General features: G+C 75.2%; 46 protein-coding genes and 7 pseudogenes (2 of these 53 running past the window's edge). 28 read left to right on the plus strand and 25 right to left on the minus strand.

Going from position 1 to position 56,786, the window contains the following annotated elements; all coding sequences use genetic code 11:
* A protein-coding gene (locus VSR01_RS00950; protein ID WP_326447386.1) for a DUF4232 domain-containing protein crosses the window boundary here: on the plus strand, window positions 1-186 show its 3' portion. The gene continues 744 nt to the left of window position 1, outside the view; 186 of the gene's 930 nt are visible here — the last part of the coding sequence; the start codon falls outside the window, past its left edge; the stop codon is at window positions 184-186.
* A 68-nt stretch (window positions 187-254) separates the two neighbouring features.
* On the opposite strand, the gene VSR01_RS00955 is transcribed toward VSR01_RS00950, so the two are convergent.
* A complete protein-coding gene (locus VSR01_RS00955; protein WP_326447387.1) occupies window positions 255-1,793 on the minus strand; it encodes a class I adenylate-forming enzyme family protein in 1,539 nt (512 codons plus the stop codon).
* Window positions 1,794-2,049: 256 nt separating this feature from the next.
* On the opposite strand from VSR01_RS00955, the gene VSR01_RS00960 reads away from it, so the two are divergent.
* The 6 genes from VSR01_RS00960 to VSR01_RS00985 all read left to right on the plus strand — a co-directional run bounded on the left by VSR01_RS00960 (window position 2,050) and on the right by VSR01_RS00985 (window position 8,996).
* Window positions 2,050-3,693, plus strand: coding sequence for an NAD(P)-binding domain-containing protein (locus VSR01_RS00960; protein ID WP_326447388.1), 1,644 nt, complete (start codon window positions 2,050-2,052; stop codon window positions 3,691-3,693).
* Complete coding sequence (locus tag VSR01_RS00965; RefSeq protein WP_326447389.1) at window positions 3,690-4,805, plus strand: alpha-hydroxy acid oxidase; 1,116 nt, start codon at window positions 3,690-3,692, stop codon at window positions 4,803-4,805. Before VSR01_RS00960 ends, VSR01_RS00965 begins: the two co-directional genes overlap by 4 nt.
* A complete protein-coding gene (locus VSR01_RS00970; RefSeq protein ID WP_326447390.1) occupies window positions 4,805-6,277 on the plus strand; it encodes a cytochrome P450 in 1,473 nt (490 codons plus the stop codon). Before VSR01_RS00965 ends, VSR01_RS00970 begins: the two co-directional genes overlap by 1 nt.
* Window positions 6,278-6,383: 106 nt before the next feature.
* Window positions 6,384-7,700 carry a cation:proton antiporter gene (locus VSR01_RS00975; RefSeq protein WP_326447391.1) on the plus strand — a complete coding sequence of 439 codons (1,317 nt, stop codon included), beginning with the start codon at window positions 6,384-6,386 and terminating at the stop codon, window positions 7,698-7,700.
* Between the two features lie 310 nt (window positions 7,701-8,010).
* Window positions 8,011-8,661 carry a helix-turn-helix domain-containing protein gene (locus VSR01_RS00980; protein ID WP_326453439.1) on the plus strand — a complete coding sequence of 217 codons (651 nt, stop codon included), beginning with the start codon at window positions 8,011-8,013 and terminating at the stop codon, window positions 8,659-8,661.
* Entirely contained in the window at window positions 8,658-8,996 is a 339-nt protein-coding gene (locus VSR01_RS00985; protein ID WP_326447392.1) for a DUF6126 family protein, read from the plus strand. Before VSR01_RS00980 ends, VSR01_RS00985 begins: the two co-directional genes overlap by 4 nt.
* Before the next feature lie 80 nt (window positions 8,997-9,076).
* Here the strand turns inward: VSR01_RS00985 and VSR01_RS00990 are convergent, their stop codons facing one another.
* Complete coding sequence (locus VSR01_RS00990) at window positions 9,077-9,481, minus strand: rodlin (protein WP_326447393.1); 405 nt, start codon at window positions 9,479-9,481, stop codon at window positions 9,077-9,079.
* 315 nt (window positions 9,482-9,796) lie between these two features.
* Between VSR01_RS00990 and VSR01_RS00995 the strand changes: the two are divergent.
* Window positions 9,797-10,830: pseudogene (locus VSR01_RS00995) on the plus strand (PP2C family protein-serine/threonine phosphatase).
* Between the two features lie 16 nt (window positions 10,831-10,846).
* Here VSR01_RS00995 and VSR01_RS01000 read toward each other — a convergent pair.
* Together VSR01_RS01000 and VSR01_RS01005 are read right to left on the minus strand one after the other, a co-directional pair.
* Window positions 10,847-11,563: a ribonuclease H family protein gene (locus tag VSR01_RS01000; RefSeq protein WP_326447394.1), complete on the minus strand. Its 717-nt coding sequence runs from the start codon at window positions 11,561-11,563 to the stop codon at window positions 10,847-10,849.
* A gap of 94 nt (window positions 11,564-11,657) precedes the next feature.
* Entirely contained in the window at window positions 11,658-13,028 is a 1,371-nt protein-coding gene (locus VSR01_RS01005; protein WP_326447395.1) for an NAD(P)/FAD-dependent oxidoreductase, read from the minus strand.
* Between the two features lie 283 nt (window positions 13,029-13,311).
* On the opposite strand from VSR01_RS01005, the pseudogene paaK reads away from it, so the two are divergent.
* Window positions 13,312-14,645, plus strand: a pseudogene (paaK, locus tag VSR01_RS01010) (phenylacetate--CoA ligase PaaK).
* Window positions 14,646-14,742: 97 nt separating this feature from the next.
* Here the strand turns inward: paaK and VSR01_RS01015 are convergent.
* Complete coding sequence (locus VSR01_RS01015) at window positions 14,743-15,966, minus strand: SPFH domain-containing protein (RefSeq protein ID WP_326447396.1); 1,224 nt, start codon at window positions 15,964-15,966, stop codon at window positions 14,743-14,745.
* A 34-nt stretch (window positions 15,967-16,000) separates the two neighbouring features.
* Window positions 16,001-16,258, minus strand: coding sequence for a hypothetical protein (locus VSR01_RS01020; RefSeq protein WP_326447397.1), 258 nt, complete (start codon window positions 16,256-16,258; stop codon window positions 16,001-16,003).
* A 312-nt stretch (window positions 16,259-16,570) separates the two neighbouring features.
* On the opposite strand from VSR01_RS01020, the gene nhaA reads away from it, so the two are divergent.
* Complete coding sequence (nhaA, locus tag VSR01_RS01025) at window positions 16,571-18,463, plus strand: Na+/H+ antiporter NhaA (protein WP_326447398.1); 1,893 nt, start codon at window positions 16,571-16,573, stop codon at window positions 18,461-18,463.
* A gap of 88 nt (window positions 18,464-18,551) precedes the next feature.
* On the opposite strand, the gene VSR01_RS01030 is transcribed toward nhaA, so the two are convergent.
* Entirely contained in the window at window positions 18,552-18,785 is a 234-nt protein-coding gene (locus VSR01_RS01030; RefSeq protein ID WP_326447399.1) for a DUF6296 family protein, read from the minus strand.
* Window positions 18,786-19,448: 663 nt separating this feature from the next.
* On the opposite strand from VSR01_RS01030, the gene VSR01_RS01035 reads away from it, so the two are divergent.
* Window positions 19,449-20,807 carry a bifunctional o-acetylhomoserine/o-acetylserine sulfhydrylase gene (locus VSR01_RS01035; protein ID WP_326447400.1) on the plus strand — a complete coding sequence of 453 codons (1,359 nt, stop codon included), beginning with the start codon at window positions 19,449-19,451 and terminating at the stop codon, window positions 20,805-20,807.
* Window positions 20,808-20,809: 2 nt separating this feature from the next.
* A pseudogene (gene metX / locus VSR01_RS01040) lies at window positions 20,810-21,975 on the plus strand (homoserine O-acetyltransferase MetX).
* 67 nt (window positions 21,976-22,042) lie between these two features.
* On the opposite strand, the pseudogene VSR01_RS01045 reads toward metX, so the two are convergent.
* Both VSR01_RS01045 and cobF read right to left on the minus strand, forming a co-directional pair.
* Window positions 22,043-22,878, minus strand: a pseudogene (locus tag VSR01_RS01045) (cobalt-precorrin-6A reductase).
* Window positions 22,875-23,645, minus strand: a complete 771-nt coding sequence (gene cobF / locus VSR01_RS01050; protein ID WP_326453440.1) for a precorrin-6A synthase (deacetylating) — start codon at window positions 23,643-23,645, stop codon at window positions 22,875-22,877. Before cobF ends, VSR01_RS01045 begins: the two are co-directional and overlap by 4 nt.
* Window positions 23,646-23,904: 259 nt before the next feature.
* Here cobF and VSR01_RS01055 point away from each other — a divergent pair, with 259 nt between their 5' ends.
* The 4 genes from VSR01_RS01055 to VSR01_RS01070 all read left to right on the plus strand — a co-directional run bounded on the left by VSR01_RS01055 (window position 23,905) and on the right by VSR01_RS01070 (window position 27,475).
* Entirely contained in the window at window positions 23,905-24,120 is a 216-nt protein-coding gene (locus tag VSR01_RS01055) for a CbtB domain-containing protein (RefSeq protein WP_442785385.1), read from the plus strand.
* A gap of 42 nt (window positions 24,121-24,162) precedes the next feature.
* On the plus strand, window positions 24,163-25,023 hold the full coding sequence (locus VSR01_RS01060; RefSeq protein WP_326447401.1) for a CbtA family protein: 861 nt from the start codon (window positions 24,163-24,165) through the stop codon (window positions 25,021-25,023).
* Window positions 25,020-26,174, plus strand: a complete 1,155-nt coding sequence (locus VSR01_RS01065; protein ID WP_326447402.1) for a (2Fe-2S)-binding protein — start codon at window positions 25,020-25,022, stop codon at window positions 26,172-26,174. The genes VSR01_RS01060 and VSR01_RS01065 overlap by 4 nt, the downstream gene beginning before the upstream one ends.
* A 227-nt stretch (window positions 26,175-26,401) precedes the next feature.
* On the plus strand, window positions 26,402-27,475 hold the full coding sequence (locus tag VSR01_RS01070; protein ID WP_442785628.1) for a HoxN/HupN/NixA family nickel/cobalt transporter: 1,074 nt from the start codon (window positions 26,402-26,404) through the stop codon (window positions 27,473-27,475).
* 6 nt (window positions 27,476-27,481) lie between these two features.
* On the opposite strand, the gene VSR01_RS01075 is transcribed toward VSR01_RS01070, so the two are convergent.
* The 7 genes from VSR01_RS01075 to VSR01_RS01105 form a co-directional block, all read right to left on the minus strand.
* Entirely contained in the window at window positions 27,482-28,366 is an 885-nt protein-coding gene (locus VSR01_RS01075) for a putative protein N(5)-glutamine methyltransferase (protein WP_326447404.1), read from the minus strand.
* Window positions 28,367-28,540: 174 nt separating this feature from the next.
* Entirely contained in the window at window positions 28,541-30,973 is a 2,433-nt protein-coding gene (locus VSR01_RS01080) for a glycoside hydrolase family 2 protein (protein ID WP_326447405.1), read from the minus strand.
* A gap of 263 nt (window positions 30,974-31,236) precedes the next feature.
* A complete protein-coding gene (locus tag VSR01_RS01085) occupies window positions 31,237-31,809 on the minus strand; it encodes a hypothetical protein (RefSeq protein WP_326447406.1) in 573 nt (190 codons plus the stop codon).
* Complete coding sequence (locus tag VSR01_RS01090; protein ID WP_326447407.1) at window positions 31,806-33,113, minus strand: DUF58 domain-containing protein; 1,308 nt, start codon at window positions 33,111-33,113, stop codon at window positions 31,806-31,808. The genes VSR01_RS01085 and VSR01_RS01090 overlap by 4 nt, the downstream gene beginning before the upstream one ends.
* Window positions 33,114-33,280: 167 nt before the next feature.
* A complete protein-coding gene (locus VSR01_RS01095; RefSeq protein WP_326447408.1) occupies window positions 33,281-34,303 on the minus strand; it encodes an AAA family ATPase in 1,023 nt (340 codons plus the stop codon).
* 10 nt (window positions 34,304-34,313) lie between these two features.
* The gene (locus VSR01_RS01100; RefSeq protein WP_326447409.1) at window positions 34,314-34,946 is read right to left on the minus strand and encodes a hypothetical protein; all 633 of its coding nucleotides are present in this window, start codon (window positions 34,944-34,946) and stop codon (window positions 34,314-34,316) included.
* Window positions 34,947-35,157: 211 nt separating this feature from the next.
* Window positions 35,158-36,069: a DUF4129 domain-containing protein gene (locus tag VSR01_RS01105; RefSeq protein ID WP_326447410.1), complete on the minus strand. Its 912-nt coding sequence runs from the start codon at window positions 36,067-36,069 to the stop codon at window positions 35,158-35,160.
* A 400-nt stretch (window positions 36,070-36,469) separates the two neighbouring features.
* On the opposite strand from VSR01_RS01105, the gene VSR01_RS01110 reads away from it, so the two are divergent.
* Window positions 36,470-37,579, plus strand: coding sequence for a baeRF3 domain-containing protein (locus VSR01_RS01110; protein ID WP_326447411.1), 1,110 nt, complete (start codon window positions 36,470-36,472; stop codon window positions 37,577-37,579).
* A gap of 217 nt (window positions 37,580-37,796) precedes the next feature.
* Window positions 37,797-38,743, plus strand: a pseudogene (sigJ, locus tag VSR01_RS01115) (RNA polymerase sigma factor SigJ).
* Here the strand turns inward: sigJ and VSR01_RS01120 are convergent.
* From VSR01_RS01120 to VSR01_RS01130, 3 genes are all read right to left on the minus strand, one after another.
* The gene (locus VSR01_RS01120; protein ID WP_442785629.1) at window positions 38,737-39,474 is read right to left on the minus strand and encodes a L,D-transpeptidase family protein; all 738 of its coding nucleotides are present in this window, start codon (window positions 39,472-39,474) and stop codon (window positions 38,737-38,739) included. The pseudogene sigJ and the gene VSR01_RS01120 overlap by 7 nt on opposite strands.
* 92 nt (window positions 39,475-39,566) lie before the next feature.
* Window positions 39,567-40,094 (minus strand): GNAT family N-acetyltransferase, encoded by a 528-nt coding sequence (locus tag VSR01_RS01125; RefSeq protein WP_326447412.1) that lies wholly within the window; start codon window positions 40,092-40,094, stop codon window positions 39,567-39,569.
* 142 nt (window positions 40,095-40,236) lie between these two features.
* A complete protein-coding gene (locus VSR01_RS01130; RefSeq protein ID WP_326447413.1) occupies window positions 40,237-40,836 on the minus strand; it encodes an SRPBCC family protein in 600 nt (199 codons plus the stop codon).
* 281 nt (window positions 40,837-41,117) lie between these two features.
* Between VSR01_RS01130 and VSR01_RS01135 the strand changes: the two genes are divergently transcribed.
* Window positions 41,118-41,582 carry a universal stress protein gene (locus VSR01_RS01135; RefSeq protein ID WP_326447414.1) on the plus strand — a complete coding sequence of 155 codons (465 nt, stop codon included), beginning with the start codon at window positions 41,118-41,120 and terminating at the stop codon, window positions 41,580-41,582.
* Between the two features lie 48 nt (window positions 41,583-41,630).
* Here the strand turns inward: VSR01_RS01135 and VSR01_RS01140 are convergent, their stop codons facing one another.
* Window positions 41,631-42,245, minus strand: coding sequence for a winged helix-turn-helix domain-containing protein (locus tag VSR01_RS01140; RefSeq protein WP_326447415.1), 615 nt, complete (start codon window positions 42,243-42,245; stop codon window positions 41,631-41,633).
* A 100-nt stretch (window positions 42,246-42,345) separates the two neighbouring features.
* Window positions 42,346-42,474 (minus strand): hypothetical protein, encoded by a 129-nt coding sequence (locus VSR01_RS01145; protein WP_326447416.1) that lies wholly within the window; start codon window positions 42,472-42,474, stop codon window positions 42,346-42,348.
* Window positions 42,475-42,704: 230 nt separating this feature from the next.
* Between VSR01_RS01145 and VSR01_RS01150 the strand changes: the two are divergent.
* Both VSR01_RS01150 and VSR01_RS01155 read left to right on the plus strand, forming a co-directional pair.
* Window positions 42,705-44,824 (plus strand): annotated as a pseudogene (locus VSR01_RS01150) (FUSC family protein).
* 174 nt (window positions 44,825-44,998) lie between these two features.
* Complete coding sequence (locus tag VSR01_RS01155) at window positions 44,999-45,142, plus strand: hypothetical protein (RefSeq protein WP_326447417.1); 144 nt, start codon at window positions 44,999-45,001, stop codon at window positions 45,140-45,142.
* 76 nt (window positions 45,143-45,218) lie between these two features.
* Here VSR01_RS01155 and VSR01_RS01160 read toward each other — a convergent pair whose 3' ends face one another.
* The gene (locus VSR01_RS01160; RefSeq protein WP_326447418.1) at window positions 45,219-46,457 is read right to left on the minus strand and encodes an acyl-CoA dehydrogenase family protein; all 1,239 of its coding nucleotides are present in this window, start codon (window positions 46,455-46,457) and stop codon (window positions 45,219-45,221) included.
* A 323-nt stretch (window positions 46,458-46,780) separates the two neighbouring features.
* On the opposite strand from VSR01_RS01160, the gene VSR01_RS01165 reads away from it, so the two are divergent.
* Window positions 46,781-47,428 (plus strand): TetR family transcriptional regulator, encoded by a 648-nt coding sequence (locus VSR01_RS01165; RefSeq protein ID WP_326447419.1) that lies wholly within the window; start codon window positions 46,781-46,783, stop codon window positions 47,426-47,428.
* Window positions 47,429-47,474: 46 nt separating this feature from the next.
* Here VSR01_RS01165 and def read toward each other — a convergent pair whose 3' ends face one another.
* The gene (gene def / locus VSR01_RS01170; protein WP_326447420.1) at window positions 47,475-48,020 is read right to left on the minus strand and encodes a peptide deformylase; all 546 of its coding nucleotides are present in this window, start codon (window positions 48,018-48,020) and stop codon (window positions 47,475-47,477) included.
* Between the two features lie 265 nt (window positions 48,021-48,285).
* Between def and VSR01_RS01175 the strand changes: the two genes are divergently transcribed.
* The 6 genes and pseudogenes from VSR01_RS01175 to VSR01_RS01200 all read left to right on the plus strand — a co-directional run bounded on the left by VSR01_RS01175 (window position 48,286) and on the right by VSR01_RS01200 (window position 54,782).
* Complete coding sequence (locus VSR01_RS01175) at window positions 48,286-49,524, plus strand: Mur ligase family protein (protein ID WP_326447421.1); 1,239 nt, start codon at window positions 48,286-48,288, stop codon at window positions 49,522-49,524.
* 91 nt (window positions 49,525-49,615) lie between these two features.
* Window positions 49,616-50,344 carry a type 1 glutamine amidotransferase gene (locus VSR01_RS01180; protein WP_326447422.1) on the plus strand — a complete coding sequence of 243 codons (729 nt, stop codon included), beginning with the start codon at window positions 49,616-49,618 and terminating at the stop codon, window positions 50,342-50,344.
* A gap of 226 nt (window positions 50,345-50,570) precedes the next feature.
* Complete coding sequence (locus VSR01_RS01185) at window positions 50,571-51,596, plus strand: 6-phosphofructokinase (RefSeq protein WP_326447423.1); 1,026 nt, start codon at window positions 50,571-50,573, stop codon at window positions 51,594-51,596.
* Between the two features lie 172 nt (window positions 51,597-51,768).
* On the plus strand, window positions 51,769-52,737 hold the full coding sequence (locus VSR01_RS01190; RefSeq protein ID WP_326447424.1) for a cytochrome c oxidase assembly protein: 969 nt from the start codon (window positions 51,769-51,771) through the stop codon (window positions 52,735-52,737).
* 117 nt (window positions 52,738-52,854) lie between these two features.
* Window positions 52,855-53,565, plus strand: a complete 711-nt coding sequence (locus VSR01_RS01195) for a lysophospholipid acyltransferase family protein (RefSeq protein WP_326453443.1) — start codon at window positions 52,855-52,857, stop codon at window positions 53,563-53,565.
* A gap of 171 nt (window positions 53,566-53,736) precedes the next feature.
* Window positions 53,737-54,782, plus strand: a pseudogene (locus VSR01_RS01200) (NAD-dependent epimerase/dehydratase family protein).
* A 45-nt stretch (window positions 54,783-54,827) separates the two neighbouring features.
* On the opposite strand, the gene VSR01_RS01205 reads toward VSR01_RS01200, so the two are convergent.
* Window positions 54,828-56,495, minus strand: coding sequence for an alpha/beta hydrolase (locus VSR01_RS01205; protein WP_442785386.1), 1,668 nt, complete (start codon window positions 56,493-56,495; stop codon window positions 54,828-54,830).
* A 205-nt stretch (window positions 56,496-56,700) separates the two neighbouring features.
* On the minus strand, window positions 56,701-56,786 hold the 3' portion of the coding sequence (locus VSR01_RS01210; protein ID WP_326447425.1) for a type II toxin-antitoxin system Phd/YefM family antitoxin. The gene runs 220 nt beyond the window's last position; only the last 86 of its 306 coding nucleotides appear in the window; the start codon falls outside the window, past its right edge; the stop codon is at window positions 56,701-56,703.

The raw sequence follows: 56,786 nt of genomic DNA on the forward strand, positions 1-56,786 counted from the left end.
TCCGCGAGCGACACCGTGCACACGGCCAACCAGCAGGGCGGCTGCCAGACGCCGTCGGTGCGACTGCGGATCTACCCGCCGGGCAACACCGCGTCGCTGACCATCCCGGGCGAGATCACCGTCTGCGACAGGCTGTTCACGGTCACGCCGTTCACCGCGGGCACGACGGGCAACCCGCCGTCGTGACGTCCCGCCCCCGGTGACGCGGGGAGGCGCCGCGCGACGCGGCGCGCGCCTCCCCGCCGCGGGGGCGCTCAGCCCCCCGTGACCCGGGAGAGCAGCGCCTTCTTGTCGGGTTTGCCGCTGGGCGCCACCGGGACCGCGTCCAGGACGGTGACCGTCGCGGGGACGGCGCCCTCGCCCAACCGCGCGCGCACGGCGTCGCGCAGGACGTCGGCGGACGGTCCGGTCCGCCCGGGCATCGGCACGATGAAGGCGTGCGCGGCCTCGCCGGTCTCCTCGTCGGGCGCGGCGACGACGAATGCCTGGTCGACGTCGGGGTGGGCGGCCAGTGCCGCCTCGATGGCGCCCGCGTAGTGCAGGATCGCGTTGACGAACACGACCTCGCGGGAGCGGCCGATCAGGCGCAGGAAGCCGTCCTCGCCGAGCGTGCCGAGGTCGCGGGTCCTGATCCAGCCGTCCCGCACCACCTCGGCGGTCTCCGCGGGGTCGCGCCAGTCGCCGGCCATGGCTCCGGCGGTCCGCACCCAGATTTCGCCCGCCGCGCCGGAGGCGGCCGGGCCGCCGTGCGGGTCGCGCAGCTCCACGTCGACGCCGGGCAGCGGCCGGCCGACGGAGTCCAGCACCGACGCGCCGTGCTCGGCCAGGTCCCCGGGCGTGAGCAGCGCCAGCATGCCGGTCTCGGTCTGGCCGTAGCCCTGGTGGACGGCGTGGCCGAGGCGTTCGACGGCCTCGGCCAGGCGGTGCGGCGGCAGCGGCGAGCCGGCCACGAGCAGGGCGCGCAGGCTGGAGGTGTCGACGTCCTCGGTGCGCAGCGCGTCGAGGATCTGGTACAGCCGGGGGACGGTGCACAGGCACGCGGTGATCCGGTGCTTCTCGAACACCTGCGGGAAGACGAGGGGCGCGTCGGGGATGATCGCCGTGCCCCCGCCGAGCAGGGCCAGGCCGACGTGTTCGAGCATCACCGCGCTGGTGAGCGTGCCGAAGACGAGGAACCTGCGGTAGCGCTCGGCGAGTTCGCGCACCACCGGGCTCCAGCCGGCGGGCTGCCAGGACCAGTGGCCCGCGAAGGCGCGGTAGGGCATGGCGCAGCCCTTGGGGTTGCCGGTGCTGCCGCTGGTGAGGGTGACGAGCGCGGCGTCGTCGGGACGCCCGCGCGGAACGAGCGCGTCCGGCGAGCGGTCGGGCTCGGTGGCGAGGAGGTCCTGGTCGAGGTCGAGGACGGGCACCGGTCCGGCGGCGGCGAGCAGCTCGGCGCCGCGGGTGGAGGCGTCGGCGACGACGGCGTCCACCCCCTGGGACAGCACGTGCGCGAGCTGGCCGGGGGTCAGGCCGGGGCGCAGTCCCGTGACGCGGCATCCCAGCAGGTGGGCGGCGATCTGGGCGGCGAAGGCGCCCGGGGTCACGGCGGTCGTCAGGGCGACCGAGCCTCCGGGGCCCAGGCCGCGTCCGCGCAGGTGCGCGACGCACCGGCGGATCTGCTCCAGCACCTCGCCGCGGGACACCTGCCGTGACCGGAACTCGAAGGCGGGAGCCGCCGGATCGCGGCTGAAGGCGTCGATGACGGACTGGGGGAACACCGATTCGCCCGGATTGCTCACCGGATTGTTCATATGCCCTCCGATACGTTCCGGCAGCGCCGGGTTGTCTTTCGGCCGCACAGGAAGCTCAAAAGCAGCGTTCAACCGCCGTTCGACCCGAAATATCACCCGGCGACGGCAGGCGGACCGCGCGGCCGAATTTATCCGGATCGACCCCCGGCCAATCCTCCGAGCCAGTGTGATATGGATCACACCTGCTGCTTCTGGATGTCTCCTTTAACTCTCAACTATGGTGTGGCGCATCCTAATCAGGAGCAGGAGGCCACATATGTCAGGGGAACAGCGGGTCGACTACCTTGTGATCGGAGCGGGGCCGGCGGGACTGCAGGCCGCCTATTTCCTCGAACGCGCCGGACGTGATTATCAGGTGGTCGAGGCGGGCGAGGCGCCGGGCACGTTCTTCACCCGTTTCCCCAGGCACCGAACCCTCATTTCCAGCAACAAGGTGCACACCGGCTGGGACGACCCGGAGCTGCGCATGCGGGTGGACTGGAACTCCCTGCTGTCCGAGGAGTACGCGCCCCTGTTCACCTCCTACAGCCCCCGGTATTTCCCGCCGGCCGACGACATGGTCCGGTACCTGGGCGACTTCGCCGCGGCGCACGGACTGCGGGTCCGCTACAACACCCGCGTCACCCGCATCAGCCGTGAGGCCCCGGACGGCACGGGGCGGGGCGACTTCCTCGCCGAGGACGAGCGGGGCGACGTGCTGCGGGCCCGGCGGATCATCATGGCCACCGGCGTCACCCGCCCCTACATCCCCCCGATCGAGGGCGCGGAACTCGCGGAGCCGTACAGCGAGGTGTCCGTGGACCCCGAGGAGTTCACCGACAAGCGGGTGCTGATCATCGGCCGCGGGAATTCCGCTTTCGAGACCGCGGACAATCTCATCGAAACCGCCGCGGTCATTCACGTGGCCGGCCCCGGAAGCTTGCGACTGGCCTGGCAGACGCATTTCGTGGGCCATCTCAGGGCCGTCAACAACAACTTTCTCGACACCTACCAGCTCAAATCCCAGAACGCCCTGCTGGACGGGGAGATCCTGCGGATCACCAGGTCGGAGGGCGCCGACGGGGAAGCCGGGGAATACCGCGTGGCGGTCAAGTTCTCCCGGGTCGCCGAAGTGGTCAAGGAAATACCCTACGACCGGGTCGTCCTGGCCACCGGATTCCGTTTCGACGCGTCGGTGTTCGACGAGGACTGCCGGCCGGAGCTGACGATCAAGGACCGCTTCCCCGCGCAGACCGACGCCTGGGAGTCGGTGAACGTGCCCGATCTGTACTTCGCCGGCACGATCACGCAGGTCAGGGACTTCAAGAAGTCCACCAGCGGGTTCATCCACGGTTTCCGGTACGGCGTGCGCGCACTGCACCGCATCCTGGAGCAGCGCTACGAGCACGCGCCCTGGCCCGGGCGCGACCTGGCGGCGACCCCCGAGGCGGTGGCCGACGAGGTGCTCGCCCGGGTCAACCGCACCTCGGCGCTGTGGCAGCTCTTCGGCTTCCTGTCGGACGCGGTCGTGCTCCCCGGCGACGGGACGGCGCGCTACCACGAGGAGGTGCCGGTCGACCATCTCCACCCCGCGGTGGAGAACGGGGCGTTCGGCCCGGTCGAGCGGTACCTGGCCGTCACACTCGAGTACGGCGCCGACCACGACAAGGTCAACCCCTTCGACATCTCGGTCTCCCGCGTCCACCAGGCCGACACCAGCGGGCTGGACGGGCGCTACCTGCACCCGGTGGTCCGGCTGTTCCAGGACGGCAAGCCCCTCGCCGAGCACCACATCACCGAGAACCTCGAGAACGAGTGGGACAGCGAGGAGGTGCACCGTACGCCGCTGGTCCGGTTCCTGGCCGGGCACCTCGCCGCGCCGCAGCCCCCGGCGGAGCCCACCGCCACGGGCAGGCCGTGACCGGCGTGCTGCGGGAGCTGCGGGACAAGGCGGGCGTCCGCCTCGACCCGGTGCACCGCGACTTCTTCGAGGGCGGAGCGGGCGAGGAGACCGCGCTCGCCGACAACGAGCGGGCGTTCCGGCGGCTGGCCCTGCTGCCCCGGGTGCTGACCGGCTCGGGACCCGCCGACACCCGGGTCCGGCTGCTCGGCGCCGACCTGTCGACGCCGGTGCTGCTCTCCCCCACCGCCTTCCACCGGCTCGCCCATCCGGACGGCGAGTCGGCCACCGCCCGAGCCGCCGCGGCGGCCGGGACCGTGCTCATCACCTCGATGGCGGCGACCACGCCGGTCGCCGAGGTGACCGCCGCGGCCCGCTCGGTGCGCGAGGACGCCGCGGTGTGGTTCCAGCTGTATCTGCAGCCCGACGCCGAGGTCACCGGCGCGCTCGCCGAGCGGGCGCGCCGGGCCGGCTGCTCGGCCCTGGTGGTCACCGCCGACTCGCCGGTCTTCGGCCGCAGGACCCGCGACGACCGCAACGGGTTCCACGACCTGCCGCCCTGGCTCGCCGCGGAGAACATGCGCGGCCTGCCGGGCGGGCCGCCGGACGCGGTCCGTGACATCGCGATGTCGCCCGCGCTGTCCTGGGACGATCTGCGCCGGCTGCGCGACGCCACGCCGCTGCCGCTGGTGCTCAAGGGGGTACTGCACCCCGCGGACGCGCGGCGTGCGGCCGACGAGGGGCTGGCCGCGGTGATGGTGTCCAACCACGGCGGCCGGCAGCTCGACGCCGCGCCGGCGACCGTGGACGCCCTGCCCGCGGTCGCCGACGCCGTCGCCGGCCGCGTCCCGGTCCTGCTCGACGGCGGGGTGCGCGGCGGCGCCGACGTGGTGGCCGCGCTGGCGCTGGGCGCCCGCGCGGTCGGGATCGGCCGGCCCGCGCTGTGGGGACTGGCCGCCGAGGGCGAGAGCGGGGTGCGGCGCGTGCTGGAGGAGCTGCGCGAGGAGACCGCCCATGTGCTCACCCTGTGCGGCGCCGCCGACTGCTCGGCGGTGACGCGCGACCAGGTGGTGCGGCGCGGCCCGGGCCCGGCGGTCCGGTCCGGTGGGCCCTGGCGGGAGGAGGAGTCGTGATGCGGCGGACCCCGGGTGCGCTCGGTCCGGTGGCGGGGGTCGCGCTGGCGCTGTCCGCGCCCTACTGGCTGCCCAGCGCCGTCGTAGCCCTGCGGGTGAAGGTCTTCGCCCGGGTGAACGGCCCCGAGGGCGTCATCGTGCCCAACGAGCAGGTCGGCCCCGACCGGTTCGAGGAGCTGTACGGGCATCCGGCGGCGAACGGCCGCAGCCGCGGCGCGGGCCTGTCCGACCTGTTCTGGTACTGGCTGTCCCCCGGCCCCGAGGTGCACCAGGAGCACCTGGAGCCGGGACCGCGCTACGACGCGGTCGCCCGGACCACCACCGCGATCCTCGCCGGGAGCAGCGCGCGGCTGAGCGCGGCGGCGACCCGATGCGCCGCCGCCGTGCTGGACGAGCTCGTGCCGGGCGACGTCACGCTGGTGCGGCTGCGGGACCTGATGATGCCGGTGTGGGCGGAGTTCTTCCACGAACTCGTCTTCCACGAGCCCTGCCCGCCCGGGGTGCGGGAGCTGATCACCGGCAACGCGGCCGACGTCGTCGACTCGCTGAAGAACACCCGGCTGCGCCACATGGCCAGGAGGCGGCGGCTGACCCGCTACCTGCTGCGCCGGCTGGCGGCGGGGGACCTGCCGCACGCGCTGCCGGCGGAGCTGGCGAGCCCGCTGGAGCGGGCGCACTACCTCCAGGGGGCGTTCTTCAACACCGCCGTGGTGCAGATGTCCGAGGCGATGGCGCACCTGCTGCTGGTGCTGGCGACCGAGCAGGACGTGCAGCGCAGACTGGCCGCGCGCCCCGAGGACGACCACGACCTGGGCAACGTGATGAACGAGACGCTGCGGATGTACCCGCTGTTCGGCATCGCGCACCGCATCACCACCGCCGACATCGACCTCGGCGACGGCGTCGCCTACCCCGCCGGCACCGTGCTGTGCTTCGACTACCCGGCCTACCACGCCTCCGGCCACGAGAACCCGGAGGTCTTCGACCCCGGGCGCTGGGACCGCGTGTCGATGCGCGACGCGCACCACATCCCGTTCGGCATCGCGGCGAACCGCCCCTGCCCGGCCTGGCGGCTCGCGCCGCTGGTCATGCGGGCGGTCACCCGTGAGATGCTGCGGCGCTTCACTTTGCACTCCTCGGTCTCGCACACCCGCTCCATCCCGCACCGGGCGCCCTGCCTGCTGGTGGCCCGCGACCGGCCGCTGCCGCGGCACCGGCTCATCGCCGTGCTGGGCTTCATGCGGCTGCGCGACCGCTGGGAGGACCTGGGACGCAGCGTGCTGCAACTCGTCCTGGGCACCTGGATGGTGCGCGACGCCCGGCGCCTGCGGCTGACGCAGAGGTACTTCGCGCAGCAGGACGCGGCGGCCGCTCGGGCCGCGGGGCGCCCGCGGCCCGCGGCGGCCCCGGGCGCGGCGGCCGACGGCCGGCCGCCCGGCGCCTCCGGCGGTTGCCCGTACCCCCACGGTTGACCGGCGACGATCGGCCCCGCCCGCCTCCTCACTCTCCCCACCCCCACAGCGCCGGGGCGCCGTGCACACGGCGCCCCGGCGCCTCCCGCCGAAAGGCCGTAGCGCCATGACCGCCACACAGCTCGGTACGACGTTCCTCTTCGCCGTTGTCGTGATCCTGCTGGTCTGCCGGGCAGCCGCACTGACGCTGCGCAGACTCGGACAGCCGCCCGTCGTGGCGGAGATGATCGCCGGGGTGCTGCTCGGCCCCTCGGTGCTCGGCCTGCTGCTGCCCTCGGTGGAGCACCACCTCTTCCCGACCGAGCTGCGGCCCGTGCTGTACGTCACGGGCCAGCTGGGGCTGACGCTCTTCATGTTCCAGGCCGGGTACGACTTCCGGCTGGACCGGATCAAGGCGGTGGCCAAGCCGGCGGCGATGATCTCGGCGGCGGGCAGCGCCACACCGCTGGTCTTCGGCGTCGCCATCGCCTGGGCCATGAACGGGTCGGTCCACGCCTCGCCGCCCGGCGTCCCGCTGCACGTCACGGTGTTGTTCGTCGGGGTCAGCCTGGCGATCACGGCCTTCCCGATGCTGGCGAGGATCATCACCGAGAACGGACTGACCGGGACGTCCTTCGGCACCATCTCGCTGGCGGCGGGCGCCCTGGACGACGTGGTCGCGTGGATCATGCTCGCCGGCGTCGTCAGCCTGTCACGGGGGACGGCGGACACCTTCGTACTGGCCGCGGCGGGCGCGGCGGGCCTGGTGGCGGTGCTCGTGGCGCTGGTCAAGCTGCGCGACCCCCTGCTGCGGGCCGCCCACCGCCTCTCCCAGGAGCAGCTCGTCCTGGCCGTCCTGCTCGTCCTGTGCCTGGCCGCCTGGTACACCGACAGGATCGGGCTGTACGCCGTCTTCGGCGCCTTCAGTCTGGGCGCCGCCTTCCCGCGGTCCGCGCGGGTGGACCGTGCCATCGAGGCGACCGCGCCGCTGAGCCGGGCGCTGCTGCTGCCGCTGTTCTTCACCTACTCGGGCCTGAACACCGACATCTCGCTGCTGTCGGACCCGGCGCTGCTGCTGTTCGCGCTGGCCTGCACCGCCGGGGCGATCGGGGGCAAGCTGGGGGCCTGCTGGGCCGCGGCGCGCGCCACCGGCCAGTCGGGTCCGGTGGCCCTGCGCATCGGCACCCTGATGAACGCGCGGGGGCTGATGCAGCTCATCGCCATCAACGTCGGCCTGGCCGAGGGCATCATCTCGTCGTCCATGTTCACCGTGCTCGTGATCGTCGCGGTCGTCACCACCACGATGGCCACGCCGCTGCTCAAGCTCTGGGACCGGCTGGACGGCGGGGTCCCGGTCGAGGACGGCGGTACGGCCGGCCCCGCGGAACAGGAGGAGGAAGAGGTCCGCGGCGTGCGGCCGGTCGCGGGCGAGGCGCCGGCGTGACGCCCGCGGCGCGGCCCAGGGCCCTCCCCGGGGCGGTCCGGTCCACCAGGGACACGCCTCCCGGACTTTGCCTCTGAGGCAAGTTTTTTGCCCGTGAGGCACGGGCGCTGCTTCCATGGGGCCCATGGACGTCAGAGACGCGATGCCCGCCGCACCCGAGGATACCGGGGACGCCGCCACGGACGCCGCCACGGACGGCGCCGCTGTGGCGAAGGGCCGTACGGACCCGGGCCCGGCCGCGGGCGCGGACGCGGGCCCGGCCGCGGGCGCGGACGCGGGCCCGGCCGCGGGCGCGGACGCGGGCGGGGATCTGGTGCTGGCTCCCCGGCTGCGCGAGCGGCGGCGGAGCAGCGGGCTGACGCTGGAGGGCGCGGCGCGCCGGCTGGAGCTGTCCCCGGCCCACCTGTCCCGGCTGGAGTCCGGGCTGCGGCAGCCCTCGCTGCCGGTGCTGCTGGGGCTCGCCCGGCTCTACGGGACCACGGTCTCCGACCTGCTCGGGGAGACCGCCTCCGAGCCCGAGCCGGTGGTGCGCGGCGACCGGATGGCCGCGGTGCCGGCGGGCGGCTGGACGTACTGGCGGGCCGGCGGCACCGGGCGGGCGATGCAGGCGCTGCGGGTGCACGTGCCGGCCGGCATCCAGCGGGCGCTGGTGCGCGTGCACCCGGGCGAGGAGTGGCTGTACGTCACCGGGGGCGAGCTGGAGCTGTCCCTCGGCGACCGCACCCACCGGCTGGCCCCGGGGGACTCGGCGCACTTCGACTCCCTGGTGCCGCACCGGCTGGCCGCGGCCGGGCCCGGCGGCGTCGACCTGCTGTTCGTCCACACGCTGATGCAGAGCGAGACGTCGGCGCTGTGCGTCGGCGCCCCGCCGGGCGCACCCGGTCAGGGCCCGGGCGGACACCCGCACGGCCCGGGCAGGCGGGACACGGGCACGCGAGAGGAACGAGGAGGGCGGCGATGACGACGAACGGGACGGCGACCGCGACCGCGGACACCGGTGACGCGCGGGAGGCGGCGGGGCCCGCCGGGGCCGCGGGGCCGGTCGCGGACGCGGGGCCGGTCGCGGACGCGGGGCCGGTCGCGGACGCGGGGCCGGTCGCGGACGCGGGGCCGGTCGCGGACGCGGCCGCGGCGGAGCCGGCGGCGCGCGCGGTGCCGCGGGTGCGGCCCACCACCAACGGCACCGAGCGGCGCAAGGAGCGCGGGGTGACGCTGCGGGTGCTGACCTATGTGGCCGTGGCCCACCTGCTCGCCTTCTACCTGTGGCTGCTGTTCGCGGTGGTCGGCAAGGGCTGAGGCCCGGGCCCGCACGACGCAGGCGCCCGCTCCCGCGGAACTGCGCGGGGGCGGGCGCCTGCGTGCCCGGCGGGCCGTGCTCAGTGGTTGGCCGCGCCGTTGCCCGACAGGATCGGGATGTCGTCGGCGATGTGCGAGAGCGGCTCGTCGCCCTTGGCCTGGGTGGAGTTCTCCGCGCACTGCTGGTTCTGCGGCGAGGCCAGCACGTTGATGTCCTGGACGGTGATCGGGACGACGCCGACCAGCGAGCCGACGTTCGCCTTGGCCGGCACGCCGAGGCACAGCTTGTTCAGCGAACCCTGCACCAGGCCGACCTGCGGGCTCAGGTTGCCGCCGGTCACGGTGTTGCCGTACGCCGACGAGGCACCGTTGCCGTTGACCGTGGTGGCGTCCTGGGCGTCGCCGATCGCCGAGGCGGTGCCGGCGCCGCCGGCGATCACGGCGGCGGCCAGGCCGCACGCGGCGAAAGCACTACGGGTACGCATATGTCTCCTTGTCGATGACGAGTCCGCGAAATCCGCGAAATCTGTGAAACCGGCAGCAACCTATCGATTCCATGTCCGCGCCCCGCCGGATTCACCCGATCGTCGGCATGTCCCGTACCGGTGGCCGCGGCACGGTGACGGTACGTAAGGTGTTACGGAGTAAGCGGTTGCCGCGGTCCTGCCTGGGCGGGGGAAGGAGAGGTCACCGTGCTGCGACGAAGCAGGGGCGGCAGCCGTCCCTTCCCGGTCGCCGCACCGGGGGTGGTGCGGGACCGCACGGTTCCGCTGCCGCTGACGGTGCTGCCCTACGCGGTGATGGCGGTCGTCGCGATCGTCGACGGGGTGCTCGGGGCGAGCGTCGGCCTGCTGCCCCTGGTGTCGCTGGGCCCTGCCTTCGCGGGCCTGGTCGGCACCTGGGTGCGAACGGCGGTGATCGGCGCCCTCGCCGTCGCGGTGGTGTGCGCGCTCGGCGTGGTGGACGGGATGTTCGAGCACCGGCGCGGCTTCGCCGCGGTGGGCGCGGTGGTGGGCGTGACCGTGGCCGGCATGATCGCGGCCGTGACCCGGCAGCGCCGTGAGGCGGAGCTGGCGAACGTCCGGTCGATCGCCGAGGTGGCGCAGCGGGTGCTGCTGCGCCCGGTCCCGCTGGAGGCCGGCCACCTGCGGACCGCCGTCTCGTACACCTCGGCGGTCGCCGAGGCGCGGATCGGCGGGGACCTGTACGAGGTGGTGGCGTCCCCGCCGGCGTGCGGGTGATCATCGGGGACGTGCAGGGGAAGGGCCTGGAGGCGGTGGAGACCGCCGCGGTGGTGCTCGGCGCGTTCCGCGAGGCGGCGCACGACGAGAAGACGCTGGAGGGCGTCGGCGAACGGGTGCAGCGCGCGGCGGACCGCACGGTGAGCGGGGAGAAGTTCGTGACCGCGGTGCTCGCGGAGATCAGTCCCCTGGGCCGCACGCTGCTGCTGAACTTCGGGCATCCGCCGCCGATGCTGGTGCGCCCGGACGGGGAGGTCGTCTTCCCCGAGCCGCCGGACTACGCGCTGCCGCTGGGCCTGGGGGTCCCGCAGGGCGGTCCGGCCGAGCCCTTCGCGGTGGACTTCCGGCCGGGCGACCAGCTCCTGCTGTACACCGACGGCGTCACCGAGGCCAGGGACGCCGGCGGCACCTTCTACCCGCTGGGCGGCCGGGCCGGGCTGCTGTCCGACGCGGACCCGCAGAGCGCCCTGGAGGCGCTGCGCGAGGACCTGATCCGGCACACCCGGGGGCCGCTGCACGACGACGCGGCGATGCTGCTGCTGCGCTACGCCGGCGATCCCGCCCCGGACGCCGGGGCGGCGGACGGGGGCTGAGCCGGGGCCGCCGGGGTCAGCGGCAGTCGGGGTGGCCCCAGCCGTCGGCGTTCTTGGCGATTGGCTCGCCCGCGGCGTACGAGCGTCCGCAACGGCAGCGGCCGGGGAACTTCGCCTTGAGCGTGCGCGCGGGCCCGCCGGCCGTGTCTCCGCCGGAGCCCGCCGCGGTCCGGGCGGAGCCGCCGCCGGAGCGCGCGGCGCGGCCCGGGGACGACGTGCGCACGGCGTCGGGGGACGCGGGGGGCGGCGGCGATCCGTGGCCGCTGCCGGCCGGCTGCTGGGTGAGCGCGGCCTGGCTGGCCGCGCGGTCGGCGAAGTCGTTGAGCCGGTCGCCGTCGACCTGGTGCGCGGGCACGTAGCGGAACTCCACCGTGCGGCCGGCCAGCAGTTCGTCGATGCGCACCACCAGGCCCTGGTTGGCCACCGGCTTGCCGGCCGCGGTCTTCCAGCCCTTGCGCTTCCAGCCGGGCAGCCAGGTGGTGACGGCCTTCATCGCGTACTGCGAGTCCATCCGGATCTCCAGCACGGCCGCCGGGTCGACGGTGCTCAGCAGCCGTTCCAGGGCGGTGAGTTCGGCGACGTTGTTGGTGGCGGTGCCCAGCGGGCCCGCTTCCCACCTGGCGGGCTCGCCCCGCTCGTCGGCGATGACCCAGCCCCAGCCGGCCGGTCCCGGATTGCCCTTGGATGCCCCGTCGCACGCGGCGATGATGTGCTCGACCACGGCACCGATCATGCCAGGGCGCGCGCCGCCGTGTGCCGCCGCCCCTCCGCCGGCGGCGCGCGGCAGCACACGGGGGGGCGCGGCGCCGGGACCGCGACCGCCGGGATCAGTCGGCGCGCGCCGCGGACAGCGAGGCGGTGTGCTCGCGGACCTGCTCGGGGCTGAGATAGGCGTCGGTGTACTCGAAGTCGCGCAGCGAGGAGGGCGTGCGGGCCAGGAAGCCGGTGCGCACGAAGTCGTCGCCGGCGACCGCGTTGAGCAGCCAGTTGGTGAGCACCCGGGTCTTGGCGACATTGGTGCGCAGCGCCGACCAGTGGTAGCCGCGGGCGACCGCCTGGGCGGGCAGGCCGCGCAGTTCGACGCCGAGCGGTTTGGAGACCGCGTCCTTGCCGCCGAGGTCGACGACCAGGCCGAGGTCCTTGTGCTTGTAGGGCGTCAGCGGCTGCCCGCGCAGGGAGGCGAGGACGTTGTCGGCCACCGTGCGGCCCTGGCGCATGGCGTGCTGGGCGGTCGGCGGGCAGAAGGCGCCGTCCTCACCCTTGGCGAGGTCGGGCACGGCCGCCGCGTCGCCGAGGGCGAAGACGCCGTCCGCGCCGGGGACGGCCATGTCGGCGCCGACGGCCAGGCGGCCCTTGACGGTCTCCGCCTCCAGCGTGGCGACCAGGGGGCTGGCCACCACGCCCGCGGTCCAGATCAGCGTGCGGGTGGGGACCACCCGGCCGTCGGTGAAGGTGACCTCCTGCGGCCCGGCCTTGGCGATCGAGACGCCGAGCGAGATCTCCACACCGCGGTCGGCGAGGATCTTCTGGGCGCTGCGTCCCAGCTTCTCGCCCAGTTCCGGCATCAGCTTGGGCGCGATGTCGATCAGGTGCCACTTGATGAGCCCGGGGTCCAGCCGCGGGTAGCGCTTGATCGCGTTCGTAGTCAGGCGCTGCAGGCAGGCGGCGGTCTCGGTGCCGGCGTAGCCGCCGCCGACCACCACGAACTGCAGCCGGGAGACGCGCTCGGCCTCGTCCTGGCTGGCGTCGGCGAGGTCGAGCTGCGAGATGACGTGGTCGCGGATGAACGCGGCCTCGGCGAGGGTCTTCATGCCGCGCGCGTGCTCCGCGAGGCCGGGGATGTCGAAGGTGCGGGTGATGCTGCCGGGCGCGAGCACGATGCGGTCGTAGCGCTCGTAGACGATGTCGCCGGTGATCTTGCGGATCACGCACACCTTGGCCTTGGCGTCCACGCCGATCGCGCCGCCGGGGATGATCCGGGTGCGGAACCGCTGGCTGCGCCGCAGCGACACCGCCACGGACTGCGGGGTGAGGATGCCGGAGGCCACCTGCGGCAGCAGCGGCAGGTAGAGCTGGTAGGAGAAGGGGGTGACCAGGCACAGGTCGGCCTCGTCGGGAGCGAGTGTGCGCTCCAGCCGCCTGACGCAGCCCACCCCCGCGAATCCGGCGCCCACCACGAGGATCTTCGGTCGTGCCACGATGTCCGTCCCTTCTCCGGGGGCCAGGGGGTCCGTCCCCTGCTCCCCTGCCCACGGCGCGCGGTCTCGCACTTCCTGTCCTACCCCGGCTTCCCGGGGGCTGCCAGCCGGGTGCGGCAGGCGAGGACGGGAGGAGGGCGGGAGCCGGGACGGCAGGGCCGCGGCGGCGCTGCGGCCGGGCGCCGCCGTCCTTGACAGCGGCGGCACGGGCTGATGTGGTGACCTGGGATCGGACCGAACGCTCGGTCGGGCTCGGGGGCCAGGCGGCGCGAAGGAGAGCGGCATGGGCGGCGGATCGACGCGGGTCCCGGCGGGCGGACCCGTCCCGTACGAGCTGCTGGACGATGCGGAGCGGCTGGGCGGCGAGGAGCTGCGGGCCCTGCAACTGCGGCGGCTGCGCGCCACGTTGCGGCACGCGTACGACCATGTGGAGGTCTACCGGCGGAAGTTCGACGCCGCCGGGGTGCGGCCCGAGGACTGCCGGAGCCTGGCGGATCTGGCCCGCTTCCCGTTCACCACGAAGGCGGACCTGCGCGACGCGTACCCGTACGGGATGTTCGCGGTGCCGATGGCGCAGGTGCGGCGGCTGCACGCCTCCAGCGGCACCACCGGCCGGCCGACGGTGGTCGGCTACACCGAGCGGGACCTGTCCATGTGGGCGGACGTGGTGGCGCGTTCGATCAGGGCGGCCAGCAGCCGGCCCGGCGACAAGGTTCATGTCGCCTACGGCTACGGCCTGTTCACCGGCGGGCTCGGCGCGCACTACGGCGCGGAGCGGGCCGGCTGGACGGTGATCCCGGCGTCCGGCGGCATGACCGCGCGGCAGGTGCGGATCATCCAGGACTTCGAGCCCGACATCATCATGGTGACGCCGTCCTACATGCTGACGCTGCTGGACGAGTTCGAGCGCCAGGGGGCCGATCCGCGGGCGACCTCGCTGCGGGTCGGGATCTTCGGCGCCGAGCCGTGGACCGAGGGGATGCGGGCCGAGATCGAGGAGCGCTTCGGCATCGACGCGGTGGACATCTACGGGCTGTCCGAGGTGATCGGCCCGGGCGTCGCGCAGGAGTGCGTGGAGACCAAGGACGGCCTGCACGTCTGGGAGGACCACTTCCTGCCCGAGGTGGTGGACCCGGTCACCGACGAGGTGATGGCGCAGGGCGAGGGCGGCGAGCTGGTGCTGACCTCGCTGACGAAGGAGGCGCTGCCGGTGATCCGCTACCGCACCCGGGACCTGACCCGGCTGCTGCCGGGGACCGCGCGGCCGGCCTTCCGGCGGATGGAGAAGGTCACCGGCCGCTGCGACGACATGATCGTCCTGCGCGGGGTCAACGTCTTCCCGAGCCAGATCGAGGAGATCGTGCTGCGCACCCCGGGGTGGCGCCGCACTTCCGGATCGAGCTGACCCGGCGCGAGCGGCTGGACCACATGGCGGTGTCGGCGGAAGCGAGGGCCGGCGCGGGGGCCGCGGAGCGGGAGGCCGCGGCGGCGGCGATCGCGCGGGGGATCAAGGACGACATCGGCGTGCGCGCGCAGGTCACGGTGGTCGACCCGGAGACCCTTGAGCGGTCGGTGGGCAAGATCCAGCGGGTGAAAGACCTGCGGCCCAGGGACTGACCCGGGCCGCTCGGTCACCGCGTCCGGGCCGGTCCGACCCGAATCCGGAGGCTTCGAAACCGAAGGCTCCGAATCCGGCTCCGACCCCGACTCCGGCTCAGTCGATGTCGACCGGACCGTCCGCGGGCCCGCCCTTGCCCGCGCCTCCCTCGCCGTTCCGTGCGCCGCCGCGCCGCTCACCGGTGACGATGCCGCGCAGCGCGACCGCGGCCGAGGAGCCCGTGGCGTCGCCCCGGCCGTCCTCGCCGTTGAGGTTCTTGCGCACCGAGTCCAGGATCGTCAGGCCCTGGCTGACCAGGCCGGCGGCGATCTCGCTGAGGCCGTCCGCGCCGTTGAGCACGTTCACGTTGGCCCCGGCCAGGCCCGCGGACGCCTCCTTCACGATCTGCGGCAGCTGGTCGATGAGCATCCGCTCCAGCGCGACCCGGTCGTGCGAGGCCGCCGCGGCGGCCTGGATGCGCATCCGCTCGGCCTCGGCGACCGCCAGCACCCGGATGCGCTCGGCCTCGGCCTCGGCCGGCTTGACGATCTCCGCGACGAGCTGCTGCTGGCGCAGCTCGGCGGCGCGCAGAGCCAGCTCCGTCTGCGCGGCGAGCACCTCGCGCTGGGCGTTCGCCTGGGCGAGCGGGCCGGCCTGGGCGGCCTGCGCCTGCGCCCGGTCCACCTCCGCGTTGTACTCGGCCTGCACGATGGCGGTCTGCCGGGCGTACTCGGCCTGGTTGCGGGCCGCGGCCTGCTGCGCCTCCACCGAGGCCTGGGTGGCCTGCGCCTGGGCGATCTGCGCCTGCCGCTGGATGGCGGCCTTGTGCGGCGCGGACATCGCGTCGATGTAGCCGGTGTCGCCGTCGTCGATGGACTGGATCTGCAGCGAGTCCACCGTCAGGCCGATCTTCGCCATCTCGGACTTGGAGGTCTCCAGCACCTCGGTGGCGAGCTTCTGCCGCTCGGTGACGATCTCCTCGACCGTCATCGAGCCGATGATGGACCGCAGGTGGCCGGCGAAGATCCGGCCGGTCAGGATGGCCATCTGGTCCTGGTCGGACAGGAACCGCTGCCCGGCGTTGACGATGCTCTCGTGGTCGTTGCCGACCTTGAACGCGATGACCGCCTTGACCGTGAGCGCGATGCCCTGCCGGGTCACGCACTTCTCGGACACCTCCGCCTCGCACATGGCGAGGGTGAGGAAGCGGGTCTTGCGGAACACCGGCAGCACGAACTTGCCGTGCCCGGTGACGACGCGGAACGGCGCGCCCCCCAGCCCTCGTCGACCGCCCGAGATCAGCATCGCCTCATCGGGTGCGGGAACGCGGTAACCGAACATCCTTCGTCTCCTTCTGTGCGCGGGTAGCGCGGGCTCAGCCGGCCGGGGAGTCGAGCGGGGGATCCAGCGGGGACTCCAGGGGGTCGTCCCAGGCGATCACGTCGACCTGGCGGGAGCCGCGGGAGTCCACCACCAGCACGGTGGCGCCTCGCGCGAGCGGCTCGTCGGACCACGCGAGGAAGGCCTCGCTGCCGCCCCTGACGCGGACCAGCACCTCGCCGGGCCCCTCCGGGCCGCGGGTGCCGATCAGCAGTTCTCCGGTGCAGCCGACCACGGCCTCGTCCCGCGCCATCAGCGGCCGCCCCCCTTGTCCCGTTCGTTCCCGTCGCGCCGCTCGTCCAGCGGTGGTCTTCCGTGCTTCGGTGCTGGTCGTCTCCGGCCGTGACCATCCTCCCACCCGGAACCTCTCCCCGGTGGTCGGCCGTCGCTGACGAATACGCGTGCCGTGCCGCCGCGGTTCCACCGGCTCGGGCGGACTGCGGCCGACGCCCGCGCGGGAGGGTGTGCGCAGGTCCGGCGTGCCGAGCGGGGTGCGGTCGTGCCAGGGTGTGGTCAGGCGGAGACGCCTGCCACCGGGCAGGCGGCGGCAGCGGTGGGAGGCGGGATGTTCCGGGGCCTGACGGCGCCCTTGGCGGAGCGCGGCGAGCGGGAGCGCACGACCGCGGCGGCGGCGTGGGCGTACATCCGCACCGAGACCGGCAGCGCCGCGGTGCTGCTGGCCGCCACGGTGGCCGCTCTGGTGTGGGTGAACGCGGCGCCGGGCGGCTACCGCTCGGTGTGGCGCACCCACCTGTCGGTGGTGCTCGGCGGGCACGGTGTGGACCTGACCTTGAACGAGTGGGTGAACAGCGGGCTGATGACGCTGTTCTTCCTGGTGGTGGGGCTGGAGGCGCGGCGCGAGTTCGACCTGGGCGAGCTGCGCGACCGCCGTCGCATCCCGCTGCCGCTGCTCGCGGGTGTCAGCGGGATGGTGGTCCCGGTGGCGCTGTACCTGGCGGTGAACGCCGGCCGGCCCTCCGCGCACGGCTGGGGCACCGCGATGTCCACGGACACCGCCTTCGCGCTGGGCATGCTGGCGCTGCTCGGCTCGCGGTTCCCGCCGCGGCTGCACACCTTCATCCTGACGGTCGCGGTCGTCGACGACTTCGTGGCGCTCGCGGTGATCGCGGTGGCCTACAGCGAGCACATCTCGTGGACGCCGCTGCTGGTCGGCATCGGGTTCCTGGCGGTGGCGGGCGTGGTGCGCACCCTCGGGGTGCGCCGGGGTCTGGTGTACGCGGCGCTGGGGATCGCCGCGTGGGTGGCGTTCGTGCACTCGGGGGTGGACCCGCTGGTGGTGGGCCTGGTGCTGGGGCTGATGTCGTACGCGTACCCGGCCTCGCGGGACGCGCTGGAGCGGGCGACCGGGCTGTTCCGGTCCTTCCGCGAGCAGCCGACCGCGGACCTGGAGCGGGAGGCGCGGATGGGTATCGCCTCCGCGCTGTCCCCCAACGACCGGCTGCAGCGGCTGTGGCACCCCTGGAGCAGCTATGTGATCGTGCCGCTGTTCGCGCTGGCCAACGCGGGCATCCACATCGACGGCGCCCTGCTGGCCGACGCCTTCACCTCGCCGATCACGCTCGGCATCCTGCTCGGCTACGGCGTCGGCAAGCCGCTGGGCATCGTGGGGGCCTCGGCGCTGGCCACCCGGTTCAGCGGCGGCCGGCTGCGACCGCCGGTGGGCTGGGCGGCGGTGCTGGGCGGCGGCACCATCGCCGGGATCGGCTTCACGGTGTCGCTGCTGATCGCGACGCTGGCCTTCGACGGCAGGGAGCTGGACCAGGCGAAGATCGGCGTGCTCAGCGCGGTGGTGCTGGCGATGCTGGTGACCACGGTGGTGGCCCTGGTCGCCGAACGGCTGCCGGAACCGCGCAGGGCCCGCGCCCTGCTGGGCACCGCGCAGTCGGTGGTGGACCTGGCCGAGCCGGTCGACCCCGGCCGCGACCACGTGCGCGGGCCGCTGGACGCGCCGGTGACGGTGGTGGAGTACGGCGACTTCGAGTGCCCGTTCTGCGGGCAGGCGGAGAGCGTGGTGCGCGAACTGCTGGCCGACTTCGGGGACGTGCGGTACGTGTGGCGGCACCTGCCGCTGACCGATGTGCACCCGCACGCGCAGTTCGCCGCAGAGGCGGCGGAGGCCGCGGCGGCGCAGGGGCGGTTCTGGGAGATGCACGACCTGCTGATGGACCGCCAGGACGAGCTGAAGGTCAAGGACCTGCTGCGGTACGCCGCCGAACTCGGCTTGGACGTGGAGGACTTCAAGGAGGCCCTGAAGTCGCGCAGGGGCAAGGCCCGGGTCGCGCGGGACGTGGACTCCGCGGACCTCAGCGGGGTCTCGGGCACGCCGACGTTCTTCGTCAACGGCCGCCGCCACCACGGCGCGTACGACATCGAGGGGCTGTCGGCGGCGGTCATGGCGGCGCGGGACCGGGCGCTTCTGGTGGACGGGCCGCGCTGACCGCGGGCGGCGCGGACACGCCGGACGGGCCGGGCGCTGCTGCGTCCGGCCCGCCGTTCGGCGCCGCCGCCTCGTCGCGGCGGTCGCCTCACGAGTGCAGCGACCGCACCGACCGCGGCTCCGCGGGGGCCTGGTGCCCGCCGCTGGCCATCATGCGGACCTCGCCGTCCGCGCTGATCTCGGCCCTGACGATGCCGGTCTCGTCCTCGTACACGGGGTTGCCGCCTGCTCCGGAGGTTCCGGTGCGGTGGACGACGACGCTGTCGTCCGCGTCCGAGGCGGGCTCCTGAAAGACGAGTTCGTACCGTTCCGGATAATCCATGATCGCCTCCCGACCAGGCGGCGGGGCCACGGGCCGCGGCGCCTGTCTCGCTGGGCTCCTACGATTCTCCCCCGACCGGGCGACGGGCGCCTCCCCGTGGGCCGGAGGCCGCTGCGCACAAGGGCGGCAGCGGGGTGGGAGCACACAGAGTAACCGGGCGCAGCGGAAGGTGGCAGACCCGGGACGGCGCGAAAGGTCCGCCGGCCGGTGGGGCGCCGTGGGCGAAGAGCGGGGACGGGGCTGCGGGCGCGGGCCGCGGACGCGCCGGGCGGCGGGCACCCGGCTGATTGTCAACGGCGTGTGACATCTTCCGCGGCGGCCCGCGCGACAGCGGACACGCCGCCGCGCCCGTGCTTCGATGGCCTCATGACCCCGCTCGTCAGGCGCCGCCACGTGGACTTCGGGCGCGTCACGGGCACGGGCTGTCCCTCGGCGCGCTGACGTCCCGCGCGCCCGCGCGCCGGAGCGGCGCGCCCCTCGGTTCCCGCACGGCTGCGCTCACGCCGCCTCCCGGCGTCCCGCGTCGAGCCCGGCCGTGTGCACGGGGGCCGTGCGCGCCGGCCGTTCGCCCGCCCCCAGGTACACCCGCGTACACCCGCATGCCGGAACCCGCACACCGGTACGCCCACCACCCGTACACCGCACGCCAGTTCAGGGAGAGCCATGACCCAGCCCATCGACGCCGTCACCGGGGGCCACACGCCCGAGGAGCCGCCCGCGGACGACCTGCCCGCGTGGTCGTTCGAGACCCGGCAGGTGCACGCCGGGGCGGAGCCCGATCCGACGACCGGGGCGCGCGCGGTGCCCATCTACCAGACCACGTCGTTCGTCTTCCGGGACACCCGGCACGCCGCGGACCTCTTCTCGCTGGCCGAGCCCGGCAACATCTACACGCGCATCCACAACCCCACGCAGGACGTCTTCGAGCAGCGGATCGCCGCGCTGGAGGGCGGCGTCGCGGCGGTGGCGCTGGCCTCGGGGCAGGCCGCCGAGACGCTGGCGATCCTCACCCTGGCCAAGGCCGGCGACCACATCGTGTCCAGCGCGTCGCTGTACGGCGGCACGTACAACCTGTTCCGCCACACCCTGCCGAAGTTCGGCATCGACGTGACGTTCGTCGAGGACCCGGACGACGTGGCGGCGTGGCGGGCGGCGGTGCGGCCGCGGACCAAGGCGTTCTTCGCCGAGACGCTGGGCAACCCGCGCGGCAACGTGCTCGACGTGCGGGCGGTCGCCGACGCGGCGCACGCGGCCGGGGTGCCGCTGATCGTGGACAACACCGTCCCCACGCCGTTCCTGCTGCGTCCGGTCGAGCACGGCGCGGACATCGTGGTGCACTCGGCGACGAAGTTCCTCGGCGGGCACGGCACGGCCATCGCGGGCGTCGTGGTCGACGCGGGCACCTTCGACTTCGGGGCGAACGCCGAGCGGTTCCCGGACTTCACCGAGCCGGACCCGAGCTACCACGGGCTGCAGTACTGGCCGGCGCTGGGCCCGGGCGCGTTCGCCGTCAAGCTGCGCGTGCAGCTGCTGCGCGACCTCGGACCCGCCCTGTCGCCGCACTCGGCCTTTCTGCTGCTCCAGGGCGTCGAGACGCTGTCGCTGCGGCTGGAGCGGCACTCGGCGAACGCGCAGGCGCTGGCCGAGTGGCTCCAGGCGCGCGACGAGGTGGCGGCCGTGCACTACCCCGGGCTGCCGTCGAGCCCGTGGTACGAGGCGGCGCGGACCTATCTGCCGCGGGGCGCGGGCGCGGTGCTGTCCTTCGAGCTGCGCGACGGCGCGGACGCGGGCCGGCGGTTCGTGGACGGCGTGCGGCTGTTCAGTCACCTGGCGAACATCGGCGACGTCCGCAGCCTGATCATCCACCCGGCCTCGACCACGCACAGCCAGTTGGACGAGGCGCAGTTGGCGGCCACCGGCGCCTCGCCGGGCCTGGTGCGGCTGTCGGTCGGCATCGAGAACCTCGCCGACCTCACCGCCGATCTGGAGGCCGGGTTCCGGGCCGCGAAGGGCGCCGCCTGACCATGGGCAGGCCGACGGCGCGACCACGGCCGCGGGCCGGCTCGGACCTTCCTCCTCCCGCCTCGGGCGCCTGGCGGGAGGGGACCCGCCCGGGCGGCGGCGCTGGCACGCGCTGGGCGGTCCGCTCGCACTGGAGGCGGGGGCACGGCTCCCGGGGGTCCTGCTGGCGTACGAGACGTGGGGGCGGCCCGCGCCGGACGGCTCGAACGCGGTGCTGGTGCTGCACGCGCTGACCGGGGACAGCCACGTCGCCGGCCCGGCCGGGCCGGGTCACCCCACCGCGGGCTGGTGGGACGCCCTGGTCGGTCCGGGGCGGGCGCTGGACACCGACCGCTGGTTCGTGGTGGCGCCGAACGTGCTGGGCGGCTGCCAGGGCAGCACCGGGCCCTCGTCGCCGCGCCCGGACGGCGGCCGGTGGGGCGGGGCGTTCCCGTTCCTGACCCAGCGCGACCAGGTGGCCGCCGAGGCGCGGTTGGCGGACGCGCTGGGCGTGGACCGCTGGGCGCTGGTGGTCGGCGGATCGATGGGCGGCATGCGGGCGCTGGAGTGGGCGGTGGGCCGGCCCGAGCGGGTCGGCGCCCTGCTGCTGCTCGCCACGGCCGCGCAGGCGAGCGCGGAGCAGATCGCCTGGTCGTCGGCGCAGGTGCGGGCGATCACGTCCGATCCCGGCTGGCGCGGCGGCGACTACCACGACGCGCCGCCGGGCGGCGGTCCGCACGCCGGGCTCGGCCTGGCGCGCCGGCTGGCGCACGTGACGTACCGCAGCGAGGGCGAGCTGCGCGAGCGTTTCGGCCGCTCCCCGCAGGGCGCGGAGCACCCCTGGCACGGCGGCCGGTACGCGGTGGAGTCGTATCTCGACCACCACGCCGCGAAGCTGGTGCGCCGGTTCGACGCGGGCAGCTACGTGGTGCTGTCGCAGGCCATGAACGCGCACGACGTGGGGCGCGGCAGGGGCGGGGTGCGGGCGGCGCTGCGCCGGGTCACGGCGCCCGCGCTGGTGGCCGGCGTCGACTCGGACCGGCTGTACCCGCTGGACCAGCAGCGGGAGCTGGCCGCGGGGATCTCCGGCGCGGACGCGGTGCGGGTCGTCGAATCGCCCTACGGGCACGACGGGTTCCTCATCGAGACCGACCAAGTGGGCTCTCTCGTACGGGAGCTGACGGGGTGACGTGAGCACGGGTCCGCGTCCGCTGCGCGCTCCGGGCCGTTCCCGGCCGGGCGTTCGGGCCCCGCGTTCACAGCCGGGGCGCGTCCAGGTCCACGCCCAGGCGGGCCGCGAGCCAGGCCGTCGCCTCCTCGGGAGTGGCGGCGAGGGGCACGTCGGGCGGCGGCGCGGGACGGCGTACGACGAGGACCGGCAGCCCCGCCTCTCGTGCCGCGGTGAGTTTCGCGGCGGTCGACGTGCCGCCGCTGTCCTTGGTGACCAGCACGTCGATGCGGTGCTCGCGCAGCAGCGCGCGTTCGCCGTCGAGGGTGAACGGCCCGCGGTCCAGGACCACATGGCGCCGCGCCGGCAGCTCGGGGCCGGGCGGTTCCACGCAGCGGATCAGGCAGAACTGGCCGAGTGCGGCGAAGGCGGCGAGGTCCTGGCGGCCGGTGCTGAGGAAGACCCGGTCGTCCGAGTGGCGCTCGTCGGCGAGCAGCCGCGCGGCGTCGGCCGTGTCCCTCGCCCAGTGCCAGCGGTCCCCGGGGCCCTGCGTCCAGCCGGGCCTGCGCAGCACCAGCAGGGGGACGCCGGCGCTCCGCGCGGCCTGTGCGGCGTGGGCGGTGATCTCGGCGGCGAAGGGGTGGGTGGCGTCGACGAGCGCCGCCGCGCCGTGCGCCCGCAGCCAGGCCGCGAGCCCTTCCGCTCCTCCGAACCCGCCGCTGCGCAGCGCGCCTGGGGCCGGCGCGGCTGTGTGGTCCGGCCGGCGAGCGAGGTGACGACCGTCAGGCGGGCGCGGGCGGCGGGCGTGCGGTCCAGCAGCGCGGCCAGGCGCCGCGCCTCGGCGGTGCCGCCGAGCACCAGCACGGTCCGGGCGCCGGGCGCGCCCTGCGGGGACCGTGCGGGCGGCCGGTCCGGCGCGGTCATCCGCCGCCCCTGCGCAGCAGGTAGGTGTCCATGATCCAGCCCTTGCGGGCCCGTGCCCGCGCCCGCACCTCGACGATGCGCCGGGCCAACTCGTCGTCCAGCGGCCCCTGGAGGAGGATCTCGTCGTCGGTGCCGAGGTACGCGCCCCAGTAGATGTGCAGGCCGCGGCCGGCCAGCTCGGTGAACGCCTGGTGGGCGTCCAGCATGACCACCACGTCGTCCACGCCCTCGGGCAGCCCGCCGGCCGCGAGCCGGCGCCCGGTGGTGAACTGGACGGCGCCGCCGACCTGGTTGAGGCCGGTGCGGTGCCGGGCTGCGAGCGTGGAGACGCTGCTCACGCCGGGCACGACGCTCCACTCGAACGCCACGGCGCCGCGCCGCGCCACCTCCCGCAGCACACCGCCCGCGCTGTCGTAGAGCGCGGGGTCGCCCCACACCAGGAACGCGCCGCTCTCGCCGTCGGCCAACTCCTCGGCGATCAGGCGCTCGTAGAGGTCGGCGCGGCGGCGGCGCCAGTCGTCGACAGCGGGCGCGTAGCCGGGGGTCCGCGCCGTGCGGTCGCGCTCGGGGTCGCGGGCGACCACGACGCGGTGTCCCGCGGCGGCGTGGGCGGCGAGCATCTGCTCGCGCACGTCGATCAGCTGGGACTTCTCACCGCCCTTGTCGATGAGGAAGAAGACGTCGGTCGCGCCGATCTCGCGCACCGCCTGGAGGGTGAGCTGCTCGGGGTCGCCCGCCCCGATTCCGATGACGCGGACGGTGCGGATCTTTTTCTCCCGCTGCTTCTCCGGCTGATTTCTCTGCTGCACGGTCCGGAAGTGTGGCACACCGCACGCGCGACGCATTGACGTGCCTGTTCAACCGCCCCTAGGCTGGCACGACGTGACAGCGTGAGGAAGCCGGTGGGAATCCGGCACGGTCGCGCCACTGTGAATCGGCCGCCGCGAGGCGGTCGGGAGTCAGACACTCCGCGGTCACGAAGCCCCGTCGATCGAGGGACGCTGCATCCCTGAAGGAGGCACCACCGTGAGTTCCGTGTCCGCTCCCGGCACTTCCGCCACGCCGCTCGTACTGCCCGTCTCCAAGGCGGTGTCGTGGCTGGTCGGCACCGCGATCCTGGCGTTCGCCGTCTACTACTTCATCGGCGTCGACCAGGGCGCCGTCTCGGTGTTCGGCAAGGACATGCACATCCACGAGTTCGTCCACGACGCGCGTCACTTCCTCGGGTTCCCCTGCCACTGACCCGGCGCCGACCCGGCGGGAAGGACCGACGGACAACTCGACATGGAAAAGCGACTCATTCTGCGCGGCGTACTCGCCGGCGCATTCGCGGGGCTGCTCGCATTCGTCTTCGCGCGGATCTTCGCCGAACCCCAGATTTCGCAGGCGATCGATTACGAGAACGGCAGGGACGCGGCACAGGCGGCGCTCGACAAGGCAGCGGGACTTCCCGCCGAGGCGGCCGACCCCGACCTGTTCAGCCGCACCGTGCAGGCCGATGTGGGCATGGGCCTGGGCCTGGTGCTCTTCGGGGCGGCGATGGGGGCGATCCTGGCCGTGGTCTACACGGTGTGCCTCGGCCGGGTCGGCGGGCTGCGTGCCCGGAATCTGGCGCTGCTGGTGGCCGGCGGCGGATTCCTCGGCCTGTACCTGGTGCCGTTCCTGAAGTACCCGGCGAACCCCCCGGCGATCGGCCACGAGGACACCATCAGGGCCCGCACCGGGCTGTACCTGATCATGGTGGTGTGCTCGCTGCTGTTCCTCGGGCTCGCCGTGTGGCTCGGCCGGCGGCTCCGGCCGCGCCTCGGCAACTGGAACGCGACGCTGCTCGCCGCGGCGGGCTTCGCCGTCGCCGTCGGCGTCGTGATGGCGCTGCTGCCGCCGCTCGGCCACCTGGCGGCGAACGAGCGGGACTACGGCCGCCACGCGACGGAGACCCCGCTGCCGCTGAGGGACCCGAGCGGTCGCATCGTCTACCCGGGCTTCCCCGCGGACGTGCTGTTCTCCTTCCGGCTGTACTCGGTGGCCGCCCAGGCGGTGCTGTGGGGGGCGATCGGTCTGGTCTTCGGCCCGCTCGCCGAGCGGGTGCTGCGCCCGGCGGGCGGTCGCGCCCCCGCGCCGGCCCCCGATCCAGTCGGGGTGTGAGCGCGGCGGCGGCCCTGCTCGCCGGGCTGGGTCCCTTCTTCGCGGTCGAGATCCACGAGGAGGGGGCCGGTACCGGCGCGGGTCCCGATCCCGGTGCCAGTGCCGGTGCCAATGCCGGTTTGGGTCCCGACCCTGGCGCCGACGCCGATCCCGGTGCCGGTACCGACGCCGATCCCGGTGCCCAAGCCGAGCGCCGTGTCGCTCCCGGGCCCGGCGCGGCGGCCTGGCGGTCGATGGGCGAGCTGGCCGACGGCTCCCCGGTGCTCGGCGACCGGATCGCCGCGGTGCGCGGCACGCTCGCCGCGGGCGGCGGGCAGCCGCCGGAGGAAGTGGAGGTCCGGGTCGCGGCCTCCGTCACCCATCTCGGGCTCGCCGCCCGCGTGCTCTCGCCGTATCTGGCGCTCGCGGTGCTCGACGGCTGGGCGCCGGACCCGGCCGCGCCGCCCGCCCTGGCGGCGCACCGCTGGCAGCCCGTCCTCGGCGGGCCGTACCCCCTGTCCCTGCCCCGGCCGTCCTCGCCTCGGCTGCCGGACGACCGGCAGCCGCCGCGCGGCGCCCCCGCGCCCGGGCCCGAGGCCCGGCCCGCGCCGCCGTCCGTTCCGGAGACCGCGCGGGACGCCGCGGGTCCGCCGGGACGTCCTTCCTGGGCAGCACCCGCGGGCGCGTCCGCGCGGGACGCCGCAGGACTGGCGGCGGCCTTCGCCGCGAGCGTGCTCGACGGACCCGTGCGGGAGCTGTCCGCGCCGTTCGCGGCGTTCGGCCTGTCCGGGCACATCCTGCGGGGGAACATCGCCTCCGCGCTGCACGGCGCGGCCGGCATGATCGCGGCCGCGCGTCCGGACGCCGCGGCCCGGGCCGGCGCGCTCACCGCGCTGCTGCTGGACCGGCCGCCGCTGACCGGCGCGTCCGGCCGCACGGCCGCCGGCGCCTTCCGCCGCCGCAGCTGCTGCCTGATCTACCGGGCCGCGCCGGGCCGGGCCGGCGCCCTGTGCGGGGACTGCGTCCTGCGCGGCGGCCGAGGCGACGGGCGCGACGGCCGAGGCGCTCGCGCCGCCGCCGACGACGAGGGCCGCCGCTCCGGCCCCGTCGGCCCCGCGGGTCGCACCCGCCGCTCCGCTCACCCCGGCCCCTCGGGTCGCACCGGCCGCTGAGCCGCGCCGGCCCGCTCCCCGGCGCGTCCGAGATCACGCCCTCCTGGCGCATGACAGCAGGTCGTCAGGGGTAGGGAGCGTGACAGCCCGGCTTATTGCGAGTAACTTGCAACAGGTAATTCAGCGCGTCTACGGTTCCGCTCCCGTCCATGGAGGACCTTCCCATGACCACCACCGCCGAGGCCCCGCTCCCCACGGGGTCCCGCTGGCGACGGATATCCGGCTCGATGAGCAGGGCCGAGTGGACGCGGATGGGCGGCATGGCCGCCTTCATCGTGGCCCTGCACGTCATCGGGTGGTTCACGCTCGTCGCGATCGTCGCGCCGAACCACTACAGCCTCGGCACCAAGTCCTTCGGGATCGGCATCGGCGTCACCGCGTACACCCTGGGCATGCGGCACGCCTTCGACGCCGACCACATCGCCGCGATCGACAACACCACCCGCAAGCTCATGCACGAGGGCAAACGCCCCCTGTCGGTGGGCTTCTGGTTCTCCCTCGGCCACTCCTCCATCGTCTTCGCCCTGGCCTTCCTGCTCTCGCTGGGCGTCAGGTCCCTCGCCAACCCCGTCGAGGACGACGACTCCCAGCTCCACGACGTCACCGGCTGGATCGGCACCACCGTCTCCGGCACCTTCCTCTACGCCATCGCGATCATCAACCTGGTGATCCTCGCGGGCATCTGGAAGGTCTTCCGGCGGATGCGCGAGGGCCACTTCGACGAGGCGGCGCTGGAGGAGCAGCTGAACAACCGCGGCTTCATGAACCGCCTGCTCGGCCGGGTGATGAAGTCGATCACCAAGCCGTGGCAGATGTACCCGCTCGGCCTGCTCTTCGGCCTCGGCTTCGACACCGCGACCGAGATCGCGCTGCTGGTCCTCGCGGGTTCCGGCGCCGCCTCCGGGCTGCCCTGGTACGCGATCCTGTGCCTGCCCGTGCTGTTCGCGGCCGGCATGTGCCTGCTCGACACCATCGACGGCTCGTTCATGAACTTCGCCTACGAGTGGGCGTTCTCCAAGCCGGTCCGCAAGGTCTACTACAACCTCACCATCACCGGTCTGTCGGTGGCCGTCGCCCTCATCATCGGCACCGTCGAACTCCTCGGCCTCATCGGCGAGAAGGCCAAGCTGCACGGCGCCTTCTGGGACTGGGTCGGCGGCCTCGACCTCAACATCGTCGGCTACGTCATCGTGGGCCTGTTCTTCGTCACCTGGGCCGTCGCCTTCGCGATCTGGAAGCTCGGCAACATCGAGGAGAAGTGGTCGGCGGGCCTGCGCACCGCCGACCAGGGCTCGGACTGAGTCCGGTCAGCGCCCGCGCGGGCGGACCCCGGTGACGACCGTGGCGTACGCCTCCTCGTCCGTGGCCACCCGCGGCTCCAGTCCGGCGGCGCGGACGGCCGCGACCGCCGGCGCCGTCTGCCGGTCACTGATCTCGAACAGCAGCGCCCCGCCCGGCGCCAGCCATCGCGGCGCCTGCGCGAGGACCCTGCGCAGCACGTCCAGCCCGTCGGGGCCGCCGTCGAGCGCGAGCAGCGCCTCGTGGTCGCGGGCCTCCGCGGGCAGCAGCGGGACGTCGGCGGTCGGCACGTACGGCATGTTGGCGGCGAGCAGGTCGACCCGGCCGCGCAGATGGTCCGGCAGCGGATCGAACAGGTCGCCTTCGTAGGCCGTGCCCCCGTAGGGCGCGATGTTGCGGCGGGCGCAGCGCACGGCCGCGGGGTCGAGGTCGGCCGCGTGCAGTTCGGCACCGGCCGACTCGGCGGCGAGCACCGTGCCGATCGCGCCCGATCCGCAGCACAGGTCGAGCACCACCGCGCCGGGCCGCGCCCGCCGCAGGGCCTGTCGGACGAGCAGTTCGGTGCGGCGGCGGGGGACGAACACCCCGGGGTCCACCGCGATCCGGTGGCCGGCGAACTCCGCCCAGCCGACGACGTGTTCGAGCGGGACGCCGGAGGCGCGGCGGGCGACCCTGGCGGCGAGGTCGGCGGGTCCGGACGCGGCGTCGAGCAGCATCCCGGCCTCCTCCTCCGCGAACACGCAGCCCGCGGCCCGCAGTTGGGCGGCGACGGCGGCGACGGTCGTGGACCGCCCCCGCGTCTCGGGCGAGGACGAGGAGGGCGAGGAGGACCGGGAGGGCTCGGGGGCGGGCGTCGGGGACGACGGCGTGGACGCAGGCGTGGAGTGCGACATGGAAGCCTTTCGGGAAGCCTTGCGGACGCTCCCCGGGCCGCCGCGGCCGAATCGCTGGATCAGCGCGCGCGGCCGAGGCGCGGGAGCACCGGGTCTGCCATTGCGGTGATCGGTCCCACCTCCTCGGCTCGTGGTCGCGGGCGCCGCGTGCGCGGCGCCCGGCTCCCTCAGAACCTACCGCACGGCCGCGTTGACGGTGAACAGCGCGGCTTCGACCGCGGCGGCGGCCTCGGCCTCCGATCGCGGGCGGTCCCAGCCGCTGACCGTGATGGTCACGCTCTCGCCGGGCAGCAGGGTGGTGAGACCCCGGTCGGCGCGGGCGTCGGGGTGCAGCCGGTCGGCCTGGAGCAGCAGGTCGCGCAGCAGGGTGCGGGCGGTGACGGTGACCGCGGTGGCGTCCCCGGCGGGGGCGGTGCCGATGTCCCAGCGCGGCTCGGGGTAGCCGAAGTCCTCGTCGGGGACCGGGACGTGCACGGCGCGCAGCTCCCCCGCGTCCAGGACCAGGAGCTCCTCGCCGCTGCCGGCGGGGAGCAGCCGCTGCGGGACGACCACCTCGGTGACGCCGCGGGCGGGGGCGGTGAAGGGCTCGCGCGCCTCGGCGAGGACGGCGCCGTCGGCGGCGACGCGCCGCAGCACCGCCGTGCCGGTCCACTCCCCCGCCGCCTGGTTGACCAGCGCCGCGACCAGGCGGCCGTCGCGTTCCTGCAGGGTGGGCAGCCGGTCGGCGTAGAGCCGTCGCAGCTCGTGGTAGAGCGGCTTCTCCCGGCCGTCGCCGTCGATGGCGGCCCAACTGGTCACCGGCCAGCAGTCGTTGAGCTGCCAGACGATCGTTCCGGCGCAGCGCGGCCAGTGCGACCGCCAGTGCTCGACGCCGGTGGCCACCGCGCGTGCCTGGTTGACCTGGGTGAGGTAGTGCCAGGCGTCGAAGCCGTCGGGCTCGCCGAAGTGCGCGGCCAGTCCCCGGGCGAGCTTGCCGTTGCCGTCGCCGGCCTTCTGGTGGTGCAGCATGCCGGGCGAGTCGGCGGCGAGGGGCTCGTCGGACAGGGCGCGGCGCAAGGTGGCGTACGCGGGCGGCGCCTGCCAGCCGAACTCGGCGACGAACCGCGGCACGTCCTCGCGGTAGACGGTGTAGTCCAGGCGGTTCCACACCTCCCAGGAGTGGGTGGTGCCGTGCCGCGGGTCGTTGGGGTGGTGCTCCCAGGAGCCGGACCAGGGGCTGCCCGCCCAGTACGGCCGCGTCGGGTCGGTCTCGGCGACGACACGCGGCAGCAGGTCCAGGTAGTAGCCCTCGCCCCACGGCGTGCCGGCCAACTCCCCCTCCCAGCCCCAGTCCTTGAAGCCCCAGAGGTTCTCGTTGTTGCCGTTCCACAGCACCAGCGAGGGGTGCGGCATCAGGCGCGCCACGTTCTCCCGCGCCTCCGCCTCGACCTCCGAGCGCAGCGGCTCGCCCTCGGGGTAGGCGGCGCACGCGAAGAGGAAGTCCTGCCACACCAGCAGGCCCAGTTCGTCGCAGGCGTCGTAGAAGTCCTCGCTCTCGTAGATCCCGCCGCCCCACACCCGCACCAGGTCCACCCCCACCGCCGCGGCCTGCTCCAGGCGTCGCCGGTACCGGTCCGGGGTGACCCGCGGCAGCAGCACGTCGTCGGGGATCCAGTTCACGCCCCGGGTGAACAGCCGCTCGCCGTTGACGACCAGGGCGAAGGCGCTGCCGTCGGCGTCCTCGGCGGTGTCCAGCGCCACCGTGCGGAAGCCGATCCTGCGCTCCCAGCGGTCGAGCGCGGTCGCGCCGTCGAGCAGGACCACCGCGCAGTCGTACAGCCTCTGGCCGCCGTGGCCGCGCGGCCACCACAGCTCGACGCCCGGCAGGTCCAGCCGCACGCTCGCGCCGGCGGCGCCGGCGGGGACGGCGGCCTCGGCGGCGGTCCCGCCGACCTCCAGGCGCACGGTCAGCGGCCGGCCGGCGCCGGCGGCGGTGCGCTCGACGTCCAGCCGGACCTCGACGCGGCCGGTGCCGTCCGCGTCGACGGTCACCTCGGGGCGCACCGCGGCGAGCCGCGCGGTCGACCAGTGCTCCAGCCGCGCCGGGCGCCAGACGCCGGCCGTCACCAGCGTCGGACCCCAGTCCCAGCCGAACGAACAGGCCATCTTGCGCACGAAGTTGAACGGCTCCGGGTAGGCGTTGGGGCGCGGGCCGAGCGCGTCGCGCACGGCTTCCGCCTCGGTGTAGGCCGAGGTGAAGGCGACCGTGAGCGGCACCTCGCGCTCGCCCAGCCGCCCGGTGACGTCGAAGCGGTAGCCGCGGTGCATGTTGCGGACGGCGCCCAGGACCGTGTCGCCGAGCCGGATCTCCGCGACCGTGTCGAGGCCCTCGAAGACCAGGTCGGTGCGCTCGTGGCCGCCCGGGTCCGCGGTGAGGGCCGTCTGGTACGTCCAGTCGGTGCGGCCCACCCAGGCGACGTCCGTCTCGTTGCGGTCCAGGAAGGGGTCCGGGAGGAGCCCGGCGGCCAGCAGGTCGGTGTGCACACAGCCGGGGACGGTCGCCGGCACGCTGCCGCCGTCGGGAAGCAGGAGCCTCCAGCCGTCGTGGACCGGCGTGACGTGCTTCATCCCCACTCCTTCGTCCGTTCCCGCCCGGCGTCGCGGTGGCGCACGGCGGCCCCTCACCCGACGGCGACCGGAGCCGTGCCCGCCGATGGGCGTACGGTCCCGCGATCGGTTAAACGGTAAAGCACCGGGTGCGCCGTTCACCAGGGGCGGGGCTTCCCGCTGACGGTTTGTCCGGGTACGGCGGACGGGTGGGACCGGTCCCTGTGCTGAACCGGTGCAGCGCCGTCCTGGCGGGCGTCGCCGGACGGCGCTCCCGCCCGGGCTCATCGGCCGGCGCCGCGCCGGCCGGCGAGCGCGAGGCCCAGGCAGGCGAGGGCCGCGGCGACCGCGACGGCGGCCGGCAGCCGCGCCCACCCGGTACCGGAGACCGGGGCCTGCGCGACGAGGAAGACCACGGCCGTCCCGGCCGCCGACGCCACCGCGGGCATCGCCCGGTGGGCCCGCGGTCCGCGGCGGCGCGGCGCCGTGACCCCGCGTGTCCAGGCGTCGGTGACCAGCAGGTACGCCACCAGCAGCGCGCAGAAGCACCCGGCCGTCCAGGCGCCGGGGTCGGTGAGGGCGGCGATCACGAGCGCGGCCACGGGCACCACGGTGGTGCGCCGCCGCGCGGCGATCCGGTACCAGTGGACGGAGGTCTGCACCGGACGGGCGTCGACCATCGGTCCCGCCCACAGGGCGAGCGCCGCGAGCACGGCGATCAGCGCCCATGCCGCGCTCCCGTGGCCGGCCGCCCGCGCCGGGTCGCAGGCCGCGACCGTCAGGGCGGCGGCGAGCAGCCGCGCGGCGAGGCGGTCCGCGGCCTGCCCGGGCCGCGTCGCCGTGGTCGTCGGGCTCATCGGCTTCCTCCGCGGATCCGGGTCCGCAGCAGCGGCGCGAGCGAGAGGTCGAGGGTCTCGCCCGGCCGGTGGCCCACCACGGCGATGCCGCGCTCGGCGAGCGCGAAGCGCATCGCCTGCCGGTCGGCCCGCCACAGCCGCAGCGCCAGCTCGGCCTCGGTGTCGCCTGGTTCGACGGCCGGGTCGCCGGTGGCGATCTCCACCACGACCATCGGGTTGGCCCGGCCGCGCACCTGGTGGAGCACGTCGAGGATGCGCTGGTCGGTGAGCGTGGTGAAGACGTACACGAGCGCGCCGGCGGGCAGTGCGGGCGGCGGCAGCAGGCCGAGTCCGGCCGAGCGGTACGCGAGGTCCTTGCGGACCTCCAGGACGCTCTCGACGATCCGGTAGAAGTGGGCGTCGCCGCTGCCCGGCTGCAGCCAGCGGGTGGCGCCGCCGACCGAGACGACGCCGACGCGGTCGTGGGTGCGCAGGTAGGCGCGGACCAGTCCGGCGGCGGCGCGGAAGGTGTCGTCCAGCGAGGAGGCGCCGGTGCGCGGGTCCACGACGTCGCCGAGCACGTCGAGCAGCACCACCGTGTCCGCGGTGCGCTCGGCGGCGAACTGGTGCAGTTGGAGCGAACCGCGCCGGGTGGTGGCCGCCCAGTTGATGCGCCGCTGCCGCTCGCCGCGCACGTACGGGTGGACGCCGGTGACCTCGACGCCCTCGCCGCGCTGGAGGGCGGTGTGCTCGCCCAGGCGCTGCGGGAGGCGTACCGGCACCGGGGTGAGCCCGGCGTGCGAGGGCACCGGGAAGACGGCGATCTCGCCGAGGTCGACCCGCACCGTGCGGCGGGCCAGGCCGCCGCTGTCGTACACGTCGACGTCGACGGTGCCCAGCGTCCAGCGCCCCCAGCGTTCGGCGGTGAACCGCAGGTGGAGGTGGCGGCGGCCGACGGTGAGGGCGTCGAGCCGGACGCCGGGCCCGAGGGCGACTCCGGGGTCGAGCCGGCCTGCCTCGCCGTCGTGCCGGACGTCGATCCGGGCCGTCACCTCCTCGCCCTCGAAGCAGCGGCGCGGCCCGGCGTGCGCGGTCGCCGTGATCCGGGTGGGCCGGCCGTGCCGCGGCATGGCGAGGGCGAGCAGCACGAGCGGCGCCGCGGCGGCGGCGAGCAGCCAGGGGCGGCCGGTGACCAAGGCGGCGGCGAGCGCGGCCGCGGCCACCGTGCCGTAGCGCAGGGCGCGGTCGCCGGTGCGCCAGCGGTCGGGCGGCGGGGGCGGCGGCTCCGAGGGGCCGGCGCTGGCGCCGCCGAGGGCGCGTTCCACGGCGGCGGGCGGCCGCCTGGGTGCGGGACGGGCCGGGAGCCCGTCCGGGGCGGCGGTCCGGGGCCCGGGTCCGGCGCTCGGGCGTGCGGGGGCTTCGTCCGGCGGGGGCGCGGGCGCGTCGCCCGCGAAGGGCTCGGGGGCTTCGCCCGGCCGGGCGGACCGGGTGTTCACGAGGCGGCGACGGCGCGCGGCACGGTCTGCGGCGCGGGCACCGACCGGACGATCTCCCGGAGCACGTCGTCGGCGCTGATCTGCCGCACCCACAGTTCGGGTTTGAGCGTCACGCGGTGGGCCAGCGCCGGCACCGCGACCGACTTGACGTCTTCCGGGACGACGTAGTCCCGCAGCTCCAGCACGGCGCGGGCGCGGGCGAGCTGGACCAGCGCGAGCCCGCCGCGCGGCGAGGCGCCGACCAGGACGTGCGGGTGGTCGCGGGTGGCGCCGACCAGGGCGACGGCGTACTCCAGCAGGTCGTCCTCGACCTCGACGCGTTCGACGGCGGCCCGCATGGCGAGGACCTCGGCGGGACCGCTGAGGGTGCGCAGCACCGCCTCGGGCGCGGCGCGGGCGACGCGGGCCCGCAGCATCTCGGTCTCCTGACCGGGGGTCAGGTAGCCCATCCGGACCCGCAGCAGGAACCGGTCGAGCTGGGCCTCTGGCAGCGTGTAGGTGCCCTCGTACTCGATCGGGTTGGCGGTGGCGACGACCACGAACGGGTCGGGCAGCGCGCGGGTGCTGCCGTCGATGGAGACCTGCGACTCGGCCATGGCCTCCAGCAGCGCGGCCTGCGTCTTGGGCGGGGTGCGGTTGATCTCGTCGGCGAGCAGCAGGTGGGTGAAGACCGGTCCCGGCCGGAAGACCATGTCGCCGCCGCGCTGGTCGTAGAAGGGCGCGCCGGTGACGTCGGAGGGCAGCAGGTCGGGGGTGAACTGGATGCGCCGGAAGTCCAGGCCCAGGGTGGTCGCGAAGGAGCGGGCCAGCAGCGTCTTGCCCAGGCCCGGCAGGTCCTCGATGAGCACGTGGCCGCCGGCCAGGATGCCCAGCATGACCAGTGCCAGCGGCTCCGGTGTGCCGACGACCGCGGTGCGGATCTCGGCGAGCACCTGCGCGGCGCGTTCGCCGGCCTGGGCGGGGGTGAGCGCGCCGCCCGCGGCGGCGTCGGACGCGGTGCTGGGCTGGGTGCTGGTCACGGGGCGGTCCTCACTGTGCCGGGTCGGGGTGCGGCGGGTCGGGGCGCCGGCGGGCGGTGCGCGGCGGGTCGGAGTACGCCGGGGCGTGCTGCGCCGGCCGCCGCGCGGTGGCCAGCGCCTCCAGGCGGTCGAGCAGGGCGCGCAGCGTGGGCTCGTCCAGCACCGGCCGCGGCGGCGCGGCGGCCGGGTCGAGCCACGGCCACAGGTCAGGGCCGACCAGGGCGGCGGCGCGGACCGGGTCGCGGAACAGCTCGACGCCGTGCACCTCGGCGAGCCGGGCGGCGAACAGCCGCTGCAGCTGCGGGCGCATGGCGGTGCCGAAGTGGATCTCGGCGTCCTCGCCGAGCGTCCTGCGGACGATGAGCTGCCACTCGCCGACCACGAGTCTGCGGCTGCCCAGCAGCCGGACCGACTTGCGGTAGCCGCTGTCCTGGGAGCCGGCGGCCATCGCGTGGCGGGTCAGGGCCAGGCCGCCGACCGCCGCGAGGACGGCGGTGGTGCCCGCTGCGGCCGGACCGTCGAGGAGGCCGACGAACAGCACGGCGGCGACGGCGCAGGACGCCAGCCAGGCGGCGGAGTGCCGGACCGAGCCGGGTTCCGGGCTCCTGGAGCGGGTCCTCGCCCGCCCGGCTCCGGAGGTCATGGGCGGCCTCCGGCGCGGGTGCGGACGCCGGTGGCGGAGCAGGCTCCGGCCCGCGTCCCGGCGCCGGTCGCGGAGCGGGCTGCGGTGCGCGTCCGGGAACGGGTCATGGAGCGGGCTGCGGTGCGGGTCCCGGCGCCGGTCGCGGAGCAGGCTCCGGCACGCGTCCCGGCGCCGGTCGCCGAGCGGGCTGCGGTGCGCGTCCGGGAACGGGTCATGGGGCGGCCTCCGGTACGGGTCCGGCCGCGGCGAGGGATGCGGCGATCTCGGTGAGCGCGGCGGCGGCCCGGTCGCGGTGGCCCGTGTCCATCGGGTGCCGGGAGTAGCGGGCCTCGCGGAACAGCGCGGTCAGCTCCGCGGCGGCGCCGGCCTCGGGCAGCAGTCCGCCGGCCGCGGCCCGCTCCAGCAGGTCCTGGGGGCTGTCGGAGGCGCGTCTGACGACGCCGGAGACGGCGAGGGTCTCCTCCATGGCGGCGTAGCAGGCGATGACCGCGGTGCGCGGATCGTCGCCGCCGAGCAGTGCGCGCCGTCCGGAGTCGACGGCGCGGGCCAGCAGGTCGCGGTCGTCCGCCGCGTCGTACGGCTCCTGCGGCTGCCGCGGTCCGGTCCGGCGCAGGTGCCGCCACAGCAGGAGGGCGGCGTAGCCGACGGCTGCCGCGAGCAGCGCGGCGCCGATGCCGATCAGGACCGGCAGGACCGGGAGGTCGTGGCCGCCGCCGTGGTCCGCCGGGGGCCTGGCGGCCGAGGACGGCAGCAGCCGCGGGCTCCGCGTGATCACCGGGTGCGGCTCGGTGGCGTTGCCGTCGCCGCCCGCCCCGGCGCTGAAGCGGTGCAGCAGCAGGACCAGCAGGGGGACGGCGAAGGGAGCGAGCATCACCGTGTAGCCGGTGGCGTCGGCCAGGCGCTGCTCGACGGGCGTCAGCTCGCGCGTGTGCGGCAGGGAGCGCTGGAACCGGCCGTGCGTCAGGAGGCCGGCCACCACCGCCAGCGCGGCGAGGGCGACGACCACGCCGGAGTTGCCGCCGAGCGGGCCCCGCCCCCGGGCGACCAGGTGTGCGCCGGGGCGCATCAGGAGCGCGGCGAGCGCGATCCCCGCGACCACGACGACGGCGAGCGCGATCGTCACGGACCGCGTGGCCGCCGCATCCCGCGCGGCCGGTGCCGCGCCGTCCCGCCGGCCGGTGTCCGTCGGTGGTTCCCGCCCCAACGCCTCACCCTTCCCTCGCCGTCCGCAGCTTGGCACACCCGTCCGCGCCTGTCAGCAGCGGCGCGTCCGGCGCGGCGCGGAAGGCGGCGTTCCGGTCGGGCGGGGCGAGGGCGCCACGCGACGGACGCGCGAGGACGGCGACGGACGGGCGAGGACGGGCGACGGACGGACAGGGGCGTCGGGGGGCGTCGGGGGGCGTCGGGGCGAGCTGCGCGAAGGGCGGCGGTCCAGGTGGGGACGGGTTGCGGCTGCGGATGTCGCCGAATTGATATATCCAGGTAGGGACAAGACGACTGAGATCGTCCGGAGAGGTCCGCCCATGCCGACCACCCACCAGCCGCTGACCCCCGCCGTCCTCGCCGACCTGCGCCGCCCGCGCAAGTACCCGGCCGTGTCGGTCCTGCTGCCCACCCACCGGCGCGAGCCCGAGAACGCGCAGGACGCCGTACGCCTGCGCAACCTGCTGGAGGAGGCGAAGGAGGCCGTCCACTCCGACCCGGAGGTCAACCGGGACGACCGGATCGACGTGATCAAGCAGTTGGACCTCGCAATGGGCGAGGTCGACCTGGTGCACGCCGAGGACGGCCTCGCGATCTTCGCCGCGCCCGGCGAGCACCAGGTGTGGTCGCTCGGCCGCTCGGTGCCGGCGCGGGTGCTGCTCGCGCAGACCTTCCTGACCCGCAACCTGGTCGCCGCGCACGCCGCCGAGCAGCCGTACTGGGTGCTCGCGGTGGACTCCGAGTGCGCCACCCTGTGGAGCGGCAGCCGCACGCACGCGCCGGAGCAGGCGGACGACGGGCTCTTCCCGCTGCGCCGGCCCGCGCTGGACTTCGATCCTGAGCGGCAGGAGCGGATCGGGGACACCCCGAGCACGTTCAACGACGAGGAGACCCGGCGCTTCCTGCGGGAGGTGGCCGAGGCGACCGGCACGGTGCTGGCCGCGGACCCGCGCCCGCTGTACGTCGTCGGCGAGTCGGCCGCGCTCGCCGCGCTCGACGAGGCCGACGGCGTCGTGGCGACCGCGGTCTCGCGGGTCACGCAGGGCGGCCTCGCGCAGGGTCCGGGGCAGGCGCTGGCGCGGGTGGTGCGGGAGGCCGACCGGGAGCGGGACGAGCGGACCGTGGCCGAGGTGCTGGCGGACCTGGACCGGGCGCGCGGCCGCAGAGCCTTCGCCGGCGGCGTGGACGAGGTGTGGGCTTGCGTGTCCGAGGGCCGGGCGGCGCTGGTGGCCATCGAGGACGGCTACCGCACGACGGTGCGCGAGGACGGCGAGCACCTGGTCCCGGCCGCGCCGGGCGAGCGCGGGGCGCGCGACGACATCCTCGACGAGATCGCCGAGCAGGGGCTCGACACCGGCGCGCGCGTGCACTTCGTGCCGGACGGCGTCCTCGCGGACGCGGGGCGCATCGCGGCGGTGCTGCGGTTCTGACACCGCACGACTCCGGGTGACACGCGGCCCCGCGCGTTTTTCGGGAGGATGTCACGCCTGCGGGGGTCCTGCGGCTCCTGGGTGGGTGAGGCGGAGCGGGAGGGGCGACATGGGTGAGGTCGGCACGGGCGAGGTCGGCACGGGCGAGGTGGGCACGGGCGAGGTGGGCACGGGCGGGGCGCGCGACACGGACGCGGCCGGCGCGGGCGCCACGGCGGTGGGCGACGACGGTCTGCAGCGGGCGACCGAGGTGTTCACCGGCTACCGGGAGCTGTTGTTCTCGGTGGTCTACAACATGCTGGGCACGGTCTCGGACACCGAGGACGTGCTGCAGGAGACCTGGCTGGCGTGGTCCGCGCGCAGCGGGCGCGCCGACGCGGCGCAGATCGCCCACCCGCGGGCGTACCTGGTGCGGATCGCGGTGAACCAGGCGCTGTCCCGGCGGGCGGCGATCAGCCGACGGCGCGAGACGTACGTGGGCCCGTGGCTGCCGGAGCCGCTGGTCACCCACGACGACCCGGCGACGGCCGCGGCGGCCGCAGACCCGGTCGGCCCGGCGCTGCGCGGGAGTCGGTGTCGATGGCGCTGCTGGTGGTGCTGGAGACGCTCACCCCGCTGGAGCGCGCGGTCTTCGTGCTGCACGAGGTCTTCGGCTACGCCCACACCGAGATCGCCGACGTCCTCGGCCGCAGCCCCGCCGCGGTGCGGCAGCTGGCGCACCGCGCGCGGGAGCACGTGCAGGCCAGGCGGCCGCGGTTCCGGGCCGACGCCCGGGTGAGACGGCAGGTGACCGAGCGGTTCCTCGCCGCGGCGCTCGGCGGGGACCTGGCCGGGCTGATGAGCCTGCTGGCGCCGGACGTCACGATGCGGACGGACGGCGGCGGCAACGCGCGCGCGGCGGTGCACCCGGTGCGGGGCCGGGAGAAGGTCGCGCGGATGCTCACCGGCTACGCCGCCAACCGGGCGCCGGGCTCGCTGGACATCCGTTTCCGGTACGTCAACGGCGACCCCTCGGCGGTGGTCTTCGCCGAGGGTGCGCCGTACGCGGTGATGGTGGTGGACGTGGACGCGGACAGCGACCAGGTGACGGACGTCTACATGATCGTCAACCCGGACAAGCTTTCGGGGGTGCGGCCGGCCGACGACGCCCCGGCGGATCAGTAGCGGGTGACGGCGGTGGGACCGCCGCTGGTGCCGATGGCGATGTGCGGCGCCGCGGCGGGCCGCAGCCACGCCATGACGCGGTTCAGCGCGTCGGCCGGCACCGAGACGCAGCCAGCGGTCGCGCCGCTGCCGTTGACGTGCAGGAAGATGCCGGCGCCGCGGCCCTTGACCGGGTGGGCGTAGTTGAAGTCGATGACGACGGCGTGGGCGTACTGCACCGGGTAGTGGGCGAGCTGCTCGGACTCCGAGGCGCGGCAGTCGGCGGGCAGCGGGCTGGTCCACCGGTTGTAGGAGGTCGAGCGGGTGTCCTCGCACCACCAGGAGCCGGCGGTGACCTTGCGGTACGGCAGCGTGGTGCCGCTCGGCGCGGCGGCGTTGCCGAAGGCGAAGGGCAGTCCGTACAGACCGGTGGGCGTGGTCTGCGTGCCCTGGACGCGGGTCGCGCCGTCGGCCAGGCCGTGCGCGCCGAAGCGGGCGGGCGCGCTGCCGACGGCGCGCCAGCCGGCGGCGGTGCGCTCCCACCACATCAGGGTGCCGGTCGTCGCCGTGGTGGACGGTGCGACGGCGGTGATCAGCTGGGTGCCGCCGCCGGTGTCGGCGAGCAGGCCGGGCAGCGGGAGCGCGGCGGGCAGCCGCACCACCGGGGCCGCGACGCGGTTCTGCGCGCCGGCCGGGGCGGCGCCGGCCAGGGCGAGGGCCGCGCCGAGCGACAGCGCGGTGGCGGCGGCCAGTGCGCGGCCGCGCCGGGTACGGGACCGGCCGCCGCCGCGGGTGCGGGCGTCGCGGTCACGAGTGCGGCGCGGGTGCGCGGGCGGGGCGGCGGTCACAGGGCCTCCAGGTCGGTGCGCCAGTCGTTCGACCTGATCATCGTGCCCTTGGGGTACTCGAAGGCGCACTCCCCCACGAGCGTGAAACCGGCTTTGCGGCAGACGGCGTTGGAGGCGGCGTGGCCGACCTCGGGGAAGGCGTGCAGCCAGCGCCTGCCGTGCTGCTGCCGCGCCGCGGCGACGACGGCGCGGGCGGCCGCGGCCGCGATGCCCCGCCCCTGGAACTGCGGCAGCACGCCCCAGCCGGTCTCGTACACCTCCTGGTCGTGCCAGGTGCGGCTCCAGAAGCCGATGGAACCGGCCGCCTCGCCGGTGGCGGCGAGCACGACGGCGTACATCCGCCCGCCGTCGCCGTCCAGGCGCAGATAGCGCTCGTGCCGCTCGGCGAGCTTCTCCTCGCTCTCGGGGCCGCCGAGGAACGCGGTCATCTCGGGGGCGTTGGTGCGGCGCAGCAGCGCCAGGTCGCCGTCCGACCAGGGTCTGAGCACGATCGGCGGGGCCGCGCCCGGGGATGTCTCGTTCATGGCGCCACCGTACGGCGGGGCACTGACAGCGGACACGCAGAAGCCCCGGCCGGGACGGGGGGACCTGGCCGGGGCGGCGAGCGGGAAGGGCGGCGAGCGGGAAGGGCGGCTTCACCACGCCTTCACATCTTTAGTTTAACACTCAATGAGCGTAGTCGTAGCCGTGCGGCGCGGACGCGGTCCGCATGGCGGTGGCCGCGGACACCACGGGTGCGGAAGGTGGGGAAGGTGCCGCGGCGGCGCCCGAGGGGGCCGCGGCGGGCTGCGCGGACAGGGGCTGCGACGCGGGCGCGAGGGCGGGGCGGGCGCCGCCGAGCACCTCGCGGAGCTTGCCGCCGTCGGTCGGCAGGTCGCGCCGCCAGGCCATGGCGACGACGGGGGCGAGCAGCAGCAGCGCGGCACTCAGCGAGCTGGTGACCGACAGCCGGACCAGGGTGCCGCCGGCGTGCGGCAGCAGGTCGAAGGTGTAGAGCGGCACCTGGGTGCCCAGCGGGCTCCACATCCGCTGTCCGCGGAAGGCTATCCGCCGGCAGGGCTCGTAGTCGGAGCACACCAGCCGGTGCGGCCGGCGGCGACCCGGATAGCGGTAGCGGTACTCCGCGCCCGCGCCGGGCGCCACGAAACCCGGATCGACGGAGGTGACGCCGGAACTCCACAGGGCGAGATTGCGGGCGTCGGCGAGAAAGTCGAAGACCTCGGCGGCCGGCCTCTGCACGAACACGTTCACGGCGATGCTCGGCATCACGAAACCTCCCCGGTAGCGGCGTGGGCGGCTGCTCGGGTGCGCGGGCGCGCGCCGATGGCGATCCGGGTGCCGGATTCGGCGGTGCGTGCGCCGCGCGGGAGAGCCGCCTGCTTCACTCCTCTCCCAAAGCGTGCCCCGCAAAAGTGCACATGTCGTGGCAATGAGGCCGTTCGGGTGAGAACGCACCGTGTCCGGCTCGTCCGCCGGGACGGCATCGGACACGCCGCGATCCCGGTCCGGGGATGGGCGGCGGGCACCCCGGCCGATAGCCTTGCCGCGTGGAGGAACAGCAGGTGCCCGCACGTTTCGAGCGCGGTACGGACGGACCCAAGGTGATCGTGGCGGGGCTGGACGGCTCCGAGTCGTCCTGGCGCGCGGCGGCGTACGCGGCGGGGCTGGCGCGCCGCCAGCACGCCCTGCTCGCCCTCGTGTACGTGCAGCCCTATCTGGCCGGCGGAGCCGCGCTCGGGGTGCCGGTCTCCGAGGCCGACACCGGGATCGCCGAACAGCTGCTCGCCGAGATACGGCAGCAGGTGGAGCGGCTGCGCGGCGCCTTCCAGGTGCGCTGGGAGTTCCACACCTTCCGCGGCGACCCGTACAACGGCATGGCGATGGCGGCCGACCAGCTCAAAGCGGACGCGGTGGTGGTCGGCGCCTCGGAGCGGGCCGGCCACCGGTTCGTCGGCTCGGTCGCGGTGCGGCTGGTGAAGGCGGGCCGCTGGCCGGTCACGGTGGTGCCGTGACCGGCCGCGGCCGGCTGCGCCGGGCCGGCCGTCCCGGCCGGGGCGCGGTCAGCCCGCCGTCGCCGCGGGGGCGTACTTGTAGCCGACCCGGCGCACGGTGACGATGCTGCCGCGGTGCTCCGCGCCCAGCTTGCGGCGCAGCCGTGCGATGTGGACGTCCACGGTGCGGCCGTCGCCGACGTGGCCGTAGCCCCACACCGTGGTCACCAGCTGGTCGCGCGAGTGCACCCGGTGCGGGTGCGCGACCAGGTGCGCGAGCAGCTCGAACTCCAGGTAGGTGAGGTCGAGTTGCCGGCCGTCGACGAGCGCGGTGCGGCGCTCGGCGTCGATCCGGACCGGGGACTGGGCGCTGTCGGCGGGCTCCGGTGCGGTGTACGGCGCGGCGGGGGTCGCGGGAGCGGCGCCGGCCGGGTCGGCCTCCGCGGGCACGAGCACCAGGTAGCCGACCATCGGGGTGCCGCCGGCGGTCGCGGGCAGCACGTGTCCGGGCGCGGGCAGCCAGGTGGCGCCGGGCGGCAGGAAGTCCGGGGCGGGCGGGACCTCGTCGGGCCGCACCGCGCGCAGCCGCTGCCGGTGCGCCGCGGCGGCGGCGCCCTGCCCGGCGGCTGCCGGTGCGGGGCGGGCGGGATACGGGGAGGGGTGGAACGAGGAGACGTTCGGCATGGGTTCGGCTCTTTCGCGCGAAGGGGTCGGGGAGGACGCCGTATTGCGCGGGACCGGGGGTGCTGACGGCAGCGGCCGAAAAAGCCGGATGCGGCAGGGGTCAGCGGCCGACGCGGGTCCGCGCGGGGATCGCGCGGCAACACCAGCGGTCGAAGTGGTGCTCCTGCCGGGACGGCCAGAAGGGTTCGAGGTCGTTACGACCCGTCCCGGAGCTGCTCATGCTGGCCATGCCCCTATTGAAGCAGACCCAGGGCCGCCGGTGTGAGGGGGACGGCGATGTCCGCGGCGGCCGATCGGCCGCGCGGCGGTGGGCGGCTGACGGCGCGGGAGGCGCGGGAGGCGCGGGCGCCCGCGTGCCGACCTCCGGCGGGCCGGTCACGGCGCGCCCCGGGCCGCACAGGACAATGGCGTACGCGGGGCAGGCGGACGGCGACGGACGGCGGAGAGGTCATGCGGCGGATGGCGCCGGCGGTGGGGAGCGCGAGGTGGTGGCGCGCGCTGCGCTCGACCGGCCGCTCCGGGCTGCGGGTGGAACGGGCCCGGCTGGAGCCGCTGATCGCGCTGCGCACCGCGGCCGGTGTGGCGGCGGTGATCGCGCTGTCGCTGTGGCTGTGGTCGCCGCCGGTGGCCGCGTCGTCGGCGTTCGGCGCGTTCGCCGCCGGGGTGGCGACACTGCAGCGCAGCTGGCGGCCCCGGCCGGTGCTGGCGCTCGCCGCCGCGGCCGGGCTCGCGGTGAGCACCTTCCTGGGGTATCTGGCCGCCTCGCACCTGGTGCTGTTCGTGTTGCTGCTGACGGTGTGGGCCTTCGGCGCGGGACTGGCCTGGGCGCTGGGGCCGACCACCGGGATGGTCGCCTCGCTGACGGTGGCCGTGATGCTCGTCGTGGTGACGCTGCCCACCTCGGCGCTCAGCGCGCTGCACCACGCGGCGCTGGTCGCGGTCGGCGGGGTGGTGCAGGCGCTGCTCATCGTGCTGTTCCCGGTGCGGCGCTGGGGGCGGCAGCGCGACGCGCTGGCCGACGCGTTCGCCGCGGAGGCGGACTTCGCGCGCCTGCTGCGGCACGATCCGGTGGCGCCCTTCGACCCGGTGCCGCTGATGACCGCGCGCAGCGCCGCGGTGGTCTCGCCGTGGCTGGCCCGCCGCCTGCCGAGGAGCTGCACGGCAACCGGGCGCTGGCCGAGCGCATCCGCCCGGTGCTCGCCTCGGTGGCCGACCCGAGGATGGGAGCGCCCGCCGAGGGCCCGCAGCGCGACCGGGTGCGGGAGGTGCTCGCGGTCGCCGCGGAGGTGCTGGACGCGGTGGCGCGCGCGATCCGGCACGGCACCCGGGTCAAGGCGCCCGAGGCGGGCCGGGAGCTGCTGCGCGGGCCGGAGCCGGAGGTCGAGCCGACCGGCGCGGCCGGCCGGTCGGCGACCCGGCTGGCCTCGCTGCTGGCCGCCGCGGTGGAGCGGGCGGACGGTTCGGGACCGGCCGACAGCACCGGCTCCGCGCACCTGCTGCGGCCCTCGCCGCGCGAACTGGTCCCGCTGGCCTGGCGGGCGGTGCGCCGTCAGTCGCGCTGGGAGTCGCCGGTGATGCGGCACGCGGTGCGGTTGTCGGCGGTGGCCGCGGTCGGTTACCTGCTGGGCTCGGCGCTGCCGCTGGGCCACGGCTACTGGGCGCCGATGGCGTCGGTGATGGTGATGCGCCCGGACTTCACCCAGACCTACGAGCGCGGGGTGGCGCGGTTCGCCGGCACGCTCGTGGGCGTCGCGGTGGCCACCGGCGTAATCCGGCTGGCGCACCCCGGGACGTACGCCTCGGCGGCGCTGGCCGTGGTGTGCGTGGGGCTGATGTACCTGCTGCTGCGCACTGGATACGTGGTGGCCCAGGCGTGCGTCGGCGGCTATGTGGTCTTCCTGCTGGGCATGGGCGGCACGCAGTTGGAGCAGACGGTCCGCGACCGGGTGCTGCTGACGCTGCTCGGCGGGGTGCTGGCGATGATCGCCTACGCGCTGTTCCCGGCGTGGGAGACGCCCCGGCTGCGGGAGCGGCTGACGGAGTGGCTAAACGCGACCGCGGGGTACGCCGCGGCGGTGATGGAGGCGTACGCGGACCCGGCGCGGCGGCGGCCGAGGGCGGTGCGCACCGCGCTGCTGGACGTGCGGGCGGCCGGGGCGACCTGGGACCAGGCGGTGTTCCGCGCGGACGCCGAGCCGGTCAGGCACCGCGGCCTGTCGCGGACCGCGGTGCGCGACGCCGATGCCGCGCTGTCGGCGCTCGGCCGGATCGGGCTGCTGCTGGAGGCGCACCTGCCGGCCCGGGACGCGCCGCCGTCGCCGGACGCGGCGGCGTTCGCGCGGGCGCTGCGCGAGACCACCGCGGCGGCGTCCGCGGCGGTCCGCGACCGGCGGGCGCCGACCTGGGAGCCGCTGCGCCAGGTGGTCGAGGACTGGAAGCCGGCCTCCGGCGAGGAGCGGATCGCACGACGCGGCGCCGAGCTGCTGGCCCAGACGCTGGACGAGCTGGCCGAGGCGCTGCGGCCGAGGTCGCTGGGGCGCAGACACCCGGCGGGCGGGCCCCCGCGGCCCCCTGGCTGAGCCGGGCGCGGGCCGGGCCCGGGTCGGGATCGGGCCGCGGCCCCGGGGCCGATCCGCGGAGCGTCGGGCCGACGCCGCGAGGGGCGACCCGGTGGGGCGTGCGGCCCCGGGGCGGGACTACGCTGGTCGACCGAGCCCGACGGGCCCCCGCCGGACAGGCCCCCAAGGAGCGCCATGCACACCCATCAGCTGCTGAACCTCGCGGTCAGCGGGTCCGCGGGCCCCGGCCCGGTGATGCGGACCCTCATTGTCGCCTCGGTCGTCGGCGTCGTGCTGATCGCGTGGTTCGTGCTGCGCGGCTACAGCAACAACGACTGACCGCCCTCCCCCGGCACGTCCCGCGTGCCCGCGGGCGGCGACGTGCCCCGCCGGCCGGCCGGCGGGGCACGGGCCGTCAGCGGATCGGCAGCCCGGACAGGGTGCGGGCGATGACCAGGCGCTGGATCTCGCTGGTGCCCTCGAAGATCGTGTAGATGGCGCTGTCCCGGTGCATCCGCTCCACCGGGTACTCGCGGGTGTAGCCGTTGCCGCCGAGGATCTGGATCGCCTGGGCGGTGACCTTCTTGGCGGTCTCGCTGGCGAAGAGCTTGGACATCGAGCCCTCCGCCGAGGTGAACGGCCGGCCCGCGGTGGCCATCCAGGACGCGCGCCACACCAGCAGCCGGGCCGCGTCGATCTGCGTGCGCATGTCGGCGAGCTGGAAGGCCACGCCCTGGTTGTCGATGATCGGCCGGCCGAACTGCTCGCGGCCCTTGGCGTACTCCAGCGCGTACTCGTAGGCGGCGCGGGCGGTGCCGACGGCCATCGCGCCGACCGCCGGGCGGGACGCCTCGAAGGTGGCCATCGCGGCGTTCTTGATCCGCTCGCGTCCCTCGGCGCCGCCCGAGCGGGCCCGCTCGCGGACCCTGGCCAGCCGCTCGTCCAGCTTGTCCTTGCCGCCGAGCAGGCAGTCGCCGGGGACCCGCACGTCGTCCAGCACCACCTCGGCGGTGTGCGAGGCGCGGATGCCGTGCTTCTTGAACTTCTGCCCCTGGGACAGCCCCGGGGTGCCCGGCGGCACGATGAACGAGGCGTGGCCGCGCGAGCCCAGTTCCGGGTCGACCGAGGCGACCACGACGTGGACGTTGGCGATGCCGCCGTTGGTGGCCCAGGTCTTGGTGCCGTTGATCACCCACTCGTCCTTGGCCTCGTCGTAGACCGCGCGGGTGCGCATCGCGGCGACGTCGGAGCCGGCGTCGGGCTCGGAGGAGCAGAAGGCGGCGAGCTTCACGTCGTCGGCGTCGCCGTACATCTGCGGGACCCAGGTGCCGATCTGCTCCTCGGTGCCGTTGGACAGCACGCCGACCGCGGCGAGCCCGGTGCCGACGATGGACAGCGCGATGCCCGCGTCGCCCCAGAACAGCTCCTCCATCGTCATCGGGATGCCGAGGCCGGTGGGGTCGAAGAACTGCTGGGCGTAGAAGTCCAGCGAGTACAGGCCTATCTTGGCGGCCTCCTGGATGATGGGCCAGGGGGTCTCCTCGCGCTCGTCCCACTCGGCGGCGGCCGGGCGCATCACGTCGGCGGCGAAGCCGTGGATCCACTCGCGCACGGACTGCTGGTCGTCGTTGAGTTCGAGCGTGAAGTCGCCCATCGTCCCCTCCACGTGCTGGTTACTTGCGGTAACAGCAGTCTGTTACCGTCCGGTAAGCCATGTCAACTCCCGCAGGCGCCCCCTCCCCGCCCGCCGCCGGGGCACGGCGCCGCCACCCCCGTCGCCCTGCTGCCGGCGCCACGCCGCACCCATACCCTCGGTCCCGGGGGTCCCGGGCGCCCCAGGCACTCCCCGCGCCGACGGCCCCGGCACGGCGGGATGTTACGTTGCGCGGGTCGGCGGCCCGCGAACGGCCCAGCCCAGGGGGCACGGGGACCGGAGCGGCCGTGACGGCGGTGTCGAGACGATCAGGGGAGACGCGGGTGGAGACCGGCCAGCGCGAGCAGCAGCGGAGCGCCAGCGAGCGGCGGCGCCGCGAACTGCTCGAAGCCGCCGACCGGGTGGTGCTGCGGGACGGCCCCGAGGCGTCGATGAACGCCATCGCCGCCGAGGCCGGCATCACCAAGCCGATCCTCTACCGGCACTTCGGCGACAAGAGCGGCCTGTATCGGGCACTCGCCAAGCGGCACACCGACGCGCTGCTGGCCACCCTGCGCACCGCGCTGGACTCCCCCGGCGACCGCCGCGACCGGGTCGAGGCGACGCTGCACGCCTACCTGTCGGCGATCGAGGCCCGGCCGCAGGTCTACCGCTTCCTGATGCACCCGGCGGAGACGCCGCCCGCCGACGGCGAGAAGGGCTTCGACGTGGGCCGGCAGTCCGTGCCGCTGCTGCGCCGGATGGGCGAGGACCTCGGCGACGTCATCGCCGAGCGCCTCGACCTCGGCGAGGACAGCCGGCTGCGGGCCCGGATCTGGGGCCACGGCATCGTCGGCATGATGTACGCGGCCGGCGACTGGTGGCTGGGCGAACGCCCGTGCACCCGTGACCAGCTGGTCCGCAGCCTGACCGGCCTGCTGTGGGGGATGCTCGCGGAGGCCGACGACATGGCCGGCAGCCAGGGGTTGTGACCGCGCGGGGCCGTGACCGGGCCCTGCGAGGGGCCGCGGCCCCGCCTCACCCGCCGGACGCGCCGGCGACCCGGCGGCCGGCCCGCAGGGCGCGGGCGCGCCGGACGCCGCGCAGCCGGTCGGTGTACAGGCCGCCCTCCAGGTGGTCGTACTCGTGCTGGAGGCAGCGGGCGAAGAAGCCCGTGCCGGCGACCCGGACCGGGTTGCCGAGCAGGTCGACGCCCTCCAGCACGGTCTCGTCCGGCCGCCGGGTGCCGTACTCCAGGCCCGGCAGCGACAGGCAGCCCTCGGGGCCGGTGACCTCGGGGCCGCCGGTGTGCACCAGCCGCGGGTTGACCAGGTGGCCGAGGTGGCGGCGGTCCTCGTCGTCCGGGCAGTCGTAGACCAGGACCCGCAGCGGTACGCCGATCTGGTTGGCGGCCAGGCCGACGCCGGAGGCCGCGTACATGGTGGCGAACATGTCCTCCACCAGGCGGGCCAGCGGCGCGCCGAACTCCCGCGCGGGCGGGCACGCGGTGCGCAGCGCCGGGTCGCCGAGCAGCCGCACCCGGCGGACCGTGCCGGTGCTGCCGGGAATGGTGCCGCGTCGCATGGCCGACAGCGTAAGGGGTGCCGCGCGCGGCGCGGCGACCAGAGCGGTGGCGGCGGCGGACGTCCTCGGCGCGGGGGCCGCCGACCGCGCCCGCCCGGACGCGCCCGGGCGGTACCGGGGCGGTGAGGTGCGGGATGCGGGCCGGGACTCGATAGGCTGGGCACGACCGGCACTTGCTCGGCCGCGCCGGCGGCCCGCGGGGGCGGAGTACCGGCCGCCCGCCTGGTCAGCGGCGCGCGGTCGGAGTCGAGGAGGAAGTAGGACGATGGCAGGCAACTCGGAGCCGCTGTCGCCGCGGGCCAAGCTGGCCGTGACGGCGGGCAAGGCCGCGGCGGCGGTGTCGCGTGCGGCCGGCAAGGGAAGCGGATCGGTGATCGGCGGCAAGATCGCCCTCAGGTTCGACCCCGACCTGCTGGCGCGGCTCGCCCGGCACCTCGACGTGGTGCTGGTGTCGGCCACCAACGGCAAGACGACCACCACCCGGCTGATCGCCGAGGCGCTGCGGGCCGGCGGCCCGGTGGTCTCCAACGCGCTGGGCGCCAACATGCCGGCCGGCATCACCTCGGCCCTGGCCGGCGGCTCGGACGCCCGCTTCGGCGTGATCGAGGTCGACGAGAAGTACCTCGCCGGCGTCGCCCGCGACGTGGCGCCCAAGGCCATCGCCCTGCTCAACCTCTCCCGCGACCAGCTCGACCGCGCCGCCGAGACCCGCATGCTGGCGGAGAAGTGGCGCGAGGGCCTGGCCGGCGTCGAGGCGATCGTCGTCGCCAACGCGGACGACCCGCTGATCGTCTGGGCGGCCTCCTCCAGCCCGACCGTGGTGTGGGTGGCGGCCGGTCAGGAGTGGAAGGACGACGCCTGGTCCTGCCCGTCCTGCGGCGGCGTGCTCCAGCGGCCGTCCGACGACTGGTTCTGCGCCGAGTGCGGCTTCCGCCGCCCCACCCCCACCTGGGCGCTGTCCGGCGACCACGTCATCGACCCGTACGGCGCCGCCTGGCCGATCCACCTGCAGCTGCCCGGCCGCGCCAACAAGTCCAACGCGGCGGTCTCCGCGGCGGTCGCGGCGTCCTTCGGCGTGGAGCCCAAGGTCGCCCTGGAGCGGATGTACAAGGTGCAGGCCGTGGCCGGGCGGTACGACGTGGTGTCGTACCAGGGCCGCGACCTGCGGCTGCTGCTGGCGAAGAACCCGGCGGGCTGGCTGGAGACGTTCTCGCTGATCGACGGGCCGCCGGCGCCGGTGCTGCTGTCGGTGAACGCGCGCGGCGCCGACGGCACCGACACCTCCTGGCTGTGGGACGTGGACTACACCCGGCTGGCCGGTCACCCGATCCTGGTGATCGGCGACCGCAAGCTGGACCTGGCGGTCCGGCTGGAGGTGGCCGGCCTGCAGTTCATGGTCTGCGCCGGCCTGGAGGAGGCGGTCCGCTCGGCGCCGCCCGGCCGGATCGAGTCGATCGCCAACTACACCGCCTTCCAGGACCTGCGCCGCAAGGTCGGCAACTGAACCGGACCCGGCCGGACCGAAGCGGACGGCCCGATCGCCCCGGCCCGACGGCCGGCCCGGACAGCGGCGGAAGCCGTGAGGAGAAGCACGCATGAGTGAGTCCAGCCTGCGCCTGGTGTGGGTCTACCCCGACCTGCTGAGCACCTACGGCGACCAGGGCAACGCGCTGGTGGTGGAGCGGCGGGCGCTGCAGCGCCGGGTGCCGGTCTCGCGGGTCGACGTCCGCTCCGACCAGCAGATCCCGACCTCCGGGGACATCTACCTGATCGGCGGCGGCGAGGACCGGCCGCAGCGGCTCGCGGCCGAACGGCTGCGCCGCGACGGCGGGTTGAGCCGGGCGGTGGCCAACGGGGCGATCGTCTTCTCGGTCTGCGCCGGCTACCAGATCCTCGGCCACGAGTTCGTCAACGACCTCGGCCGGCCGGAGCCGGGCCTGGGCCTGCTGGACGTGGTGAGCGTGCGCGGCGAGGGCGAGCGCTGCGTGGGCGACGTGCTGGCCGACATCGACCCGCGGCTCGGCCTGCCGCCGCTGACCGGCTTCGAGAACCACCAGGGCGTCACCCACGTCGGCCCCGCCGCCCGGCCGTTCGCCCGGCTGCGCGTCGGCCGTGGCAACGGCACCGGGGACGGCACCGAGGGCGCGTTCAACGACACGGTCTTCGGCACGTACATGCACGGCCCGGTGATGGCCCGCAACCCGCACATCGCCGACATGCTGATCAAGCTCGCGCTGGACGTCAACGCGCTGCCCCCGGTCGACGACCAGTGGTACGACGCGCTGCGCGCGGAGCGGATCGCGGCGGCGGCGCAGCCCTCCTGACCCCCGCCGGCCGCCGCACGGGCCGGTGTTCCCACGGACCTGACGGACGTTCGGGGCGCGCGTGACCGGTGACGCTGCGTGCCCGTAGCCTGGAGTTCGGGTAATCGTCAGGTGTCCGCAGTCCGGTCGGCGTGGAGGCGTGGCAGGCGGGCTCGGTAAGCTGGCCGGGTTCCATCCGGACGACGGGGTCCGGCCGCCCGGTCGAGGTGCAGGAGTAGCGAGAGCAATGCGTATTGGTGTGCTGACCAGCGGCGGCGACTGCCCCGGACTCAACGCCGTCATCCGGTCCGTGGTGCACCGCGCCGTCGTGGACCACGGGGACGAGGTCATCGGCTTCCACGACGGGTGGAAGGGCCTGCTCGAGTGCGACTACCGCAAACTGGACCTCGACGCGGTGAGCGGCATCCTGGCCCGCGGCGGCACCATCCTCGGCTCCTCCCGGGTCCAGCCGGCGCATCTGCGCGGCGGCGTGGAGCAGGCCAGGGGGCACGTCGCCGACCTGGGCCTGGACGCGATCATCCCGATCGGCGGCGAGGGCACGCTCAAGGCGGCGCGGCTGCTGTCGGACGCCGGGCTGCCGATAGTCGGTGTGCCCAAGACGATCGACAACGACATCGCCTCGACCGACGTGACCTTCGGCTTCGACACCGCGGTGACGGTCGCCACCGAGGCGCTGGACCGGCTGAAGACCACCGCGGAGTCGCACCAGCGGGTGCTGATCGTGGAGGTCATGGGCAGGCACACCGGCTGGATCGCGCTGCACTCGGGCATGGCGGCCGGCGCGCACGCCATCGTGGTGCCGGAACGCCCCTTCGACATCGAGGAACTGACCTCGGTGGTCGGCAAGCGCTTCGAGGCGGGCAAGAAGTTCGCGATCGTCGTGGTCTCCGAGGGCGCCAAGCCGCGCGAGGGCACGATGGACTTCACCTCCGGCGAGACCGACGTGTACGGCCACGAGCGCTTCTCCGGCGTCGCCAACCAGCTGTCCGTGGAGCTGGAGGAGCGCCTGGGCAAGGAGGCCCGGCCGGTCATCCTCGGCCACGTCCAGCGCGGCGGCACCCCGACCGCGTATGACAGGGTGCTCGCCACCCGCTTCGGCTGGCACGCGGTCGAGGCGGTGCACGGCGGCCGTTTCGGCATGATGACCGCGCTGCGCGGCACCGACATCACGCTGGTGCCGCTGTCGGAGGCGGTGGAGCACCTGAAGACGGTGCCGGCCGAGCGCTACACCGAGGCCGAGTGCGTGCTCTGACCGCCGTGGGCTGAGCCGGTCGCCGCTGCTCCGGCCGGCCGAGGCCCCGCCGCCCGAGGCCCCCGCCGCCCGCGGCCCGGGCGTCGCGCGAGCCGTGGGACCGCCCCCGCCGCAGGACCGGCGAGGCGGCGGTCCTACTCTGGTTCGGGCACGTCTGGTGAAGGAGCGGCAGATGGAACACGGCGGACACGGCATGCCCGGCATGCCCATGGACCTGCCGCCCTTCACTCTCGGCCAGGGGCTGGCCTTCACCGGTGGCGACCCGTTCTTCCTGGTCGGCTGCGTGCTCGCGCTGGTGCTCTACGGCTGGGGGGTGCTGCGGCTGCGGCGGCGCGGCGACCGCTGGTCGCCCGGGCGCACCGTCGCCTTCACCGCCGGCGTGCTGACGGTCGCGGTGACGATGTGCACCCGGCTGAACGACTACGGCATGGTCCAGTTCAGCGTGCACATGGTGCAGCACATGATCATCAGCATGCTCTCCCCGATCCTGCTGCTGCTGGGCGCCCCGGTGACGCTGGCGCTGCGCGCGCTGCCGGCCGCGGGCGGCGGGCGCACCGGACCGCGCGAGCTGCTGGTGAAGGTGCTGCACAGCAGGTACCTGCGCGTGGTGACGCATCCGGCCTTCACCATCCCGCTGTTCATCGCGAGCCTGTACGGGCTGTACTTCACCCCGCTGTTCGACACGCTGATGGGCAGCCGGGCCGGGCACATCGCGATGATGGTGCACTTCCTGGCGGTGGGGCTGGTCTTCTTCTGGCCGATCATGGGCGTCGACCCGGGTCCGCACCGGCCGGGGTACGTGATGCGGATGCTGGAGCTGTTCGCCGGCATGCCGTTCCACGCGTTCTTCGGCATCGCGCTGATGATGGCGAGCGAGCCGATGGTCTCCACATTCAAGAACCCGCCGGCGTCGCTCGGCATCGACGCGCTGGGCGACCAGACCGCGGCGGGCGGCATCGCGTGGGCGTTCAGCGAGGTGCCGTCGGTGATCGTGCTGGTGGCGCTGCTCTTCCAGTGGTACACCTCCGAGCAGCGGCAGGCCCGCCGCAAGGACCGGGCGGCGGACCGCGACGGCGACGCGGAGCTGGTGGCGTACAACGCGTACCTGGCCTCCCTCCAGGCCCGCGGCGGCCGCGGCTGACGCGGCGCCGGCCGCGGCCGGCGTGAGGGCCTGGTCACCGGGTCCGGCGGGGCACTACTCTGCCGGGACGCCCCGGGTCGCGGGGACCGGGCCGTGCCGCAGGAGGACTCAGCCGCCGTGTTCTACCGGTTGCTCAAGTACGTGTTCCTCGGGCCGCTGCTCAGGCTGCTGTTCCGGCCGCGCATCGAGGGCATGAAGAACATCCCGGAGTCCGGCGCGGCGATCGTGGCGGGCAACCACCTGTCGTTCTCCGACCACTTCCTGATGCCGACCATCCTGCCGCGCCGCATCACCTTCCTGGCCAAGGCGGAGTACTTCACCGGGCCGGGCCTGAAGGGACGGCTGACCGCGGCCTTCTTCCGCGCCGTCGGCCAGATTCCGGTGGACCGCTCGGGCGGCAAGGCGTCGCAGTCGGCGATCGAGGCCGGGCTGGGCGTGCTGCGCCGCGGCGAGCTGCTCGGCATCTATCCCGAGGGCACCCGCTCGCACGACGGGCGGCTCTACCGCGGCAGGACCGGTGTGGCCGTGATGGCGCTGCGGGCCGGTGTGCCGGTGATCCCGTGCGCGATGGTCGGCACGTTCGAGCTGCAGCCGCCGGGCCGGGTGGTGCCGCGCATCGGCCGGGTCACCATCCGCTTCGGCAGGCCGCTGGACTTCACCCGGTTCTCCGGCATGGACCAGCGGGCCGCGGTCCGCTCGGTGACCGACGAGATCATGTACGAGATCATGGCCATGTCGGGACAGGAGTACGTCGACCGGTACGCCGGCGACGTGAAGGCCGAGCAGGCGCAGCCCGGCCCGGTCGCGCGGCTGCGGCGCAAGGGCTGAGGGGCCGGCCGGCGGCGCCGGCTGACGGGCCGGCGGCAGCGGCTGGGCGGGGGCGACAGCGGCTGGGCGGGGGGCGGCAGGGGCCCGCGGCCGGGAATGGGCCCTCGGCGTAATCCGCGCTCGGCGAACCTTTCTGGTCGCGGCCCTGTCGCCGCCCATAGCGTCGGCGGCATGACAGGAACCGCGTTCGTGATCGGCGCTTCAGGACAGATCGGACGGCAGGCGGTGCGTGCGCTCGCCGCGGACGGATGGGCGGTGACGGCGGCCTCGCGCGGCGGCGGGACCGACCCCGACTGGCCGGAGGGTGTGCGCGCGGTGCGGGTGGACCGCGCCGACACCGCGGCCCTGCCCGCCGCGCTCGGCGACGGCTGCGACGTGCTGCTGGACTGCGTGGCCTACGACGCGGGCCACGCCCGCCAGTTGCTCTCCCTCGCCGACCGGATCGGGTCGGCGGTGGTGGTCTCCAGCGCCGCGGTCTACGTGGACGAGCGGGGGCACGGCTTCGACACCCAGGACGATCCGGAGACGCAGCCGCGCTACCCGGTGCCGCTGCCCGAGACGCTCGGCACGGTCGCGCCGGGCCCGCAGACCTACGGCACCCGCAAGGTGGAGCTGGAACGCGAACTGCTCGCCGCCGGGGACCGGTTGCCGTCGACGCTGCTGCGGGCGAGCGCGATCCACGGTCCTTTCAGCCCGCTGCCGCGCGAACTGTACTTCGTCAAGCGGGCGTTGGACGGCCGTCCGGTGCGGGTGCTGCCGTACTCCGGCGCCAGCCGCTTCCAGCCCGTGCACGTCGCGAACATCGCCGAGCTGGTGCGGCTGGCGGCGCGCAGGCCCGGTGCGCGGGTGCTGAACGCCGGCGACCCGGCGGCGCCGACCGTGGCCGAGATCGCCGCGGCGGTCGACGCGGTGCTGGGCGCGCGGTCCGAGCAGGTACTGGTGGAGGGTCCGCCGCCGGCCCGGGCGTCGGCGAGCACCCGTGGGCGCTGCGGTATCCGATGGTGCTCGACATGTCCGCGGCCGAGCGGGAGTTGGGCTACCGGGCGGTGACGACGTACGAGCAGGCGCTGCCGGACACGGTGGACCGGCTGCTGCGGGAGCGGGCGCACGAGCGGTGGCGCACCCTGTTCCCGAAGCTCGCCGGGCTCAGCGACGCGGGCGGCGGCTGGTTCGACTACGCCGCGGAGGACGCCTGGCTGGCCACCCGGGCGGGCTGAGCGGGGGCGCCGCCGCTCAGCCGCGCCGACGGGCGTCCCGACGGGTCAGGGCGCGGTCGGCGCGGGGGCGGCGTGCGGGCCGCAGACCACGTCGTGCGCGTCGAGCGTGCCGGTGAGCAGGTAGGCGTCCACGCGGTCGTTGACGCAGGGGTTGACCAGGTTGGTGACGCCGTGCGAGCCGGCGTGCCGCTCGGTGACCAGCCGTGATCCGGCGAGCCTGTGGTGGAGGGCGAGCGCGCCGGGGTAGGGGGTCGCGGCGTCGCGGGTGCTCTGGACGATGAGCACCGGTGGCAGGCCCGGGTGGCTGCGGACGTCGACGGGGGTGCGCTGCGGCACCGGCCAGGTGGCGCACGGCAGGTTCAGCCAGGCGTTGGGCCAGGTCATGAAGGGGTGGCTGGCGTTCAGCGTGGTGTTGTCGCGGTCCCAGGTGCGCCAGTCGGCCGGCCACCGCGCGTCGGTGCACTCCACGGCGGTGTACACGGCGCCGGCGTTCTCCGCGCTCGCCTCGCCCGCGGTGTCGGACGGGTCGGGGGCGGCGGCGTCCACCAGCGCCTGGGTGTCGCCCGCCGCGTAGCGGCTCCAGACCCGGGCGACCGCGGCCCACGCGGTGTCGTAGTAGGGCGCGTTCTGGAAGAAGCCGATGAGTTCGGCCGGTCCGACGGCGCCGCCGATCGGGTGCGCCCCGGCCGCCGCGCGCAGCCGCTGCCACCTCGCCTGCACGGCGGGGACGGTGGCGCCGAGGTGGTAGACGCCGTCGTACCGGGCGACCCAGGTCTCCCAGTCGGTCCAGCGGGTCTCGAACGCGACGTCCTGGTCCAGGTTGTCGCGGTACCAGATCCGGTCGGGGGACGGGTCGACGACGCTGTCCACGACCATGCGTCGCAGGTGGGTGGGGAACAGGTCGGCGTAGACCGCGCCGAGGTAGGTGCCGTAGGACACGCCGAGGTAGGTGAGCCCGCGCTCGCCGAGTGCGGCCCGCAGGACGTCCAGGTCGCGGGCGGCGTTGGGGGTGGTCATCTGGGAGAGCACGGCGGCGCCGGTGCGGCGCAGGCATCCCGCCGCGTACGCGCGGGCGGCCCGGCGGTGCGCCTGCTTGTCGGCCTCGCCGCCCGGCACCGGGTCCGCCTTGGGCGTCCTGGCGAACTCCCGCGGGTCCTGACAGGAGATCGGCGCGGAGTGACCCACGCCGCGCGGGTCGAACCCGACGAAGTCGTACGCCTTCGCGGTCTTCGTCCACAGCGCGGCGCCGGTGGTGCTGCGCACCGGGAAGCGCAGCCCGGAGCCGCCGGGACCACCGGGGTTGTACACCAGCGCGCCCTGGTGCTCCTCGGGCGTCCCGGTGCTGAGCGCGCGGTCGACGGCGAGCTCGATGCTCGCGCCGAACGGCCGGGCGTAGTCGACCGGCACGGTCACCCGGCCGCACTGCACGGGCGCGGCGAGCCCCCAGCCCTCGGGACACGCGGCCCAGTCGATGCCGCGGCGCGCGGCGTTCCTCGCGGCGATCACCACGCCGACGGACTCCGGGACGTCCACGGACTCCGGCACGCCCGCGGGCCCCGGGACTCCCGCGGACCCCGGGACTGTCGCGGGCCCCGGGGCTTCCACCGCGTCCGGCCGCGGCGGGGGCGCGATCCGCGCACCGGCCGCGGGCGCGGTGGTGAGCGCAGCGGCGAGCAGGACGCCGCCGGAGACGAGGACGATCGTGCGTCGCACGCTGTGGAACACCCCCTGGGAAGCCGCGCGGCGAGGCCGCGGCGGACGACAGTGCCGAGGTGCCCATCCTTTCCCCTGCGGAGGCGCGGTGAACGGTCCGCGCGGGTGATTCCCCGTCACGTCGGGGTGACGGCCCCTCAGCGCCGGCAGCGCCGCGCGCCGTTCCTCCCCGGGCGCGCCCCTCCCCCGCGGGCGCGCTTCGGCGTCAGGCGCCCGGTGCGCCGTCGCGCCGGCCGCCGGCGGCCGGGTCGCGGTGCTCGGCGGCGATGCCGAACCGCCGGCGTTCGCCCG

The organism is Actinacidiphila sp. DG2A-62, from assembly GCF_035825295.1.
GTDB lineage: Bacteria > Actinomycetota > Actinomycetes > Streptomycetales > Streptomycetaceae > Actinacidiphila.

Excerpts from the sequence above, each read along its gene's own strand:
- VSR01_RS01140 (WP_326447415.1), bottom strand. The coding sequence starts at position 42,245 with ATGCCGAACGTCTCCTCGTTCCACCCCTCCCCGTATCCCGCCCGCCCC.
- VSR01_RS00970 (WP_326447390.1), top strand. The coding sequence starts at position 4,805 with ATGCGGCGGACCCCGGGTGCGCTCGGTCCGGTGGCGGGGGTCGCGCTG.
- VSR01_RS01175 (WP_326447421.1), top strand. The coding sequence starts at position 48,286 with ATGGCAGGCAACTCGGAGCCGCTGTCGCCGCGGGCCAAGCTGGCCGTG.
- VSR01_RS00955 (WP_326447387.1), bottom strand. The coding sequence starts at position 1,793 with ATGAACAATCCGGTGAGCAATCCGGGCGAATCGGTGTTCCCCCAGTCC.
- VSR01_RS01185 (WP_326447423.1), top strand. The coding sequence starts at position 50,571 with ATGCGTATTGGTGTGCTGACCAGCGGCGGCGACTGCCCCGGACTCAAC.
- nhaA (WP_326447398.1), top strand. The coding sequence starts at position 16,571 with ATGTTCCGGGGCCTGACGGCGCCCTTGGCGGAGCGCGGCGAGCGGGAG.
- VSR01_RS01155 (WP_326447417.1), top strand. The coding sequence starts at position 44,999 with ATGCACACCCATCAGCTGCTGAACCTCGCGGTCAGCGGGTCCGCGGGC.
- VSR01_RS01130 (WP_326447413.1), bottom strand. The coding sequence starts at position 40,836 with ATGCCGAGCATCGCCGTGAACGTGTTCGTGCAGAGGCCGGCCGCCGAG.
- VSR01_RS01100 (WP_326447409.1), bottom strand. The coding sequence starts at position 34,946 with ATGACCTCCGGAGCCGGGCGGGCGAGGACCCGCTCCAGGAGCCCGGAA.
- VSR01_RS01070 (WP_442785628.1), top strand. The coding sequence starts at position 26,402 with ATGAGCAGGGCCGAGTGGACGCGGATGGGCGGCATGGCCGCCTTCATC.
- VSR01_RS01035 (WP_326447400.1), top strand. The coding sequence starts at position 19,449 with ATGACCCAGCCCATCGACGCCGTCACCGGGGGCCACACGCCCGAGGAG.
- VSR01_RS00985 (WP_326447392.1), top strand. The coding sequence starts at position 8,658 with ATGACGACGAACGGGACGGCGACCGCGACCGCGGACACCGGTGACGCG.
- VSR01_RS01075 (WP_326447404.1), bottom strand. The coding sequence starts at position 28,366 with ATGTCGCACTCCACGCCTGCGTCCACGCCGTCGTCCCCGACGCCCGCC.
- VSR01_RS01015 (WP_326447396.1), bottom strand. The coding sequence starts at position 15,966 with ATGTTCGGTTACCGCGTTCCCGCACCCGATGAGGCGATGCTGATCTCG.
- VSR01_RS01160 (WP_326447418.1), bottom strand. The coding sequence starts at position 46,457 with ATGGGCGACTTCACGCTCGAACTCAACGACGACCAGCAGTCCGTGCGC.
- VSR01_RS01000 (WP_326447394.1), bottom strand. The coding sequence starts at position 11,563 with ATGATCGGTGCCGTGGTCGAGCACATCATCGCCGCGTGCGACGGGGCA.
- VSR01_RS01030 (WP_326447399.1), bottom strand. The coding sequence starts at position 18,785 with ATGGATTATCCGGAACGGTACGAACTCGTCTTTCAGGAGCCCGCCTCG.
- VSR01_RS01125 (WP_326447412.1), bottom strand. The coding sequence starts at position 40,094 with ATGAACGAGACATCCCCGGGCGCGGCCCCGCCGATCGTGCTCAGACCC.
- VSR01_RS00975 (WP_326447391.1), top strand. The coding sequence starts at position 6,384 with ATGACCGCCACACAGCTCGGTACGACGTTCCTCTTCGCCGTTGTCGTG.
- VSR01_RS01190 (WP_326447424.1), top strand. The coding sequence starts at position 51,769 with ATGGAACACGGCGGACACGGCATGCCCGGCATGCCCATGGACCTGCCG.
- VSR01_RS00990 (WP_326447393.1), bottom strand. The coding sequence starts at position 9,481 with ATGCGTACCCGTAGTGCTTTCGCCGCGTGCGGCCTGGCCGCCGCCGTG.
- VSR01_RS01110 (WP_326447411.1), top strand. The coding sequence starts at position 36,470 with ATGCCGACCACCCACCAGCCGCTGACCCCCGCCGTCCTCGCCGACCTG.
- VSR01_RS01020 (WP_326447397.1), bottom strand. The coding sequence starts at position 16,258 with ATGGCGCGGGACGAGGCCGTGGTCGGCTGCACCGGAGAACTGCTGATC.
- VSR01_RS01060 (WP_326447401.1), top strand. The coding sequence starts at position 24,163 with ATGGAAAAGCGACTCATTCTGCGCGGCGTACTCGCCGGCGCATTCGCG.
- VSR01_RS00960 (WP_326447388.1), top strand. The coding sequence starts at position 2,050 with ATGTCAGGGGAACAGCGGGTCGACTACCTTGTGATCGGAGCGGGGCCG.
- def (WP_326447420.1), bottom strand. The coding sequence starts at position 48,020 with ATGCGACGCGGCACCATTCCCGGCAGCACCGGCACGGTCCGCCGGGTG.
- VSR01_RS01080 (WP_326447405.1), bottom strand. The coding sequence starts at position 30,973 with ATGAAGCACGTCACGCCGGTCCACGACGGCTGGAGGCTCCTGCTTCCC.
- VSR01_RS01180 (WP_326447422.1), top strand. The coding sequence starts at position 49,616 with ATGAGTGAGTCCAGCCTGCGCCTGGTGTGGGTCTACCCCGACCTGCTG.
- VSR01_RS01085 (WP_326447406.1), bottom strand. The coding sequence starts at position 31,809 with ATGAGCCCGACGACCACGGCGACGCGGCCCGGGCAGGCCGCGGACCGC.
- VSR01_RS01145 (WP_326447416.1), bottom strand. The coding sequence starts at position 42,474 with ATGGCCAGCATGAGCAGCTCCGGGACGGGTCGTAACGACCTCGAACCC.